Origin of the sequence: Streptomyces sp. NPDC101178 (assembly GCF_044767965.1) — a bacterium.
Taxonomy (GTDB): Bacteria; Actinomycetota; Actinomycetes; order Streptomycetales; family Streptomycetaceae; genus Streptomyces.
In genome coordinates this window covers 776,558-832,173 of record NZ_JBIWOZ010000003.1, presented here as the reverse complement: position 1 = coordinate 832,173, position 55,616 = coordinate 776,558, and the positions used below count along the sequence as shown (strand labels likewise).

54 protein-coding genes and 1 pseudogene (2 of these 55 running past the window's edge) are annotated in these 55,616 nt (G+C 71.8%); 21 read left to right on the top strand and 34 right to left on the bottom strand.

The window, feature by feature from the left end; all coding sequences use genetic code 11:
* Window positions 1-1,170, bottom strand: partial view of an ATP-dependent Clp protease ATP-binding subunit gene (locus ACIRR8_RS12270; protein WP_404062454.1) — the beginning only. 1,359 nt of this gene lie to the left of the window's left edge; the window shows 1,170 of its 2,529 coding nt (coding positions 1-1,170); it begins with the start codon at window positions 1,168-1,170; its stop codon lies beyond the left edge, outside the window.
* Window positions 1,171-1,621: 451 nt separating this feature from the next.
* Here ACIRR8_RS12270 and ACIRR8_RS12265 point away from each other — a divergent pair, with 451 nt between their 5' ends.
* Window positions 1,622-2,245: an SCO3374 family protein gene (locus ACIRR8_RS12265; RefSeq protein WP_404062451.1), complete on the top strand. Its 624-nt coding sequence runs from the start codon at window positions 1,622-1,624 to the stop codon at window positions 2,243-2,245.
* On the opposite strand, the gene ACIRR8_RS12260 is transcribed toward ACIRR8_RS12265, so the two are convergent.
* The 10 genes from ACIRR8_RS12260 to ACIRR8_RS12215 form a co-directional block, all read right to left on the bottom strand.
* Window positions 2,224-2,559, bottom strand: a complete 336-nt coding sequence (locus ACIRR8_RS12260) for an Lsr2 family protein (RefSeq protein ID WP_356754364.1) — start codon at window positions 2,557-2,559, stop codon at window positions 2,224-2,226. The genes ACIRR8_RS12265 and ACIRR8_RS12260 overlap by 22 nt on opposite strands.
* 166 nt (window positions 2,560-2,725) lie before the next feature.
* On the bottom strand, window positions 2,726-3,307 hold the full coding sequence (locus ACIRR8_RS12255) for an amino-acid N-acetyltransferase (protein ID WP_404062447.1): 582 nt from the start codon (window positions 3,305-3,307) through the stop codon (window positions 2,726-2,728).
* A gap of 9 nt (window positions 3,308-3,316) precedes the next feature.
* The gene (locus tag ACIRR8_RS12250) at window positions 3,317-3,787 is read right to left on the bottom strand and encodes a BlaI/MecI/CopY family transcriptional regulator (RefSeq protein ID WP_404062444.1); all 471 of its coding nucleotides are present in this window, start codon (window positions 3,785-3,787) and stop codon (window positions 3,317-3,319) included.
* 111 nt (window positions 3,788-3,898) lie between these two features.
* Window positions 3,899-4,078: a hypothetical protein gene (locus ACIRR8_RS12245; RefSeq protein ID WP_015609335.1), complete on the bottom strand. Its 180-nt coding sequence runs from the start codon at window positions 4,076-4,078 to the stop codon at window positions 3,899-3,901.
* An 84-nt stretch (window positions 4,079-4,162) separates the two neighbouring features.
* A complete protein-coding gene (locus ACIRR8_RS12240; RefSeq protein ID WP_404062606.1) occupies window positions 4,163-4,759 on the bottom strand; it encodes a hypothetical protein in 597 nt (198 codons plus the stop codon).
* Window positions 4,760-4,921: 162 nt separating this feature from the next.
* The gene (locus ACIRR8_RS12235) at window positions 4,922-5,719 is read right to left on the bottom strand and encodes a type III pantothenate kinase (RefSeq protein ID WP_404062441.1); all 798 of its coding nucleotides are present in this window, start codon (window positions 5,717-5,719) and stop codon (window positions 4,922-4,924) included.
* Complete coding sequence (nadC, locus tag ACIRR8_RS12230) at window positions 5,719-6,771, bottom strand: carboxylating nicotinate-nucleotide diphosphorylase (RefSeq protein WP_404062438.1); 1,053 nt, start codon at window positions 6,769-6,771, stop codon at window positions 5,719-5,721. The genes ACIRR8_RS12235 and nadC overlap by 1 nt, the downstream gene beginning before the upstream one ends.
* A gap of 124 nt (window positions 6,772-6,895) precedes the next feature.
* A complete protein-coding gene (locus ACIRR8_RS12225) occupies window positions 6,896-8,590 on the bottom strand; it encodes an L-aspartate oxidase (RefSeq protein ID WP_404062435.1) in 1,695 nt (564 codons plus the stop codon).
* Window positions 8,587-9,636 carry a pantoate--beta-alanine ligase gene (gene panC / locus ACIRR8_RS12220; protein WP_404062433.1) on the bottom strand — a complete coding sequence of 350 codons (1,050 nt, stop codon included), beginning with the start codon at window positions 9,634-9,636 and terminating at the stop codon, window positions 8,587-8,589. Before panC ends, ACIRR8_RS12225 begins: the two co-directional genes overlap by 4 nt.
* Window positions 9,633-10,583: a Rossmann-like and DUF2520 domain-containing protein gene (locus tag ACIRR8_RS12215; RefSeq protein WP_018514330.1), complete on the bottom strand. Its 951-nt coding sequence runs from the start codon at window positions 10,581-10,583 to the stop codon at window positions 9,633-9,635. Before ACIRR8_RS12215 ends, panC begins: the two co-directional genes overlap by 4 nt.
* Before the next feature lie 168 nt (window positions 10,584-10,751).
* On the opposite strand from ACIRR8_RS12215, the gene ACIRR8_RS12210 reads away from it, so the two are divergent.
* Complete coding sequence (locus tag ACIRR8_RS12210) at window positions 10,752-11,969, top strand: threonine aldolase family protein (protein WP_404062430.1); 1,218 nt, start codon at window positions 10,752-10,754, stop codon at window positions 11,967-11,969.
* Window positions 11,970-12,025: 56 nt separating this feature from the next.
* Here ACIRR8_RS12210 and ACIRR8_RS12205 read toward each other — a convergent pair whose 3' ends face one another.
* On the bottom strand, window positions 12,026-12,208 hold the full coding sequence (locus ACIRR8_RS12205) for a hypothetical protein (protein ID WP_404062427.1): 183 nt from the start codon (window positions 12,206-12,208) through the stop codon (window positions 12,026-12,028).
* A gap of 105 nt (window positions 12,209-12,313) precedes the next feature.
* Here ACIRR8_RS12205 and ACIRR8_RS12200 point away from each other — a divergent pair, with 105 nt between their 5' ends.
* A complete protein-coding gene (locus tag ACIRR8_RS12200) occupies window positions 12,314-13,426 on the top strand; it encodes a DUF5937 family protein (protein ID WP_404062604.1) in 1,113 nt (370 codons plus the stop codon).
* A 14-nt stretch (window positions 13,427-13,440) separates the two neighbouring features.
* Here the strand turns inward: ACIRR8_RS12200 and ACIRR8_RS12195 are convergent, their stop codons facing one another.
* Both ACIRR8_RS12195 and ACIRR8_RS12190 read right to left on the bottom strand, forming a co-directional pair.
* Window positions 13,441-14,115, bottom strand: a complete 675-nt coding sequence (locus tag ACIRR8_RS12195) for a response regulator transcription factor (RefSeq protein ID WP_161033006.1) — start codon at window positions 14,113-14,115, stop codon at window positions 13,441-13,443.
* Between the two features lie 38 nt (window positions 14,116-14,153).
* Window positions 14,154-15,356, bottom strand: a complete 1,203-nt coding sequence (locus ACIRR8_RS12190) for a sensor histidine kinase (protein ID WP_404062424.1) — start codon at window positions 15,354-15,356, stop codon at window positions 14,154-14,156.
* A 96-nt stretch (window positions 15,357-15,452) separates the two neighbouring features.
* On the opposite strand from ACIRR8_RS12190, the gene ACIRR8_RS12185 reads away from it, so the two are divergent.
* Both ACIRR8_RS12185 and ACIRR8_RS12180 read left to right on the top strand, forming a co-directional pair.
* On the top strand, window positions 15,453-16,439 hold the full coding sequence (locus tag ACIRR8_RS12185) for an SAM-dependent methyltransferase (protein ID WP_404062422.1): 987 nt from the start codon (window positions 15,453-15,455) through the stop codon (window positions 16,437-16,439).
* Between the two features lie 61 nt (window positions 16,440-16,500).
* A complete protein-coding gene (locus tag ACIRR8_RS12180) occupies window positions 16,501-17,643 on the top strand; it encodes an NADH-quinone oxidoreductase subunit D (RefSeq protein ID WP_404062419.1) in 1,143 nt (380 codons plus the stop codon).
* Window positions 17,644-17,699: 56 nt separating this feature from the next.
* Here the strand turns inward: ACIRR8_RS12180 and ACIRR8_RS12175 are convergent, their stop codons facing one another.
* The 4 genes from ACIRR8_RS12175 to ACIRR8_RS12160 all read right to left on the bottom strand — a co-directional run bounded on the left by ACIRR8_RS12175 (window position 17,700) and on the right by ACIRR8_RS12160 (window position 21,411).
* Entirely contained in the window at window positions 17,700-18,731 is a 1,032-nt protein-coding gene (locus ACIRR8_RS12175; protein ID WP_404062417.1) for a hypothetical protein, read from the bottom strand.
* Window positions 18,732-18,872: 141 nt separating this feature from the next.
* Window positions 18,873-19,844 (bottom strand): ABC transporter substrate-binding protein, encoded by a 972-nt coding sequence (locus ACIRR8_RS12170; protein ID WP_404062414.1) that lies wholly within the window; start codon window positions 19,842-19,844, stop codon window positions 18,873-18,875.
* A gap of 64 nt (window positions 19,845-19,908) precedes the next feature.
* Window positions 19,909-20,583, bottom strand: a complete 675-nt coding sequence (locus ACIRR8_RS12165) for an ABC transporter permease (protein ID WP_404062411.1) — start codon at window positions 20,581-20,583, stop codon at window positions 19,909-19,911.
* A gap of 3 nt (window positions 20,584-20,586) precedes the next feature.
* Window positions 20,587-21,411 carry an ABC transporter permease gene (locus tag ACIRR8_RS12160; protein WP_404062407.1) on the bottom strand — a complete coding sequence of 275 codons (825 nt, stop codon included), beginning with the start codon at window positions 21,409-21,411 and terminating at the stop codon, window positions 20,587-20,589.
* Between the two features lie 139 nt (window positions 21,412-21,550).
* On the opposite strand from ACIRR8_RS12160, the gene ACIRR8_RS12155 reads away from it, so the two are divergent.
* On the top strand, window positions 21,551-22,723 hold the full coding sequence (locus ACIRR8_RS12155; protein ID WP_404062404.1) for an ABC transporter ATP-binding protein: 1,173 nt from the start codon (window positions 21,551-21,553) through the stop codon (window positions 22,721-22,723).
* Between the two features lie 52 nt (window positions 22,724-22,775).
* On the opposite strand, the gene ACIRR8_RS12150 is transcribed toward ACIRR8_RS12155, so the two are convergent.
* The gene (locus tag ACIRR8_RS12150; RefSeq protein WP_404062401.1) at window positions 22,776-23,897 is read right to left on the bottom strand and encodes an alpha/beta hydrolase; all 1,122 of its coding nucleotides are present in this window, start codon (window positions 23,895-23,897) and stop codon (window positions 22,776-22,778) included.
* 185 nt (window positions 23,898-24,082) lie between these two features.
* Here ACIRR8_RS12150 and ACIRR8_RS12145 point away from each other — a divergent pair, with 185 nt between their 5' ends.
* The 6 genes from ACIRR8_RS12145 to ACIRR8_RS12120 all read left to right on the top strand — a co-directional run bounded on the left by ACIRR8_RS12145 (window position 24,083) and on the right by ACIRR8_RS12120 (window position 29,009).
* The gene (locus ACIRR8_RS12145; RefSeq protein ID WP_404062398.1) at window positions 24,083-25,912 is read left to right on the top strand and encodes a phosphatidylglycerol lysyltransferase domain-containing protein; all 1,830 of its coding nucleotides are present in this window, start codon (window positions 24,083-24,085) and stop codon (window positions 25,910-25,912) included.
* 93 nt (window positions 25,913-26,005) lie between these two features.
* Window positions 26,006-26,803 (top strand): dihydropteroate synthase, encoded by a 798-nt coding sequence (gene folP / locus ACIRR8_RS12140; RefSeq protein WP_404062602.1) that lies wholly within the window; start codon window positions 26,006-26,008, stop codon window positions 26,801-26,803.
* Complete coding sequence (locus ACIRR8_RS12135; RefSeq protein WP_404062396.1) at window positions 26,800-27,273, top strand: nuclear transport factor 2 family protein; 474 nt, start codon at window positions 26,800-26,802, stop codon at window positions 27,271-27,273. The genes folP and ACIRR8_RS12135 overlap by 4 nt, the downstream gene beginning before the upstream one ends.
* A 212-nt stretch (window positions 27,274-27,485) precedes the next feature.
* Window positions 27,486-27,845 carry a dihydroneopterin aldolase gene (folB, locus tag ACIRR8_RS12130; RefSeq protein ID WP_404062393.1) on the top strand — a complete coding sequence of 120 codons (360 nt, stop codon included), beginning with the start codon at window positions 27,486-27,488 and terminating at the stop codon, window positions 27,843-27,845.
* Complete coding sequence (gene folK, locus ACIRR8_RS12125; RefSeq protein WP_404062390.1) at window positions 27,842-28,453, top strand: 2-amino-4-hydroxy-6-hydroxymethyldihydropteridine diphosphokinase; 612 nt, start codon at window positions 27,842-27,844, stop codon at window positions 28,451-28,453. Before folB ends, folK begins: the two co-directional genes overlap by 4 nt.
* A 67-nt stretch (window positions 28,454-28,520) precedes the next feature.
* Complete coding sequence (locus tag ACIRR8_RS12120; protein WP_404062387.1) at window positions 28,521-29,009, top strand: DUF3180 domain-containing protein; 489 nt, start codon at window positions 28,521-28,523, stop codon at window positions 29,007-29,009.
* A 429-nt stretch (window positions 29,010-29,438) separates the two neighbouring features.
* On the opposite strand, the gene folE is transcribed toward ACIRR8_RS12120, so the two are convergent.
* From folE to dacB, 6 genes are all read right to left on the bottom strand, one after another.
* The gene (gene folE, locus ACIRR8_RS12115) at window positions 29,439-30,044 is read right to left on the bottom strand and encodes a GTP cyclohydrolase I FolE (protein WP_404062600.1); all 606 of its coding nucleotides are present in this window, start codon (window positions 30,042-30,044) and stop codon (window positions 29,439-29,441) included.
* A gap of 163 nt (window positions 30,045-30,207) precedes the next feature.
* A complete protein-coding gene (ftsH, locus tag ACIRR8_RS12110) occupies window positions 30,208-32,268 on the bottom strand; it encodes an ATP-dependent zinc metalloprotease FtsH (protein ID WP_404062385.1) in 2,061 nt (686 codons plus the stop codon).
* Between the two features lie 186 nt (window positions 32,269-32,454).
* Entirely contained in the window at window positions 32,455-32,994 is a 540-nt protein-coding gene (gene hpt / locus ACIRR8_RS12105; protein ID WP_380952218.1) for a hypoxanthine phosphoribosyltransferase, read from the bottom strand.
* Between the two features lie 98 nt (window positions 32,995-33,092).
* On the bottom strand, window positions 33,093-34,193 hold the full coding sequence (tilS, locus tag ACIRR8_RS12100) for a tRNA lysidine(34) synthetase TilS (RefSeq protein ID WP_404062382.1): 1,101 nt from the start codon (window positions 34,191-34,193) through the stop codon (window positions 33,093-33,095).
* Between the two features lie 187 nt (window positions 34,194-34,380).
* Window positions 34,381-35,517: a zinc-dependent metalloprotease gene (locus ACIRR8_RS12095; protein ID WP_404062380.1), complete on the bottom strand. Its 1,137-nt coding sequence runs from the start codon at window positions 35,515-35,517 to the stop codon at window positions 34,381-34,383.
* Window positions 35,518-35,597: 80 nt separating this feature from the next.
* A complete protein-coding gene (dacB, locus tag ACIRR8_RS12090; protein ID WP_404062377.1) occupies window positions 35,598-37,088 on the bottom strand; it encodes a D-alanyl-D-alanine carboxypeptidase/D-alanyl-D-alanine-endopeptidase in 1,491 nt (496 codons plus the stop codon).
* Window positions 37,089-37,174: 86 nt separating this feature from the next.
* On the opposite strand from dacB, the gene ACIRR8_RS12085 reads away from it, so the two are divergent.
* Complete coding sequence (locus tag ACIRR8_RS12085; RefSeq protein ID WP_018514302.1) at window positions 37,175-37,669, top strand: inorganic diphosphatase; 495 nt, start codon at window positions 37,175-37,177, stop codon at window positions 37,667-37,669.
* 176 nt (window positions 37,670-37,845) lie between these two features.
* On the top strand, window positions 37,846-39,549 hold the full coding sequence (locus tag ACIRR8_RS12080) for a threonine/serine exporter ThrE family protein (protein WP_404062375.1): 1,704 nt from the start codon (window positions 37,846-37,848) through the stop codon (window positions 39,547-39,549).
* A gap of 96 nt (window positions 39,550-39,645) precedes the next feature.
* On the opposite strand, the gene ACIRR8_RS12075 is transcribed toward ACIRR8_RS12080, so the two are convergent.
* A complete protein-coding gene (locus ACIRR8_RS12075) occupies window positions 39,646-40,353 on the bottom strand; it encodes a DedA family protein (protein WP_404062373.1) in 708 nt (235 codons plus the stop codon).
* Between the two features lie 150 nt (window positions 40,354-40,503).
* Here ACIRR8_RS12075 and ACIRR8_RS12070 point away from each other — a divergent pair, with 150 nt between their 5' ends.
* From ACIRR8_RS12070 to ACIRR8_RS12055, 4 genes are all read left to right on the top strand, one after another.
* The gene (locus ACIRR8_RS12070; RefSeq protein ID WP_018514299.1) at window positions 40,504-40,869 is read left to right on the top strand and encodes a YbjQ family protein; all 366 of its coding nucleotides are present in this window, start codon (window positions 40,504-40,506) and stop codon (window positions 40,867-40,869) included.
* A gap of 85 nt (window positions 40,870-40,954) precedes the next feature.
* Window positions 40,955-42,235 carry an ion channel protein gene (locus ACIRR8_RS12065; RefSeq protein WP_404062371.1) on the top strand — a complete coding sequence of 427 codons (1,281 nt, stop codon included), beginning with the start codon at window positions 40,955-40,957 and terminating at the stop codon, window positions 42,233-42,235.
* Between the two features lie 193 nt (window positions 42,236-42,428).
* Window positions 42,429-43,052 carry an NAD(P)H:quinone oxidoreductase gene (gene wrbA / locus ACIRR8_RS12060; RefSeq protein WP_404062368.1) on the top strand — a complete coding sequence of 208 codons (624 nt, stop codon included), beginning with the start codon at window positions 42,429-42,431 and terminating at the stop codon, window positions 43,050-43,052.
* 80 nt (window positions 43,053-43,132) lie between these two features.
* A complete protein-coding gene (locus ACIRR8_RS12055) occupies window positions 43,133-44,560 on the top strand; it encodes a glutamate decarboxylase (RefSeq protein WP_404062365.1) in 1,428 nt (475 codons plus the stop codon).
* Window positions 44,561-44,696: 136 nt separating this feature from the next.
* On the opposite strand, the gene ACIRR8_RS12050 is transcribed toward ACIRR8_RS12055, so the two are convergent.
* The 4 genes and pseudogenes from ACIRR8_RS12050 to ACIRR8_RS12035 all read right to left on the bottom strand — a co-directional run bounded on the left by ACIRR8_RS12050 (window position 44,697) and on the right by ACIRR8_RS12035 (window position 48,618).
* The gene (locus ACIRR8_RS12050) at window positions 44,697-45,530 is read right to left on the bottom strand and encodes an ABC transporter permease (protein WP_404062362.1); all 834 of its coding nucleotides are present in this window, start codon (window positions 45,528-45,530) and stop codon (window positions 44,697-44,699) included.
* Window positions 45,527-46,530: pseudogene (locus ACIRR8_RS12045) on the bottom strand (ATP-binding cassette domain-containing protein). The gene ACIRR8_RS12050 and the pseudogene ACIRR8_RS12045 overlap by 4 nt, the downstream one beginning before the upstream one ends.
* 78 nt (window positions 46,531-46,608) lie before the next feature.
* Window positions 46,609-47,250: a PadR family transcriptional regulator gene (locus ACIRR8_RS12040; RefSeq protein ID WP_404062359.1), complete on the bottom strand. Its 642-nt coding sequence runs from the start codon at window positions 47,248-47,250 to the stop codon at window positions 46,609-46,611.
* Window positions 47,251-47,292: 42 nt separating this feature from the next.
* Complete coding sequence (locus ACIRR8_RS12035) at window positions 47,293-48,618, bottom strand: MFS transporter (protein WP_404062356.1); 1,326 nt, start codon at window positions 48,616-48,618, stop codon at window positions 47,293-47,295.
* Window positions 48,619-48,683: 65 nt separating this feature from the next.
* Between ACIRR8_RS12035 and ACIRR8_RS12030 the strand changes: the two genes are divergently transcribed.
* A complete protein-coding gene (locus ACIRR8_RS12030; RefSeq protein ID WP_404062353.1) occupies window positions 48,684-49,691 on the top strand; it encodes a GlxA family transcriptional regulator in 1,008 nt (335 codons plus the stop codon).
* A 25-nt stretch (window positions 49,692-49,716) separates the two neighbouring features.
* Here the strand turns inward: ACIRR8_RS12030 and ACIRR8_RS12025 are convergent, their stop codons facing one another.
* On the bottom strand, window positions 49,717-51,174 hold the full coding sequence (locus ACIRR8_RS12025) for an aldehyde dehydrogenase family protein (RefSeq protein ID WP_404062350.1): 1,458 nt from the start codon (window positions 51,172-51,174) through the stop codon (window positions 49,717-49,719).
* A gap of 58 nt (window positions 51,175-51,232) precedes the next feature.
* Window positions 51,233-52,096: a helix-turn-helix domain-containing protein gene (locus ACIRR8_RS12020; RefSeq protein ID WP_404062347.1), complete on the bottom strand. Its 864-nt coding sequence runs from the start codon at window positions 52,094-52,096 to the stop codon at window positions 51,233-51,235.
* Between the two features lie 368 nt (window positions 52,097-52,464).
* Between ACIRR8_RS12020 and ACIRR8_RS12015 the strand changes: the two genes are divergently transcribed.
* Window positions 52,465-52,968: an ATP-binding protein gene (locus tag ACIRR8_RS12015; protein WP_404062597.1), complete on the top strand. Its 504-nt coding sequence runs from the start codon at window positions 52,465-52,467 to the stop codon at window positions 52,966-52,968.
* Between the two features lie 81 nt (window positions 52,969-53,049).
* Here the strand turns inward: ACIRR8_RS12015 and ACIRR8_RS12010 are convergent, their stop codons facing one another.
* Window positions 53,050-53,286 carry a DUF397 domain-containing protein gene (locus ACIRR8_RS12010; protein WP_018514287.1) on the bottom strand — a complete coding sequence of 79 codons (237 nt, stop codon included), beginning with the start codon at window positions 53,284-53,286 and terminating at the stop codon, window positions 53,050-53,052.
* Between the two features lie 275 nt (window positions 53,287-53,561).
* Here ACIRR8_RS12010 and ACIRR8_RS12005 point away from each other — a divergent pair, with 275 nt between their 5' ends.
* Window positions 53,562-54,122, top strand: a complete 561-nt coding sequence (locus ACIRR8_RS12005; RefSeq protein ID WP_404062344.1) for a hypothetical protein — start codon at window positions 53,562-53,564, stop codon at window positions 54,120-54,122.
* Between the two features lie 12 nt (window positions 54,123-54,134).
* Here ACIRR8_RS12005 and ACIRR8_RS12000 read toward each other — a convergent pair whose 3' ends face one another.
* On the bottom strand, window positions 54,135-55,616 hold the 3' portion of the coding sequence (locus ACIRR8_RS12000) for an FUSC family protein (protein ID WP_404062342.1). The gene runs 645 nt beyond the window's last position; 1,482 of the gene's 2,127 nt are visible here — the last part of the coding sequence; the start codon falls outside the window, past its right edge; the stop codon is at window positions 54,135-54,137.

The following is a 55,616-nucleotide window of genomic DNA, read 5'->3' as shown; positions in this document are numbered from 1 at the left end:
GCGGTCCGAGATGTACCGGTCGGCCAGGGTCGCGGCCTGGACGAGGGCCTCGTCCGTGATGGAGACCCGGTGGTGGGCCTCGTAACGGTCGCGCAGACCCTTCAGGATCTCGATGGTGTGCGGCAGCGACGGCTCCGCGACCTGGATCGGCTGGAAGCGGCGCTCAAGAGCGGCGTCCTTCTCCAGGTGCTTGCGGTACTCGTCGAGCGTGGTGGCACCGATGGTCTGGAGCTCACCGCGGGCCAGCATCGGCTTCAGGATCGAAGCCGCGTCGATGGCGCCCTCGGCGGCACCCGCTCCGACGAGCGTGTGGAGCTCGTCGATGAACAGGATGATGTCGCCGCGGGTGCGGATCTCCTTGAGGACCTTCTTCAGGCGCTCCTCGAAGTCACCCCGGTACCGCGAACCGGCGACCAGGGCGCCGAGGTCCAGGGTGTAGAGGTGCTTGTCCTTGAGGGTCTCGGGCACCTCGCCCTTGACGATGGCCTGGGCCAGGCCCTCGACGACCGCCGTCTTGCCGACGCCGGGCTCGCCGATGAGGACCGGGTTGTTCTTGGTCCGGCGGGACAGCACCTGCATGACCCGCTCGATCTCCTTCTCGCGCCCGATGACCGGGTCGAGCTTGGATTCACGAGCGGCCTGGGTGAGGTTCCGGCCGAACTGGTCGAGCACCAGGGAGGTGGAGGGCGTGCCCTCCGCGGGGCCGCCGGCGGCCGCCGTCTCCTTGCCGCCCGAGTAGCCCGAAAGCAGCTGGATGACCTGCTGCCGGACCCGGTTCAGGTCGGCGCCCAGCTTCACGAGGACCTGGGCGGCGACGCCCTCGCCCTCGCGGATCAGGCCGAGCAGGATGTGCTCGGTGCCGATGTAGTTGTGGCCCAGCTGAAGGGCCTCGCGGAGCGACAGCTCCAGGACCTTCTTGGCTCGCGGGGTGAAGGGGATGTGGCCGGACGGAGCCTGCTGGCCCTGCCCGATGATCTCCTCCACCTGCTGGCGGACCGCCTCGAGCGAAATCCCGAGGCTCTCCAGGGCCTTAGCGGCGACACCCTCACCCTCATGGATCAGGCCCAGGAGGATGTGCTCGGTGCCGATGTAGTTGTGGTTGAGCATCCGGGCTTCTTCCTGAGCCAGGACGACAACCCGCCGCGCGCGGTCGGTGAACCTCTCGAACATCGTTAATCGCTCCTCAGAGCGGTCGGTCAGTGAGGGGTCGGTCCCCTCCCAGTCCTTCCGCATGCTAGTCCCGCAGGACGGGACAGCTCATTCCAACTGCCGACATCCGTCCGGATCACCCCGCACCGGGCGGGGATTCTTACTGCCGAACAGCTGACAACTGCTCCAACCCGATGGTGCGAGACGATGTTCCCGCAGGCCAGGCAGATACCCCTTTCGCCAGTACGCCGATGGCGAACGTGAGACGCCTCGGCCAGCGTGTCGCCCCTTCCCACTAGGGAAAGTCTTACCCGCAATCACTGACAGTCCATGCGGCGCGCCCCGGTTCCCTCCGCTACGGGCGAACAACCTTGCGCTCCGACACGCTCCTGCGCGCCCCCGGGACCCGGACCCCACGTGATCGTCCGGGAACCCTGCGTAACTTCGCCGTCGGTTCAGCGGTTCATCGGACATGGCCTTCACCGTTCCGCCGCCCCGACCTTCATCCGGCACCGGTCCGGATCCCGTCGGTCCCGGTCCCGTCGGTCCCGGCCCCGTCGCGCTCACCCGGTGGTACGAGGAGGGGCTCGGCTGGGCGACCGAGGGGCACGATCCCGTGCGGCTGGTCACCGGGGTCCGCTTCGACGTGCTGGAGCTTCCCGCCGAGGCCGGTCACGCCCTGCTGCGCCGCCCCGTGCGGACCGGGCCGGTACTGCTGAGCGGCGTACGGATGGGGCTGCTGGTCGCCGCGGGCGGCGCCGACGAGCTGCCGGGGCTGCTCGACTGGCTGGAGTGGGGCCCGATCGCGCCGGATCTGACCGCCGTGGGGGCCGGGGGCCGGGTCACAGCTCCGTCACCCCGGGGTGGTGCGGGCTCGCCGGGGGCCGCCGTGTGGCTGCGGCCCCCCGAGCCGGGGCTTGCGCCCGGGCCGGCGCTGCCCGCTCTCGCGGGCTTCGGGAGCAGCGGTGAGGATGCCCCCGATCTCGTGCGACTGGTGGACGCCGCGGCGACGGAATGCCATCGGGTCCGGTTGTCGCGTGCCCGGGCCGGCCTGCGTAAGGGCAGTCCGGCAGATCAGCCGTTGGCCTTCTCGTAAGCCTCACGGATCTCGGCGGGAACGCGGCCGCGGTCATTCACATTGTGGCCGTTCTCCCGCGCCCACCGGCGGATTTCCGCGGTGTCCTTGTTGCCACCGGCCACGGCACGGCCCTTGCCGCGGCCCGTCGCTCCACGGCCACCGGTGCGGCGACCGCCCTTGGTGTAGGGCTCGAGAAGACCGCGAAGCTTGTCCGCATTGGCCGTGGTGAGGTCGATCTCGTACGTCTTGCCGTCGAGCGCGAACGTCACGGTCTCGTCCGCCTCGACACCGTCGAGGTCATCGACAAGAAGGACCTGAACCTTCTGTGCCACGGGATTTCCTTTCATCGAAAATGGAGTACGCGGAAAGGAAACCGCTTTTCTCGGGAAAACACAAACCCCCGGGAGAGGTTCGGGAGCGCGAGAACACGGGAAACGTACGCGATTCGGACATAGGGATGCCGGGATGATGCCGCGGCTTGAGCGCATCATCCGCGCATCACAGGTGCAGAAGCATCCGGCTGTTGCCCAAGGTGTTCGGCTTCACTCGTTCGAGACCGAGGAACTCGGCGACGCCCTCGTCGTACGAACGCAGCAGCTCACTGTAGACATCCGTGTCGACCGGAGTCTCTCCGATCTCGACGAACCCGTGCTTCGCGAAGAAGTCGACTTCGAAGGTGAGGCAGAAAACCTTGCGGACCCCGAGCCAGCGGGCCGTCTGCAGAAGCTTCTCCAGTACGTGATGCCCCACCCCGGCCCCCTTGATGCGGGGGTCGACGGCGAGTGTCCGGACTTCCGCGAGGTCTTCCCACATGACATGGAGAGCGCCGCAGCCGATGACCCGGGCATCCTCGTCGCGTTCCGCGACCCAGAACTCCTGGATGTCCTCGTAAAGGGTGACGGTCGCTTTGTCGAGCAGGATGCCGCCGGAGACGTAGCCGTCGAGGAGCCCGCGTACGGATGGCACATCACTCGTCCTGGCCCGGCGGACGGTGATGGCGGGTCTATTTACCGACGGGTCGGTATGAAAGTCGGTATCCGGTTCGGTATCCGGTTCGGTTTGCGGCTGCTCTGAGGACATGGGCCGACGCTATCGCCCGCCCTCGGACTCCGTGTCATCGACCGGGTCAGCGCCTTCGGCGTTCGCGGCGGCCGGTTCCGGCGGGTTGTCCCCCGGATTGCCCGCAGGCGTGTCCGCCGCACCGGGGGAAACCATGCGGACCGCGTCCTGAAGTGCTTCGCGCTGCTCCGGCGACATCATGCCGAAGAACGCCACCAGTGCGGCGGCCGGGTTGTCACTCTGCGACCAGGCTTCGTTCATCAGTGCGGCCGAGTAGGCGGCCCTGGTGGACACGGCCGTATATCGATATGCCCGGCCGTCCACTTCCCTGCGGACCCAGCCCTTCTGATGGAGATTGTCCATTACCGTCATCACCGTCGTGTAGGCGATGGACCGTTCCTGCTGGAGGTCCTCGAGGACTTCCCGCACGGTGACCGGACGGTTCCCTTGCCAGACGCGCGTCATCACGGCGTCTTCCAGCTCTCCCAATTGACGGGGCACGGGCTCACTTTAGTGCCACATGTCCCGAATGGCTGGTTATTCACAGAGCCAAAAGAGCGCACGGCTCTCATGAGCCGTGCGCTCCGGGGATGCGAGGAACGGACCGTGCGGTCAGGCATTCTCCGGACGAGCGGTCTGCTTCACGGATTCCGCGCGGGCGATCGCCGCGTCCACGGCGTCATCCTCCTTGGCCTTGTTCGGACCGCCCTGGCTCTTGACGATCGTCACGACCAGGCCGATGAAGAAGATGGCCATCACCACGGGGGGCACGAGCGCGGATACGTAGTCCATGCCGTCCAGAGTAGCGAGCCCGGTACAACGGATTGCGGCGGCCTCCCGGTGGAGGCCGCCGCAATCCGTCGCATGTGAGCCCGGTCAGCCGGCGGCGCGCTCCTCCTCCGCCGGTGGCGGCGACGGGCGGCGGCGCGGGAAGACCTCGGACGGCTTGGGCGCCGGGCGCGACCCCGGAGCCGGCGAGCGGCCGGGGGCGGGGGCGGGGGCGGCCGGGGCCTTCGGGCGGTCCGGCTCCCGGTCGGCGGCCCGGCCGCCGGGCAGCGCGAGCAGCCTGGAGCGCGGGCCGGGGGCCGACGCGGCGGCGGAGCGGCCGGCGAGCCGGGCCCGTACGGAGCGCTCGGCGAGGATCTGACAGCGCTCCAGAAGCGCCGCCGCGAGCGGCTTACCGCGCAGCGCGCGCAGGGCCGCCAGATCGTCCGGGCGGGGGTCGTAACCGGCCGCCAGGGCGTCCTGGAGCAGCTCCAGGTAGCCAATGACGGAGCCGGGGAGGGCGGCGCGGTAGCGGGCGAGGTCGGCGAGGAGGAACGCTCGCAGCCGGCCCGCCTCCCCGACCGCCTCGTCCACGGAGCCCGCGAGCCGCAGGCAGTCCTGGACATCCTCGTCGGACAGGGGCATGGGGTGGAGGGCGATGGCGAGGGCACGTCGGAGCACCCGCAGCTCGTCCGCGCTGAACGCCATGCCGCCTCGTGAACCGTAGGGCGTGGGCATAGCGCGACAATACGTGCTAAATGGACAAAATCCGTTTAACTGGTCGTCGGTGGCGCGGCGTCCGCGAACGGTGCCACGGGCCGTCGCCCACCGCCGTTCCCGCAGGTACGCCGCGCCTGCGCGGCCGGATCCCTACGACCGGGACACGTTCCGCTCGTACACCAGGCGCAGCCCGATCAGCGTGAGCCACGGCTCGTGCTCGTCGATGGCGGAGGACTCGCCCAACACCATCGGAGCAAGGCCGCCGGTCGCGATGACCGTGACGTCGTCCGGGTCGGCGGTCAGCTCCTTCTTCATCCGGGCCACCACCCCGTCGACCTGGCCCGCGAAGCCGTAGACGATGCCGGACTGCATGGCCTCGACGGTGTTCTTGCCGATCACGCTGCGCGGCCGGGCCAGCTCGATCTTGCGGAGCTGGGCGCCCTTGACGCCGAGCGCCTCGACGGAGATCTCGATGCCGGGGGCGATCACCCCGCCCGCGTACTCCCCGCGTGCGGAGACCGCGTCGAAGGTGGTGGCGGTGCCGAAGTCGACGACGATCGCCGGGCCCCCGTACAGCTCGACGGCGGCGACCGCGTTGATGATGCGGTCCGCGCCGACCTCCTTGGGGTTGTCCATCAGGACCGGGACGCCGGTCTTGACGCCGGGCTCGACGAGGACGGCGGGCACGTCGCCGTAGTAGCGGCGGGTGACCTCGCGCAGCTCGTGCAGGACGGACGGGACGGTCGCGCAGATCGCGATGCCCTCGATGCCGTCGCCGAGCTCCATGCCGAGCAGCGGGTGCATGCCCATCAGGCCCTGGAGGAGGACGGCCAGCTCGTCGGCGGTGCGGCGGGCGTCGGTGGAGATCCGCCAGTGCTCGACGATCTCCTCGCCGTCGAAGAGTCCGAGGACCGTGTGCGTGTTGCCGACGTCGATGGTGAGCAGCATCAGGCGTCGGCCCCGTCGGTGAGGGAGGCGTCGCGGAAGTCCAGGCCGATGTCGAGGATCGGCGAGGAGTGGGTGAGCGCGCCGACGGCCAGGTAGTCGACGCCGGCGTCCGCGTAGGCGCGGGCCGAGTCGAGCGTGAGGCGGCCGGAGGACTCCAGGATCGCGCGGCCGGCGACCAGGGCCACCGCCTCGGCGGTCTCCGCCGGGGTGAAGTTGTCCAGCAGGATCAGGTCGGCGCCCGCGTCCAGCACCTCGCGGACCTGCGCCAGCGTGTCGACCTCCACCTCGATGGGCAGGTCGGGGAACTCGGCGCGGACCCGCTTGAACGCCTCCGCCACCCCGCCCGCGGCGATGACGTGGTTGTCCTTGACCAGGGCCGCGTCGGAGAGCGACATCCGGTGGTTGACGCCGCCGCCGCACCGTACGGCGTACTTCTCCAGGGCGCGCAGGCCCGCCGTCGTCTTGCGGGTGTCGCGGACCTGGGCCTTGGAGCCCTCCAGCACGTCCGCCCAGGCACGGGTGGCGGTGGCGATGCCGGAGAGGCGGCAGAGCAGGTTGAGCGCGCTGCGCTCGCCGGTCAGCAGGTCGCGGGTGCGGGTGGTGACGGTGAGCAGCTTCTGGCCGGGGGCGACGCGCTCGCCGTCCTCGACGTGCCGCTCGACCTCGAACTCCTCGGTGCAGACGATCGACAGGACCGCCTCGGCGACCCGCAGCCCGGCCACGACCCCCGCCTCGCGCGCGGTGAAGTCACCGGTGATCACGGCGTCCTCGGGGACGGTCGCCACGGTCGTGACGTCCACCCCGCCGTCCAGGTCCTCCTCGATCGCCACATGGGCGACGTCCTCGACCTGGACGGGGTCGAGACCCGCCTCGGCGAGGAGCAGGGCGAGCGCGGGGTCGAGCCCGCACTCCAGGGCGTCGGGGTCGAAGCCGTCACCGCAGCCGCAGTCGTCGCCACAGCCCCCGGAGGACGCGGCGGGTGCGGGCGCGCCGACCCGGATCAGCGGTACGTCCACCGGTGTGGGGCGCGGATTCTCTTCGGGCGTGGACACGGTTGCGGCTCCTCGGGGGCGTGGCGGGTGGTGCGGTGCTTCTCTGTTCGGGTGCGGCCGCTGTTCGGGGGCGGCCGCTGTCGCTGTGCGGGTGCGGCTCGCGCCGCTGCTCCCAGCAGTCTGGTCAATCCGCCGCGCGTACGGGTGGGAATGCGGCGGTCTCCGTACGGTGGACGACCGGTGTGCGGTCGGCGGCGATCCGGACGACCAAATGGCGGCGCCAGTGCGCGTCGTCGCGGTCGGGCCGGTCCTCGCGCCAGTGGCAGCCGCGGGTCTCCTCGCGCTCCCGGGCGGCGGCGACCAGGACCCGCGAGACCAGCAGCAGGTTGGTGACCTCCCAGCTGTCGACGCCGGGGACCGCGTCCTTGGGGTCGGCGGCGTCCGCGTCGGCGGCGGCGCTGCGGTGCAGGGCGTCCAGCTCCTCGGCGGCGGCGGCCAGGGATCCGGCGGAGCGGAGGACTCCGGCGCCCCGGGTCATGACGCGCTGGATCGCCGTACGGGTCTCGGGGGCGAGCAGCGGGACGGGGGCGTCGCCGCCCTCGCTCGCGGCCTCCGCCGGTTCGGTGCGCGGAGGGCGGGTCTCCGCGATGTCGGCGGCGATGCGCTCGGCGAAGACCAGGCCCTCCAGGAGCGAGTTCGACGCCAGCCGGTTGGCGCCGTGCACTCCGGTGCAGGCGACCTCGCCACAGGCGTACAGGCCGGGGACGGTCGTGCGGCCGCGCAGGTCGGTGCGGATGCCGCCGGAGGCGTAGTGCGCGGCCGGAGCGACCGGGATCGGCTCGGTGACCGGGTCGATGCCGTGGGCGCGGCAGGCGGCCAGGATGGTCGGGAAGCGCTGCTCCCACATCCGTGCGCCGAAGTGCCGGGCGTCCAGATACATGTGCTCGGTGCCGTGCTCGTGCATCTGGCGGGTGATGGCCTTGGCGACGATGTCGCGGGGGGCCAGCTCGGCCAGCTCGTGCTGCCCGAGCATGAAGCGGGTGCCGGTCGCGTCGACGAGGTGGGCACCTTCGCCGCGTACCGCCTCGGAGACCAGCGGCTGCTGGCCCTCGGAGTCGGCGCCGAGGAAGAGGACGGTCGGGTGGAACTGGACGAACTCCAGGTCGGAGACCTCCGCCCCGGCCCGCAGCGCCAGCGCCACGCCGTCGCCGGTGGAGACCGACGGGTTGGTGGTGGCGGAGAAGACCTGGCCCATGCCGCCGGTCGCGAGGACGACCGAAGGGGCCCGGACCGCGCCGACGCCGTCGTGCTGGCCCTCGCCCATGACGTGCAGCGAGACCCCTGCCGTACGGCCTTCGGCGTCGGTGAGCAGGTCCAGGACGAGCGCGTTCTCGATGGTGTGCAGGGCGGCCGAGCGGACCGCCTCGACCAGGGCCCGGGAGATCTCCGCGCCGGTCGCGTCGCCGCCGGCGTGGGCGATGCGGCGGCGGTGGTGGCCGCCTTCACGGGTCAGCGCTATGTCGCCGCTGTCGGTGGTGTCGAACGTGGCGCCGGTGGTGATCAGGCGTCGTACGGCGTCGGGGCCCTCGGTGACCAGGGTCCGCACGGCCTCCTCGTCGCACAGGCCCGCGCCCGCGACCAGGGTGTCGTCCAGGTGCTGTTCGGGGGTGTCGCCCTCGCCGAGCGCGGCGGCGATGCCGCCCTGGGCCCAGCGGGTCGAACCGTCGTCGAGCCGGGCCTTCGTGACGACCACGGTGTCCAGGCCTGCCGCCGCGCAGCGCAGCGCGGTGGTGAGACCGGCGACTCCGGAGCCGACCACCACGACGTCCGCGTCGATGGCCCAGCCGGGGGCGGGGGCGGTCAGCCGTATTCCGGTCACGTCAGGGCTCCGAAGGTGAGGGGGATGTTGTCGATGAGGCGGGTCTCCCCGACCCGGGCGGCGACGGCGAGGACCGCCTCCCCGCTCTCGCGGTCGTCGGGGATCTCGGTGAAGTCCGCCGGGTCGACCAGGGCCAGGTAGTCCAGGACGAGCGGGTGCCGGTCCCGGGCGGCGGCCTCGTCCAGGATCGCGCGCGCGGCGGCCCGGACGGCGGCGGGCGCTCCGTTCGGCCGGGCCAGCGCCACGGCCTGGGCGTCCGCGGCGGCCCGGGCCTCGCCGAGCCGGTTGAGCCCGGCGGCCCGGTCACCGCCGGGTGCGGTGGCCTTGGCGCGCTCGTGCAGGGCCTGCTGGGCGGCGAGTCGGTCCTGCGCCGCGAACAGGGCCCGGGACAGGGCGAGGGCGGTGTGCCGCTCCTGCGGGGACAGGAACCGGTTGCGGCTGGAGAGCGCGAGGCCGTCGAGGTCGCGGACGGTGGGGACGCCGGTGATCCGGACGCCGAAGTTCAGGTCGCGGACCATGCGGGCGATCAGGGCGAGCTGCTGGGCGTCCTTCTGGCCGTAGAACGCCTCGTCGGGGCGGGTGAGGTGGAGGAGCTTGGCGACGACGGTGAGCATGCCGTCGAAGTGACCGGGGCGGGCCGCGCCTTCGAGGCGCTCGCCCATGGGGCCGGCGGTGATCCGGACCTGGGGTTCGCCGCCCGGATAGACCTCGTCCACGCCGGGGGCGAAGACCGCGTCGGCCCCCGCCGCCGCGGCGGTCTCCAGGTCGGCGTCCAGGGTGCGCGGGTAGCGGTCCAGGTCGGCGGCCTCGCCGAACTGGAGCGGGTTCACGAAGACCGTGACCACGACCTGGCCGTCCGGGCCCGCCGCTTCGCGGGCCGCGCGGATCAGGGTGGCGTGGCCGTCGTGCAGCGCCCCCATCGTCATGACGACGGCCCGCTCGGCCCCGGCGGGGCGGGGCAGCGCGTCGAGCTCGGCGGCGGTGCGGAGGAGGGCGGGGGCGGGGGCTGTCGTGCCGGTGTCTTCCGTGCGGCTGCTGGTGGTCATCGGGTCTCCCCCGGTCCGGTGGAGCCCGGGCGGCTTTCCTGGTCGGCCAGGGCGACGAGGAGGTCCTCCGCCAGCTCCGGCTTGAGCAGGCCGTGGGCGAGCGCCCGGTCGGCCGTGGCGCGGGCCATCGCGAGGTAGCCGCCGACCATCTGCGGGGCGTGCGCGCGCAGTTCGCCGACGTGCGCGGCGACCGTGCCCGCGTCGCCCCGGGCCACCGGGCCGGTCAGCGCCGCGTCGCCGGAGCGCAGCGCGTTGTCCAGGGCGGCGCCCAGCAGCGGGCCGAGCATCCGGTCCGGGGCGGTGACCCCGGCCTTGGCCAGCAGCTCCATCGACTCGGCGACCAGGGTGACCAGGTGGTTCGCGCCGAGAGCCAGGGCCGCGTGGTAGAGCGGGCGGGACTCCTCGGCGATCCACTCCGGCTCGCCGCCCATCTCGATGACCAGCGCCTCGGCGGCCAGCCGCAGCTCCTCGGGGGCGGTGACCCCGAACGAGCAGCCCGCGAGCCGCTGGACGTCGACGGAGGAGCCGGTGAACGTCATCGCCGGGTGCAGCGCGAGCGGCAGGGCCCCGGCCCGCAGCGCGGGGTCCAGGACCCGGGCTCCGTACCGCCCGGAGGTGTGGACGAGGAGCTGTCCCGGCCGTACGGCACCGGTCTCGGCGAGGCCCTCGACCAGGCGCGGGAGCGCGTCGTCCGGGACGGTCAGCAGGACCAGCTCGGCGCGGGCGAGGACCTCGGCGGGCGTCACCACGGGGACGTCGGGGAGCAGGGCGGCCGCGCGGCGCCGGGAGGCGTCGGAGACACCGGAGACGGCCACCGGGCGGTGGCCGGCGAGCTGGAGCGCGGCGGCGAGTGCGGGGCCGACGCGGCCCGCTCCCACGACGCCGACGGTGAGGCGGGCGGGGCGGTCCCTCGCGTCGAGGGGTTCCTTCGGAACTGTCGTATTCACGCGGCGATGGCCTTCCGTTCCAGTCCGCGGGGGGTACCGGACGATTTCTCTGCATGCTACGCCAGCGTTTCGGCGATCCCCGCCCGCCGCCCACAGCCTGTGGATAACTCTGCGGAACGGGTGGGAATCGTGCGGCGTGGAGCCGGTCGTCCAGGGGATGATCGTCCCATGACAGCCATGGATGAGCAGGAGCAGCGCCGGCGCCGGCTGGCCGCCTGGCGCGGGTCGCACCGGATGCTGGACCGCCGGTCCACGGACGGAACGGTCGGCGAGGGGCTCGCGGCGCTGATGGCCGGGATCGGGGCCGGTTCAGGCGGCGGGGCCGGTTCGCAGGCCGGTTCCGGAACCGGCGCCCGTCCCCGTCTCGTACACGATCCGGACGATGCGGTGGATGTGTACGGGGGCGGGGTCGTCGCGGAGCTGGAGCGGCGGGTGGCCGGGCTGCTGGGGACGGAGGCGGCGGCGTTCTTCCCGACCGGGACCATGGCCCAGCAGGTGGCACTGCGGTGCTGGGCCGGGCGTACGGGCAACGCCACGGTGGCGCTGCATCCGCTGGCCCACCCGGAGCTGCACGAGGAAGGCGCGCTCGGGGCGGTGAGCGGGCTGCGGACGGTGCACCTGACGGCCGAGCCGCGGATGCCGGGCGCCGAGGAGGTACGGGACCATCCGGAGCCCTTCGGCACGCTGATGCTGGAGCTGCCGTTGCGGGACGCCGGGTTCACGCTGCCCACCTGGGACGAGCTGGAGGCGACCGTGGCAGCGGCCCGGGAGCGGGACGCGGTGGTGCATCTGGACGGGGCGCGGCTCTGGGAGTGCGGGCCGCACTTCGGGCGGGGCCTTAAGGAGATTGCGGCGCTCGCGGACAGCGTGTACGTGTCCTTCTACAAGTCGCTGGACGGGCTGTCGGGGGCGGCGCTGGCGGGTCCTTCGGTGCTGGTGGAGGAGGCGCGGGTGTGGCGTCACCGGTACGGGGGCCAGCTCTTCCAGCAGTATCCGGCGGCGCTCTCCGCGCTGATCGGGCTGGAGAGGGAGCTGCCCCGGCTGCCGTCGTACGTGGCGCACGCGAAGGTGGTGGCCTCGGCGATGGCGGAGGGGTTCGCGGCGGCGGGGCTGCCGTGGTTCCGGGTGCGTCCGGAGCCGCCGCACACGCATCAGTTCCAGGTGTGGCTGCCGTACGGGGCGGAGGTGCTGGACGAGGCGTCGGTGCGGCAGGCGGAGGAGACGGGCGTGACGCTGTTCCGGCGGTGGGGGTCGGGGGCGGCGGGGGCGGCCGGGTTGCCGCCGGGGGTCTCGGTCACCGAGGTGACGGTGTCCGGGGCGGGGCTGGAGTGGTCGGCGGGGGATGTCCGGGACGCGGTCGGGGTGTTCGCGGGGTTGCTGGAGTAGCTCCTGGAGCAGGGCCCTTGTTGAGAGGCCGGCCCCCTGACCTCGGGTTTCCGTCCTCAGACGCCGGGCGGGCTGGAGCGGGGCCCGGCGGGCCGGTTCGGCGTCGGCGGATGCGTCAGCCAGTGGTGGTAGAGGTCGCGCAGGGTCCTGCGGTCGTGGCGGCCCGGCGGGGGCGGTGCCGGCTCGTCCAGGCGGGCCGCGCGGTAGGTGTCGAGCATGTGCTGCTGGATGGCGTCCATGTATCCAGCGTCCGCCTGTCGCCGCAGGGCCGCGCGCTGATTGACGGCGGCCGTCAAATGAGGCGACGGCCCGTCCCCGTACCCCGCACCATGGGACGCGTGAGCGTGCACATAGACATCGCGGGCCTGACCCCCGACCGCATCGATTTCGCGATCTCCCCGCTGGCCGAGCTGGGCGTCGCCCTGCACGCACTCTCCGAGCCGGGCCACCACCCCGGTGTGCACGGCTGGGCCACCGCCACGGCGGCCGGGCTGGAGCCCGATCTCGCGGACCGGCTGATGGAGGCGGAGTTCCTCTGGCGGAACACCTTCTCCGACATCCTCATGCCGTTCGCCGGGATCCGCGGCGGCGACGGGCGGACCGGGGCGACCCTGGCGGAGGACCTGGACATCCTGGACCGGCTGGACGACGAGCGGTTCGTCACGGCGGCCCTGGAGTTCACCTGCAGCAGCCTGTACGGGGCCGGTGCCGCCTCCCCGCTCGCCGATCCGGCGATGCGCGCCCGCGCCCTGGACATGGCGGCGGCCCGGGGCCCGCGCCAGGTGGACTTCACCCGGCGGCTGCTGGCCGACCCCGCTCCCGTACGCCGCTGGCTGAGGCGGCTCTTCGAGGACCTGGACCAGGCGTTCTTCGCGGACACCTGGCGCCGGGTCCAGGTCCAGCTGGTCGCGGACGCCCGGCACAAGTCGGAGCTGCTGCGGCGCAAGGGCCTCGCGGAGGCGGTCGGGGCGGTCTCACCGGCGCTGACCGTGGACGAGGAGGCGGGCAGGATCTCCGTCGACAAACTGGCCGAGGGCCGGACGACCGCCGTCGACCCACAGGTCGGCGCCGGCCTCACCCTGATGCCCAGCACCTTCGGCTGGCCCCATCTGATGGTGCTGCACGCTCCCGGCTGGCGACCGGTGCTCCACTACCCGGTCCGGATGCCCGACCTGCCGACCCCGGCCTCCGTGGAGCTGCTCCAGCGCCGGATGGAGGCGCTGGCCCACCCGATGCGGATGCGCCTGTGCCGCAACCTCGCCCGCTCCCCGTACACCACCGGCGAACTGGCCGAGTCGCACGGCATCACCGCGCCCGAGGTCTCCCGGCATCTGTCGGTGCTCAAGAAGGCGGGCCTGATCACGACGCGGCGCCGCGGACGGTACGTCATGCACCAGCTGGACCTGACGGTCGTCGCCCGCATCGGCAGCGACTTCCTGGAGGGCGTGCTGCGGTAGCCGGAGCCTGCCGCTCAGCCCGCACCGCCGCCCGCGCGCACCAGGCCCGTCTCGTAGGCGAGGACGACGACCTGGACCCGGTCGCGCAGGCTCAGCTTGGTGAGGATGCGGCCGACATGGGTCTTGACCGTGGCCTCGGAGAGGACGAGGCGGGCGGCGATCTCGCCGTTCGAGAGGCCCTGCGCGACCAGGAGCATCACCTCGCGTTCGCGTTCGGTGAGCTTCTCGATGTGCTTGTTCTTCGGCTCCTTCTCGCTGCTCGGCAGCATCGGCGAGAACCGGTCGAGCAGGCGGCGGGTGGTGGACGGGGCCACGACCGCGTCGCCGCTGTGCACCGAGCGGATCGCGGAGAGCAGTTCGGCCGGCGGCACGTCCTTGAGCATGAAGCCGCTCGCGCCCGCCTTCAGCCCGGAGAACGCGTACTCGTCCAGGTCGAACGTCGTCAGGATCAGCACCTTCGGCGGATTCGGCTGCGCACAGATCCGGCGGGTCGCCTCCACCCCGTCCAGGCGCGGCATGCGCACGTCCATCAGGACCACGTCCACCGCCGTGGCGCGCAGGATCTCGATCGCCTCCGCGCCGTCCCCGGCCTCCGCCACCACCTCCATGTCGGGCTGGGCGGCCAGGACCATCCGGAAGCCCGTGCGCAGCAGCACCTGGTCGTCGACGAGCATCACGCGGATGGCCATGGGGGTCTGTCCTGTCCTGTGGGTGGTGGGTCGGAACGTCACTCGGCGGGCTTCAGCGGCAGCAGCGCACTGATCCGGAAGCCGCCTCCGGGCCGCGGCCCCGCGTCCAGCGTGCCGCCGACCATGCCGACCCGCTCCCGCATCCCGATCATCCCGTGCCCGCCGCCGTCCGCGCCGCCGTCCTCGTACAGCTCGTGCGCCGCGCCCCGGCCGTCGTCCTCGACCAGCAGCCCGAGGCCGTCGTCGAAGTAGACCAGCCGGACGCTGGCACCGGCGTCCGGGCCGCCGTGCTTGCGGGTGTTGGTGAGGGCCTCCTGCACGATGCGGTACGCGGTCAGCTCCACGCCGCTCGGCAGCGGCCGCGCGGTGCCCTCCACCTTGAAGTCCACCGCCAGACCGGTCCGCCGCACCTGGTCGACCAGGTCCTCGATCTGCTCCACGTCCGGCTGCGGAACGTACTCCCCGCTCTCCGGCGCGTCACCGGTCCGCAGCACCCCGAGCAGCCGCCGCATCTCCGCCAGCGCCTGCCGGCCGGTGGAGGAGATCGTCTCCAGCGCCTGCCGGGCCTGGTCCGGCGCCGCGTCCATCACGTACGCGGCCCCGTCGGCCTGAACCACCATCACGGACACGTTGTGCGCGACGACATCGTGCAGCTCCCGGGCGATCCGGGCCCGCTCGGCGGCGACCGCGACCTTGGACTGGGCCTCGCGCTCCCGCTCCAGCCGGGCGGCACGCTCCTCCAGCTGGCTGAAGTAGGCCCGCCGGGTCCGCAGCGAGTCGCCCATCACCCAGGCCAGCACGAACGGCACCGTCATGATCACCGTCACGAAGATCTGCTGCGGCCAGGAGCCGCCCGGCTCGGCCTCCCAGCGCACCTGCGAGAGTCCGGCCGCGCTCAGGCTGCAGATCAGGGCCAGCCGGGAGGCCCAGCGCTCCCCGATCGTGGCCACCGTGAAGGTGATCACCAGCATCGCGAAGTTGCCGATGCCCGGCCGGACGTCGCCGACCAGCTGGAGCACGCCGACCGCGATGGCGAGCAGCAGCATCTTCTCGGGCAGCCGCCGGCGCAGCGCCACGACCGTGGAGAGGCCGAGGGCAACCGGAATCGCGAGGATCTCCTCCCGCCCGGCGTCGTACATGCCCGACGCCATCGACATGCCGGAGAGCCCGAGGAGGACGACCGCCCAGAAGACGTCGACGCCCAGCGGGTGTCTGCGGAGAAAATCGTAGAGGCGCTGCACGTAGCCCAGCGTAAGGACAGCGGATAGGTGCCCGGGTCAACCGGAGGATCGATCCAGATCCCGGGACCGTACTCCCCAAGGTGGAGACTGGCCCACATGACGGAGGAGTGGCGCGGGTGGCGGGAGGCGGCCAAGACCGCTCTGTACGGGGACGAGGGCTTCTACCGGAGCCCGGTCCGCAGCCCTCTGGGACCGGCGGGCCACTTCCGTACGTCGGTCCACGCATCGCCCCTGTTCGCGCGGGCGGTGGCCGGGCTGCTGGCCGCGACCGCGAGGGAGCTGTCCACCCGTACGGTCGCGCTGGTCGATGTCGGCGCCGGGCGCGGTGAGCTGCTGACCGGGGTGCTCGCCGCGGTGCCGGAGGGGCTGGAGGTGATCCCGTACGGGGTGGAGGTCGCCGCCCGTCCGCCGGAGCTGGATCCGCGGATCGTCTGGTGCGCCGAGGTGCCGCGGGGCGTGCGCGGGGTGCTCTTCGCCAACGAGTGGCTGGACAACGTGCCGGTGGAGGTGGCGGAGGTGGACGGGGCCGGGGTCGCCCGGTACGTACAGGTGCGGACCTCGGACGGTGCGGAGCGGCCGGGTCCGCCGGTGACGGGTGCGGACGCGGCGTGGCTGGAGCGGTGGTGGCCGCTGTCCGCGCCGGGTGAGCGGGCGGAGATCGGGCGGCCCCGGGACGAGGCGTGGGCGCGGGCGGTCGGTTCGCTGGACGCCGGGCTGGCGGTGGCGGTGGACTACGCGCATGTACGGGGCGGGCGGCCGCCCTTCGGGACGCTGACCGGGTTCCGGGGCGGACGGGAGGTGCGGCCGGTGCCGGACGGGTCGTGCGACCTGACCGCGCATGTGGCGCTGGACGCGTGCGCGGCGGCGGTGCGCCGGGGGACGGCGGAGCTGACGGACCAGCGGGCGGCGCTCGGGCGGCTGGGCGTGTCCGGGGAGCGGCCGCCGCTGAGCCTGGCGGCCTCCGATCCCGCGGCGTACGTACGGGGCCTGTCCTCGGCGGGCGAGGCGGCGGAGCTGACCGCGCGCGGCGGGCTCGGCGACTTCGGGTGGCTGCTGCACCGGGTGGGGCCGGGCCGGGGGTGACCGCCCGCAGGGCCGCGGCGGACAGGGAACAGGCAGGCAACAGGCAGGGAATACTGGTCCCATGACGGAGACGACCATCGGCATCGGCGGCGCGGCGGAGAGCACCGACATGGTGCTGAACATCGGCCCGCAGCACCCCTCCACGCACGGCGTGCTCCGGCTCCGGATCGTCCTGGACGGGGAGCGCGTCCAGCACGCCGAGCCGGTCATCGGCTATATGCACCGGGGCGCGGAGAAGCTCTTCGAGGCGCGCGACTACCGGCAGATCATCATGCTCGCCAACCGCCACGACTGGCTCTCCGCCTTCTCCAACGAACTGGGCGTCGTGATGGCCGTCGAGCGGATGCTCGGCATGGAGGTCCCCGAGCGCGCGGTCTGGACGCGGACGCTCCTCGCCGAGCTGAACCGGGTCCTCAACCACCTGATGTTCCTCGGCTCCTATCCGCTCGAACTCGGCGGCATCACGCCGGTCTTCCACGCCTTCCGCGAGCGCGAGGAGCTCCAGGCGGTGATGGAGGAGGTCTCCGGCGGCCGGATGCACTACATGTTCAACCGGGTCGGCGGGCTCAAGGAGGACGTCCCGGCGGGGTGGCCGGGCCGGGTGCGCGACGCCGTCGCCTCGGTCCGCTCCCGCATGGACATCTACGAGAACCTGGTCCTCGGCAACGAGATCTTCCGGGCGCGTACGCGCGACGTCGGCGTGCTCTCGGCCGGAGCGGTGCACGCGTACGGGGTGTCGGGGCCGATCGCGCGCGCCTCGGGCGTCGACTTCGACCTGCGGCGCGACGAGCCGTACCTCGCGTACGGAGAGCTCCAGGACACCCTGAAGGTGGTCACCCGGACCGAGGGCGACTGCCTGGCCCGCTTCGAGTGCCTGCTGGAGCAGACCCTGAACTCGCTGGACCTGGCGGACGCCTGCCTGGACCGGATGGCGGGTCTGGAGCCCGGGCCGGTCAACCAGCGGCTGCCCAAGGTGCTCAAGGCGCCCGAGGGCCACACGTACGCCTGGACGGAGAACCCGCTCGGCCTCAACGGCTACTACCTGGTCTCCAAGGGGGAGAAGACCCCGTACCGGCTGAAGCTGCGGTCCGCCTCCTTCAACAACATCCAGGCGCTCACCGAACTGCTGCCGGGGACGCTGGTCTCCGACATGGTGGCGATCCTGGGGTCGCTCTTCTTCGTCGTCGGGGACATCGACAAGTAGCGGACCGCTACCGCGGGCTCCTAGGACACCGCGTGGCTCTAAGACACCGCGTGGCCCTAGGAGACCGCGCCGCGCAGTTCCGCCACGTCGATCTGCTCGGTCTCGTCGTGCGCGGTGAGGTCGATGACCTTGCCCACGGCCCGGTTCTGCACCGCTCCCGTGCGGTGGACGGCGAGCGCCTCCTCGCCGACGACGTCCGCGAGGTCCTCGTTCTGCACGGACTCGATCGCGGCGTTGGCCTTCCGGGCGTTCTGGGCGTTCTGGGTGCCGAAGAAGTCGAAGTTGCCCTGCGGGACCAGGTGTCGGCGGGCCGTCGCGTACGGCACGACGGCCGAGGCGGCGGGGACCCTACGCGGTACGTGGACGGGCGCGGCGGAGACCGGGGCCGGCGGGGTGGTCGACGGGCGGCCGTGCTGGTGGTGCTCGCCGGCCCCGGAGACCGCCGCGTCCTTCCCCTGCGGGTCTTCCCCCTCCGCGCTCCGGTCACCGGCGATGGCACGGGCGGTCGCTTCCGCGCGACGCGCTTCCTGGAGTGCGGCGTTACGGGTGAGGTGCAGCAGGGCCTCGTCCGCGCGGCGGTAGGCCTCCGGGGTCGGCGTCGACCGTCCGGCGGGCAGCTCGGCAGGGGAGGAGGCGGCCTCGATGGCGAGCTGCCTGCGGCCCTCCAGCGCACTGGCCCGCTCGGTCTCGGCGTTGGCGTACCGGCGGAGCAGGCCCGCGTGCTCGCCGCGCAGTCCGGCGAGCTCCACGCGCTTGCGGCGGAGCTTGGTCTCCAGACGGGTGCGCAGCTCGCGCGACTCCTCCAGATCCTGCTCCAGCTCGGCTATGCGCTCCTCGGCCCGCCACTCGTCACGGGTACGGGCCCGCTCCAGCTCGGCGACCCGCAGCCCTGCGGCCCGGTCCCAGCTGCGCATCAGATACGCGCCGGTCAGGGCGGCGGCGGCCACGGCGGCCACCAGGCCGCGCAGCGCGAGCGGTTCGGCGAGGAACCAGGCGCCGGTGGCACCGACGACCGACACTCCCGCCACCGCGGAGGGCGGCAGGATTCTGTGAAGGGGTGGCGAATGGCGGTGGCGTCCACGTGGCATGGCCTGAAATTTACCGTGTGTACGCGCTACTTGGGGGGCCGCCCGGCAATCTTTCCCGGCCGGTTACCTGACGGCCCCCCGAAGCCCCCTGGTTCTTGATCGGGAACTCTCCGCGACCGGGGCTCACTTCCTGATCAAGACCTACTTCTTGATCAGGCCCTTCGACTCCAGATACTCCTTCGCCACGTCGGTCGGCTTCGCGCGCTCGGCGTCGACCTTGCGGTTCAGCTCGGCGAGATCTTCCGTGGTGAGGGTGTCGGTGAGCTTTCCGAGCGCGGCGGCGATCTCCGGAGCACCCGCGTCCTTGGCATTGAGCACCGGCAGGACGTTGTCGGCGTTCTGGAGCTTCTTGTCGTCCTCCAGGAACACCAGACCGTCCAGCACCGCGTCCGTGGTGGTCGTCAGGACCAGCTCGACCTTGCCGTCGCGGACGGCCTGCTTGGACTGCGGGGTGCCGACGCCCTTCGGGTCGATACCGGTGACGTCGATGCCGTACGTCTTCTTCAGACCCGGTGCGCAGAAGGGCCGCACCTCGCACTCGTCGCCCGCCGCGATCTTGACCTTGAGCTTCGACTTTCCGAGATCGGAAAGGGTCTTGAGGTTGTTCTTCTCGGCGAATTCCTTGGAGACCGCGAAGGCGTTCTGGTCGACGGCCTTCCCGGCCGGGAGCACCTTGAGGCCCAGCGGTTCCGCGAGCTTCTCCAGTGCGGCGACCGTGGCGGCGGCGTCACCGGAGGCGAGGGGCGCGTTCTGCGCCTTCTCCGCGCCGTTCACCTTGGCGTTGAGGAATTCGGTGATGGTGGCGGCGTATTCGGGTACGACGTCGATCTCGCCCTTCTCCAGCGAGGGCTCGTACAGCTCACGGTTCTTCACCGTGGTGACCGAGGTGCTGTACCCGGCGTCGCCGAGGATCTGCGCGTACAGCTCGGCGAGCACCTTGGACTCGGTGAAGGCGGCCGAGCCGACCACGAGCGAGCCCTTCTTGCCGTCGCCGCCCGAGGAGCCGGAGCCGCCCTTCTCCTGCTCCAGGCTGTCGCCGCCGCAGGCCGCGAGCGACCCGGTCAGCGCCACGATGCCGATGACCGCTCCGGCTATCCGCGAGGTTCTGCTCATGTCTGTTCTCCGTCCGAACTCAAGAAAGGTTGACGTAAAGGGAAGATGAGGGGCCGCCGGTGCCTCACGCGATCCGGCGGCGGCGCAGGGGTGACAGCACCCGGTCCAGCGCCACCAGCACCGCTTCCACCAGCAGGGCCAGCGCGGCGACCAGGATCGCGCCCGCGAAGACCTGCGCGGTGTCGTAGGTGTTGAACCCGGCGGTGATGATCCGGCCGAGGCCGCCGAGGCCGACCATGGCGGCGATCGAGGCGGTGGCCACGACCTGGACGGCGGCGGAGCGCAGCCCGGTCATGATCATCGGGTAGGCGAGCGGCAGCTCGACCCGGACGAAGAGCTGCCCGCCGGACATCCCCATGCCCCGGGCGGCCTCCACCACGGACCGGTCCACCTCCCGCATCCCGACATAGGCGTTGGTCAGCAGCGGCGGCACGGCGAACAGCACCAGCGCGATGATCGTGGGCCAGTAGCCGGAGTTGCGCAGGGGCGTGACCATGAAGAGGGCCAGCACCGCGAAGACCGGGATGGCCCGGCCCACGTTGGAGATGTTGACCGCGAGCGCGCCGCCCCTGCCGATGTGGCCCAGGTAGAGCGCGAGCGGGAGGGCGATGGCGCAGGCCACCGCGAGGGCGACCCCGCTGACGTACAGATGCTCGCCGAGCCGGTGCGCGGCGCCGCCGTCGCCCGACCAGTTGGCCCCGGTGGTGAGCCAGGTCCAGGCTTCGCCGATGACTCCCACGGGTCAGCCCGCCTCCACCTTCGCCGGGGCGGACATGCCCGCCGGACCACCCGAACCGCCAGGAGCACCCGCACTGCTCAAACCACCCGAAACGCGCGGATCGTCCGCACCACGGGAACCGTCCACACCGTCCGTACCCGTACCTGTATCCCCCGTCGCCGCCCGTATACGCGTCCAGGGCGTCAGCAGCCGCTGAACTCCCAGGAGCAGCAGGTCGGCGGTGACGGCGAGCAGCACGCAGAGCACCGAGGCGGCGAGCACCTGCGCCTTGAAGAAGCTCGGCAGCGCGTCCTCGATGAGGTTGCCGAGGCCGCCCTTGCCGACGAGCGAGCCGACCGTGGTCAGCGCGACCGTCGACACGGTGGCTATGCGCAGCCCCGCCATCAGCGCGGGCAGCGCCAGCGGGAGCTCCACCTCCCACAGCAGCCGCCACGGCCCGTATCCCATGCCCCGGGCGGCCTCCTTGGCCTCCTCGGGGACGGCTTCGAGGCCGGCCAGGATGTTCCGTACGAGGATGGTCAGCGAATAGAGCACCAGGCCCGTGACGACGAGCGCGGCCGAGAGCCCGAACAGGGGCAGCAGCAGCGAGAACATCGCCAGCGAGGGCACGGTGTAGAGGATCGTCGTCAGCCCGAGCACCGGTCCGGCGAAGCCGCGGCCCCGGCGGGCGAGCAGCGCCAGCGGAAAGGCGACCGCGAGCCCGATGAGCACCGAGACCACCGTGATCCCGATGTGCTGCACGGTGGCGTCGGTCAACTCCTGGCTGCGAGTACGCAGATACTCGCCGCAGATCCAGTCGTTCGTCGCCAGGCAGTCCGCTCCGGCCATCCGGCCCCACCTCCCGTTTCCGTGTCGCGCCCGTGTCGAACTGATGCCCGGCGAGCCTATCCTCGACCACTGACAATCGCGGAGGCTGTCGCATTCCGGCAACACGCCCTTCACAGAACACCCTCCACAATGGGGAATCATGATCCGTTTCGAGCACGTCACCAAGCGGTACGCGGACGGCACCACCGCCGTCGACGACCTTTCCTTCGAGGTCGCCGAGGGTGAACTGGTCACGCTCGTCGGACCTTCCGGCTGCGGCAAGACGACCACCATGAAGATGGTGAACCGGCTGATCGAACCGACCGAGGGCACGATATTCCTCGACGGGGACGACATATCCGCCATCGACCCCGTCGAACTCCGCCGCCGCATCGGCTATGTGATCCAGCAGGTGGGCCTCTTCCCGCACAAGACGGTGCTGGAGAACACCGCGACCGTCCCCCATCTCCTGGGCTGGAAGCGCGGAAAGGGACGCGAACGCGCCGCCGAACTCCTGGACCTCGTCGGACTCGACCCTTCCGTTTACGGTGACCGCTATCCGGAACAGTTGTCCGGCGGCCAGCGTCAACGCGTCGGAGTCGCCCGCGCGCTGGCCGCCGACCCGCCCGTCCTGCTGATGGACGAGCCTTTCGGAGCGGTCGACCCGGTCGTCCGCGAACGGCTCCAGAACGAATTCCTCAAACTCCAGGCCCAGGTCCGTAAAACCGTGCTGTTCGTCACGCACGACATCGAGGAGGCCGTCCGTCTCGGCGACCGGATCGCGGTGTACGGGAGTGGCCGCATCGAGCAGTTCGACTCCCCCGCCACCGTCCTCGGCGCCCCCGCCACCCCGTACGTGGCCGACTTCGTCGGCGCCGACCGCGGGCTGAAGCGGCTCTCGGTGACCCCCATCGAGGAGAGCGACCTCCACCAGCCGCCCGTCGTCCACCTCGACGACTCGCTGGCAGAGGCCACCGCACGGCTCCGCTCCGAGGGCGCGCGCTGGGCGGTCGTCCTGGACGGCCAGGACAACCTGCACGGCTGGATCCCCGTCGGCAGCGCGTCCGCCCCGGACGCGAAGGGCACCGTCCGCGAGCACGCCCGCCGCATGGAGGCCTGGCTTCCGCTCGGCGCGCCGCTCAAGCAGGCCTTCGCCACCATGCTCCAGCACGACGCCGGCTGGATCGCGGTCATCGACAAGGAGAGCGAGGGCCGCTTCCTCGGCGTACTGACCCCGGCCCGGCTGCACGAGGCGCTGCGCCGCTCGATCGACGCCGACGCGCAAGCCGTACCGCGCGCGGAGGTCGCCGTGGAGACGGTCGCCTCCGCGTAGCCGGGCCGCGGGCCCCGGCGCGCACTGCGGGGCCCGTGGGCGGGCCGGCCCCTCACTGCGCGCTGAGGCGCCCGCTCAGCCACTCCAGCGCCGGCGGGATCTCCCGCCGCCAGGTCGTGAAGTTGTGCCCGCCGCTGTCCAGCACGATCGAGGACACCTGGGCGGGCGCCTTCACCCGGTCGATGAACTCCATCGTGCTCCTCAAGTTGTTCTCGCCCTGCCGTGAGGTCGTCACCAGGAAGGAGCCGCCGGACGGCGGCCGGTTCTTCAGCGTCCACATCAGGTCGGCCCGGTCGCGCAGCTCCTGCTTCCCGTGGAACAGGTCGCCGGTCGTCGGGTCCTCTGCGGCTTTGTAGTACGCGGAGAGCCCGGCGCTCGCCGCGTACCGGTCCGGGTGGTGCAGGCCGATCTTCAACGCGCAGTAGCCGCCGGTCGAGTTGCCGATGATGCCCCAGTTACGGGCGTTCTTCCCGACCCGGTACGACTGTCCGATCGCCTCCGGGAGGTCCTTCGCGAAGAACGTCTCCGTCCGCGGCCCCTCCGGTATGTCCACGCACTCGGTGTCGCGCGGTGGCGCCACCGACGGCCGCAGCATCACCAGGATCATCGGCTGCGCCTTGCCCGCCTTCACGCGCTCGTGCGCCGTCTGCGGATACCGCAGGCCCGTGAGAAGGCCCTCCGCCATCCCCGGATAGCCGGTCAGCACCACCACCGCCGGGAACGTCCGCTTCGCGTACGCGCTCCGGAAGTACTCCGGCGGCAGATAGACGTACGCCGGTGTCTTGAGGCCCGAGAGCCGCCCGGAGACCACCACCTTGTCGATCCGCCCGCCCACCGACGGCGCTCCGCCGCCCGGCACATCCGGGCGCTGCGTACCGATCCGCGTCATGTTGGGGGAGCCGGGACCGCCGTCCGGGTGGTCGCTGACCACGCCCAACTCCTGCTTCTGGCCGAAGAGGTCCGCCCAGGAACCGTAGAAGAGGAACGCGTTGTTCACCGCCAGACCGACCGAGGCGAACAGCGTCAGCTGGGTCGCCAGCAGCAGCCCCACCCGGCCCGTCACGGCGGCGGCGCTCCGCCGGGCCAGCCGTGGCCAGAGCCAGACCGTGGCGGCGAACAGTGCCACCGCGAAGGCCGCCACGACCGCCAGAACTACCTTGCTGGTGAGACCCATGAGTCTGCTTTCTCCGTCTTTCGCTACTTGTCCGCCGCGTTCCCGCCGCGTCTCCGAGGGGAAATTTCCGGAATGTGGATGAACCCTCACCACCCGCGCCCCGTCCTAGAGGGAGCACATCGTCCGGAACGGCCGACCGCCGACGGACCCACGAACCTGCACTCTCATCTGGAGCCACGGAAGCGATGTCTGTCACGGTAGATGGGGATAAATCGGTATCGGTTCCGCAGCGGATGCGGCGGCTGCTGCGCGGCCCGCGCCCCGAAGCCGTACCGGCCGTCGTCGGCACCGCCTGCACCGTCGTCGGCCTGATCGACGTCGTCGCCGGGGTCTTCCCGCGCTTCCGGCACAGCCGGATGCACAGCCTCGCCGAGGTGCTGCCCGGAGCGCTCGGCCCGTTCGCCGCCGCGCTCTCGCTGAGCGCGGGCGTCCTGCTGCTCCTGCTCGCACACGGGCTGAAGCGGCGCAAGCGGCGGGCCTGGCGGGCGGCGGTGGTGCTGCTCCCGGCGGGGGCCGTGGCGCAGTTCGCGTACCGCCACTCGGTCGTCGGCGTGCTGGTCTCGCTGACGCTCTGCGCGCTCCTCCTACGCCACCGGGACCAGTTCCGGGCGCTGCCCGACCCGCGCAGCCGCTGGCGGGCGCTGGCCAACTTCGTCCTGCTCGGGGCCTCTTCGCTGGCGCTCGGCCTGGTCATCGTCTCCGTCCACCCCGGCCGCGTCGTCGGTGCCCCGTCCATCGCGGACCGGCTCCAGCACGTGCTGTACGGCCTGTTCGGCGTGGAGGGGCCGGTCGACTACGCCGGGCGGACCAGCTGGACCGTGGCGTACTCGCTCGGCGCGCTCGGCCTGCTGACCGCCGTCACCACGATCTACCTCGCCTTCCGGCCCGAGCACCCGGCCGCCCGCCTCACCGAGGACGACGAGAGCCGGCTGCGGGCGCTGCTGGCGACGCACGGCGGCCGCGACTCGCTCGGCCACTTCGCGCTCCGCCGCGACAAGGCCGTCGTCTTCTCCCCCAGCGGCAAGGCCGCCGTCTGCTACCGGGTCGTCTCCGGGGTGATGCTGGCCGGCGGCGACCCGATCGGCGATGTGGAGGCCTGGCCGGGCGCCATCGAGCGGTTCATGGACGAGGCGAAGGCGCACTCCTGGACGCCGGCCGTGATGGGGTGCAGCGAGCGCGGCGGCGAGGTCTGGACCCGCGAGACCGGACTCACCGCCCTGGAGCTGGGCGACGAGGCGGTGGTGGACGTCGCGGATTTCTCCCTCGCCGGGCGGGCCATGCGGAACGTACGCCAGATGGTGGGGCGCATCGAACGAGGCGGCTACGAGACCCGGGTCCGGCGAGCACGTGACATCGGCCCCACCGAGCTGGAGCGCATCCGCCGCGCCGCCGCCGACTGGCGCGGCACCGACACCGAGCGCGGCTTCTCCATGGCGCTCGGCCGGATCGGCGACCCCGCCGACGGCGACTGCGTGATCGCCACCGCCCATCTGCCCGGCTCCGGTACGGAGGACTCCCCGCACGGCGACCTGAAGGCCGTCCTCCACTTCGTACCGTGGGGCCGCGACGGGATGTCCCTGGAGCTGATGCGCCGCGACCGCTCGGCCGACCCCGGCATGAACGAGCTGCTGATCGTCGCCTCGCTCCAGGCCGCCGGAAAGCTCGGCGTCAAGCAGGTCTCGCTGAACTTCGCGATGTTCCGCTCGGCGCTGGCCCGTGGCGAGCGGCTCGGCGCCGGACCGGTGCTGCGCGGCTGGCGCGGGCTGCTGATCTTCCTCTCGCGCTGGTTCCAGATCGAGTCGCTGTACAAGTTCAACGCCAAGTTCAAGCCGCGCTGGGAGCCGCGCTTCGTGGTCTTCCGCACCAGCCGCGACCTGCCGCGCATCGGGATCGCGGCGATGCGGGCGGAGGGGTTCGTGAACGTCTCGCTGCCCCGCCCGTTCCGCTCCCGCGACCGACACCCGTGCGGTCACGCGCTGCGCACGGCCCCGGAGCGCGAGGTGAGCGCGGCGTAGCGGACGGCGTGGCGGGCCTAGGCTGGAAGCATGAGTACGTCACGCGTGCGCGGCACGGTCCGAGGACTGCCGGAGTGGGACCGCTGTGCGGTCATGGGGGTCGTCAACGTGACGCCCGACTCCTTCTCCGACGGCGGCCGCTGGTTCGACACCACGGCCGCCGTCAAGCACGGTCTCGACCTGGTGTCCGAAGGCGCCGACCTGGTCGACGTCGGCGGTGAGTCGACCCGGCCGGGTGCCAGCCGGGTGGACGAGTCGGAGGAGCTGCGGCGGGTCGTCCCGGTCGTCAAGGGGCTGGCCTCCGAGGGCGTCACCGTCTCCGTGGACACCATGCGCGCCCGCGTCGCAGAGAAGGCCGTCGCCGCCGGGGCCGTCCTGGTCAACGACGTGAGCGGCGGCCTCGCGGACCCGGACATGATCCCGGCCGTCGCCGCCGCCGAGGTGCCGTTCGTGGTGATGCACTGGCGGGGCTTCAGCGAGTCGATGAACAGCAGGGCGGTGTACGAGGACGTGGTCGCCGAGGTCCTCGGCGAGCTGCGGCAGCGGATGGACGCGGTGATCGCGGGCGGCGTCGCCCCGGAACGCGTGGTGATCGACCCCGGCCTCGGCTTCGCGAAGCTGGCCCCGCACGACCTGGCCCTCGTCGCGCACCTGGACGATCTGCACGCGCTGGGCCGCCCGCTGCTGGTGGCCGCCTCCCGCAAACGCTTCCTCGGCCACGTCCTGGCCGGGCCCGGCGCCACCCTGCCGCCCGCCCGCGAACGCGATGCGGCGACGGCGGCGGTCTCCGCCCTCGCGGCCCGGGCGGGGGCCTGGGCGGTCCGGGTCCACGAGGTCGGCGCCACCGCCGACGCCGTACGGGTCGCCCGCGCCGTCGAGGGAGCCGCGTGAACGAGGACCACGCGTCGGCCGCCGCCGACATCGCGGAGGTCGAGGCCGCCAACACCGCCTTCTACGAGGCGCTGGAGCGCGGCGACCACGAGGCGCTCTCCGACGGGTGGCTGCCGGGCGAGGACCTCACCGTCTCCTGCGTCCACCCGGGGTGGCCGGTGCTCACGGGCCGCGGCGACGTGCTCCGCAGCTACGCGCTGATCATGGCGAACACCGAGTACATCCAGTTCTTCCTCACCGACGTCAACGTGGCGATGACCGGGGACACCGCGCTGGTGACCTGCACCGAGAACATCCTCAGCGGCGGCCCGGCCGAGGAGGGCAGCGACCTGGGGCCGCTGGTGGGCCAGCTGGTCGTCGCCACCAACGTGTTCCGGCGCACGCCCGAGGGGTGGAAGCTCTGGTCCCACCACGGCTCGCCGGTCCTGGCGGAGACCGACGACGAGGACGACGACGAACCGTCGTCCTGACGACGCGCAGCCACCCTCCCGAGTGGGTAAGGGACGGGCAGGGGTTGGAGTCCCCGACCGCGGGTATGGGCGGCTACCAGTCCCGTGAGGCGCTGTCCATGGCCCCCACGGGCGAGCACTGCCGGTGCTCGCAGGTAGATTCGAAAGAAGGCACCTCGCCGCCCGCACGCGGCCGGGTGCCTCTTGGACCAACGACAGCAGGAGTGATTCGCGTGGATCGTGTCGCGCTGCGCGGCCTCAAGGCCCGTGGGCACCACGGCGTCTTCCCCAAGGAACGGGAAGAGGGCCAGACCTTCATCGTCGACCTGGTGCTCGGCCTCGACACCCGCCCCGCGGCAGCCACCGACGACCTGGCCCGCACCGTGCACTACGGCGTGGTGGCCGAAGAGGTCGTCGAAGTGGTGACGGGCGAGCCGGTCGACCTGATCGAGACGCTCGCCGAGCGCATCGCCCAGCAGTGCCTGAAGCACGAAGGTGTCCAGGAGGTCGAGGTCGTGGTGCACAAGCCGGACGCGCCGATCACCGTCCCCTTCGACGACGTGACCATCACCATCACCCGGAGCCGAGCATGACCGCTTTTTCCACCGCGGGGCAGAGCGACCCGACCGTCCAGCCGGTACCCACCGCCGTCGTCAAGCAGGTGGACGCCGCCGACATCACCCTCTCCAACCCCAAGATGGCCGTGATCGCCCTCGGCTCCAACCTGGGCAACCGGCTGGAGACCCTCCAGGGCGCCGTCGACGCGCTGGAGGACACCCCGGGCCTGCGGGTCAAGGCCGTCTCCCCGGTCTACGAGACGGAGCCCTGGGGCGTCGCGGCCGACAGCCAGCCCTCCTACTTCAACGCGGTCATCCTCGTGAAGACGACGCTGCCGCCCGCATCCCTGCTGGAGCGCGGCCAGGCCGTCGAGGAGGCCTTCGACCGGGTCCGCGAGGAGCGGTGGGGCCCGCGCACGATCGACGTCGACATCGTGTCGTACGCCGACGTCCTCTCCGACGACCCGGTGCTCACCCTCCCCCACCCCCGCGCCCACGAGCGGGCCTTCGTCCTCGCCCCCTGGCACGACATGGACCCCGAGGCCCAACTGCCCGGCGCCGGCCCGGTCGCCGAGCTGCTCGCCGGGGTCGGCCGCGAAGGCGTCCTGCCCCGCGCCGACCTGGAACTGCGCCTGCCGGAGTAATCGTTAGGCTCGACGGGCACGAGCTGAAGCAACAGCTGGCAGCAGGCGACGAAGGGCGGCTCACGCGGTGAAGCAACTACGGCTCGGGGTACTGGCGGGCCTCTTCGCCGCCGCCGGCATCCTCTCCTGGGGCGGCGCCCGCCTCTGGGACTCCCTCGGCACCCTCCCGAGCGTCCCGCTGGCCGCCTCGATCGTGCTTGCCGTGATCGCGGTGATCCTCCTGGCCACCGCCCTCTCCATTCGCACCCGCCTCCGCGCCCAGCGGGAGCGGCGCCCCGGTGCCAAGGGCGTCGAACCCCTGATGGCGGCGCGGGCGGTCGTCTTCGGCCAGGCGAGCGCCCTGGTCACCGCCCTGGTCGCCGGGATGTACGGCGGCACGGGCGTCTTCCTGCTCGGCTTCCTCGACGTCCCGCCCCGCCGCGACCAGGCCATCTACGCCGGCGCGGCGGTGGTGGCGGGCATCGGCGTCATCGCGGCCGCCTTCTTCCTGGAGCGCGTCTGCCGCCTCCCCGAGAACGGCGACAACGACGACGGCACGGGGGCGGCGGCCGCCTAGAGCGGCACCGGCCCGTCTCACCCCGCTTCCCGCACCAGGTGGCCGTGGACCAGGAAGGTGGGATACGGCCGGAGCCGGCAGCTGTACAGGGTGCGCGGTCTGCCCGGGGCGACGCCGGGCCGCACGGCCTGGACCGTCACCCAGCCCGGTCGCCTCGGTGAGACTGCGCGCGTACCGACCGGCGACCGCTTCGTCGTTCACGACGAGGGAGACGTAGTTCTTCCCCACCGTGCCGTCCGCACAGGTCGCGCCCACGAAGTAGCCGAACGCGTACCCCATCCGGAACGTGAGCCGTTCGCGGCAGGGCTTGCGGGCGTGGATCCGGGCGACGGCCCTCGGTAACCCGTGGTCCATGCGACGCTCCTCGGCCTGCTCACCACCTCAGGCCGAGGAGCGTATCGGGCACCACCGACAAAGCGGGCTGACAGGCTAGCGGGCCAGAATCAGGCTCATCGCCTCGGCGCGGGTGGAGGCATCGCGCAGCTGTCCCCGTACCGCCGACGTGGTCGTCTTCGCGCCCGGCTTGCGGATGCCGCGCACCGACATGCACATGTGCTCCGCCTCGATCACCACGATCGCTCCGCGCGCCTCCAGGATCCGCATGAGCGAGTCCGCCACCTGCGTGGTCAGGCGCTCCTGCACCTGGGGCCTGCGAGCGAAGACGTCGACCAGGCGGGCCAGCTTCGACAGGCCGGTGATCTTGCCGGAGTCGGCCGGGATGTAGCCGACGTGCGCGACGCCGTGGAAGGGCAGGAGGTGGTGTTCGCAGAGGGACATGATCTCGATGTCCTTCACCAGGACCATTTCGTCGTGTCCGAGGTCGAACGTCGTGGTCAGGACGTCCTCGGGCTCCTGGCGCAGACCCGCCAATATCTCCTTGTACGCCCGCGCCACCCGCCCCGGCGTCTCCCTGAGGCCCTCGCGGTCCGGGTCCTCTCCGACTGCGATGAGCAGTTCGCGTACGGCCGCCTCGGCCCGCTTCTCGTCGAAATCGCCGATCGAACCCTGGCCGTCCAGCGTCACCGGGTCGGTCATCTGTGCCTCGTTCCTCATGGCTGCCCCGTGCGCGGTTCGCACGTGGACATCGCCGGCATACGGAAAAGCCGCGCCCCCACAGGCTAAAACCTGGGGGGCGCGGCTTCCATTCCGGACCTGGTGAGCGCCCCGTGACGGAGGTCTCACCGGATGCGGTGCGGGTCTAGCTCTCGGGACGGTCCTCGGGGATCGCCTCCGGGGAGGGGGCGATGTCCTTGGTGAGGTCCGCCTTCGGGGCGATCTCCGGCGGGGTGGCCGAGCCGTTGGCGGTGGAGGCGCCGTTGGTGAGGGCCAGCTCCTTCGGAGAGAGCACCGGAGGCCGCGTCGACGGGGTGCGCCGGGCGGAGCCGGTCCACGCCGGGCGGGCGGGACGCTTGACGATCGGGGCGAAGATCTCCGCGATCTCGTCCTTGCCGAGCGTCTCCTTCTCCAGGAGTTCGAGCACGAGGGCGTCGAGGATGTCGCGGTTCTCGACGAGAATCTCCCACGCGTCGTTGTGGGCGCTCTCGATGAGCTTCTTGACCTCTTCGTCGACCAGCGCCGCGACCTCTTCCGAGTAGTCGCGCTGGTGGCCCATCTCGCGGCCCAGGAAGGGCTCCGAGTTGTCGCCGCCGAACTTGATCGCGCCGAGCCGCTCCGTCATGCCGTACTGCGTGACCATCGCGCGGGCCGTCGCCGTGGCCTTCTCGATGTCGTTGGCCGCGCCGGTGGTCGGGTCGTGGAAGACCAGCTCCTCGGCCGCGCGCCCGCCCAGCATGTACGCCAGCTGGTCGAGCATCTCGTTGCGCGTCGTGGAGTACTTGTCCTCCTCCGGGAGCACCATCGTGTAACCGAGGGCGCGGCCGCGGGAGAGGATCGTGATCTTGTGGACCGGGTCCGACTGAGGGGAGGCCGCCGCGACCAGGGCGTGTCCGCCCTCGTGGTACGCGGTGATCTTCTTCTCCTTCTCGGACATGATCCGGGTCCGCTTCTGCGGACCCGCCACGACGCGGTCGATGGCCTCGTCGAGACTCTCGTTGTCGATCAGCTTCTTGTCGCTGCGCGCCGTCAGGAGCGCGGCCTCGTTCAGCACGTTCGACAGGTCGGCACCGGTGAAGCCGGGCGTGCGGCGGGCGACGGCGCCGAGGTCGACGTCCTTCGCGACGGGCTTGCCCTTCTGGTGGACCTTGAGGATCTCCAGCCGGCCCAGCATGTCCGGGCGGTCGACCGCGATCTGCCGGTCGAAGCGTCCCGGGCGCAGGAGCGCCGGGTCGAGGATGTCCGGGCGGTTCGTGGCGGCGATCAGGATGACCCCGCCCTTCACGTCGAACCCGTCCATCTCGACGAGCAGCTGGTTGAGCGTCTGCTCACGCTCGTCGTGCCCGCCGCCCATGCCCGCACCGCGGTGCCGGCCGACGGCGTCGATCTCGTCGACGAAGACGATCGCCGGGGCGTTCGCCTTGGCCTGCTCGAAGAGGTCACGGACCCGGGAGGCACCGACACCGACGAACATCTCGACGAAGTCGGAGCCGGAGATCGAGTAGAACGGCACGCCCGCTTCGCCGGCGACGGCGCGTGCGAGCAGCGTCTTGCCCGTACCGGGCGGCCCGTAGAGCAGGACGCCCTTGGGGATCTTGGCGCCGACGGCCTGGAACTTCGCCGGCTCCTGGAGGAACTCCTTGATCTCGTGGAGCTCCTCGACCGCCTCTTCGGACCCCGCCACATCGGCGAAGGTCGTCTTCGGGGTGTCCTTGGTGATCAGCTTGGCCTTGGACTTGCCGAACTGCATGACCTTGGAGCCGCCGCCCTGCATCTGGTTCATCAGAAACAGGAAGACGACGACGATCAGGACGAAGGGCAGCAGCGAGAGGAGGATCGAGACGAACGGGGACTGCTTCGACGGCGAGACGGTGTAACCCTTCTCGATGTCACCCGCCTCGAACTTCTCCTGGAGCGTGTCGGCGAGCTGGACGCCCTGGTTGCCGATGTAGCTCGCCTGGAACTTGGTGCCGGACTCGCCGGCAAGCTTCTGGCCGTCCTTAAGTTCGATCTTGAGAATTTGCTCATCACCGGTGGTCAGCTTGGCCTGCTCCACCTGGTCCTTGCTGATCGCCTGGATCACCTTGGCGGTGTCCACCGTCTTGTAGCCGCCCGACGAGCCGACGACCTGCATCAACACGACCACGGCGAGGACGGCCAGCACGATCCACATGACCGGCCCACGGAAGTATCGCTTCACGTCCATCCATACGGAGCGAAGACGCCCCGTCCCTCCTGCCCGTAGGTAAATGCTGCTGTGTGTGAAAGCTCTGCTGGAAAAGAGTGCTCTTCGGACGGTACCCCAGCGAGGAGGCCCGCGACCGCTGCGTACGGCGGATAAACCCGCTTTCGAAGCTTCAACGGCCCGAAGGCCGCGAGGGTTCCCTGCCGGTCAGCCGCCGTAGACGTGCGGGGCGAGCGTGCCGACGAAGGGGAGGTTGCGGTACTTCTCGGCGTAGTCCAGGCCGTAGCCGACGACGAACTCGTTGGGGATGTCGAAGCCGATCCACTTCACGTCGATCGCGACCTTCGCGGCGTCCGGCTTGCGCAGCAGGGTGCAGACCTCCAGCGAGGCCGGCTCCCGGGAGCCCAGGTTGGACAGCAGCCAGGACAGCGTCAGACCGGAGTCGATGATGTCCTCGACGATCAGGACGTGCTTGCCCTTGATGTCGGTGTCCAGGTCCTTGAGGATCCGTACGACACCGGACGACTGGGTGCCCGCCCCGTACGAGGAGACGGCCATCCAGTCCATCGTGACGGGGGTGGACAGCGCGCGCGCCAGGTCCGCCATCACCATCACCGCGCCCTTGAGGACACCGACGAGGAGCAGGTCCTTGCCCGCGTACTCCGCGTCGATCTTCGCGGCCAGCTCGACGAGCTTCGCGTCGATCTCTTCCTTGGTGAGGAGCACCGACTGGAGGTCGCTGCCCATGTCCTTCTCGTTCACCCGCGTCTCTTTCTCGCCTGCCGGGCCCGGAGGTGTGCCCCGGGCCCGGTCCGGCTGTTCGCCTGCGGCTGGCCGCTCGCGCGTCAGCTCTGCCGAATGACCAGTCTGCCACCCTGCCGTCGGGCCTCGACGCGGCCGGGCAGGTTGATGGCCCCCTGGCCGCGCCAGCCGGTGATCAGGCGGTCGACTTCTTCGAGATGGCGGGCGAAGAGGGAGCCGGCCGGCGCCCCGGCCTCGATGACCGCCCGGCGCAGCACGCGGCGGCGGACGGCGGGCGGCAGGGCGTAGAGCTTGGCGCACTCCAGCCGGCCGGTCTCGTCGCGGACGGCGAGCTCGGCCTCTGCGGCCCAGGTGTCCAGCGCGTCGGCGTCGTCGCGGGAGAGCTGCGCCGTACGGGCGAGGGCTTCGACGACGCCTTTGCCGAGGGCCTTCTCCAGGGCGGGCAGGCCCTCGTGGCGGAGGCGGGAGCGGGTGTAGGCGGGGTCGATGTTGTGCGGGTCGTCCCAGACGGGGATCGACTGGACCAGGCAGGCCTTGCGGGCGGTCTGGCGGTCGAGCTGGAGGAAGGGGCGGCGGTAGCGGCCGGCCGGCCCGGAGGCGGCGGCCATGCCGGAGAGCGAGCGGATGCCGGAGCCGCGGGCGAGGCCGAGGAGGACGGTCTCGGCCTGGTCGTCACGGGTGTGGCCGAGCAGCACGGCGGCGGCGCCGTGGCGTTCGGCGGCGGCGTCCAGCGCGGCGTAGCGGGCGTCGCGGGCAGCGGCTTCGGGGCCGCCCTCGCGTCCGACGTGCACGGCGACGGCCTCGACGGGGTCGAGGTCCATGGCGGCGAGCCGGGTGACGACCTCGGCGGCCCGGAGGCCGGATCCCGGCTGGAGGTTGTGGTCGACGGTGATGCCGCCGGCCCGGACGTCGAGCTTGCGGGCCTCGAAGGCGAGGGCCGAGGCGAGCGCCATGGAGTCGGCGCCGCCGGAGCAGGCGACGAGGACGAGCGGGGCGGCGGGCCGCTCGGCGAGAGCGGGGCTGCTCGCCGTGCCGGCCTCGGCGTAGCGGGAGGCGGGCGCGGTGCGCCGGGCCGCTTCGGCGGGGCGGCCGGAGCCGTCGTGCCGGTGGAATTCGGTGAGGACGTCGTGGAGTACGCGGCGGACCGCCAGGCGTATCGCCGCGACCGCAGGATGGGGACCCATGTCCGGTGCCCTTCGTGAAGGTTCGGGAGGAGCGTCGAGCGCCGGAACGCGTGAGTCCCGTCACTCAGAGTGCGTCGATGGTGACAGAGGCAAGCTGTTCATCGAGCATTGCACGCCTTCCCATGCCCTCATGGTCCCCCGGATGGGTGATTGGAAGGCGGATTCCCGGCGGTGGGCCGGAAAAGGGTCACGATTCGGCCTTGCGGTGCACCCGCGCGACCCACTCGGCGGGTTTGGCGATCTCCGCCTTGGTGGGGAGGGTGTTGGGCGAGGTCCAGACGCGGTTGAAGCCGTCCATGCCGACCTCGTCGACGACCGATCGTACGAACTTCTCGCCGTCCTTGTACTGCCGGAGCTTGGCGTCCAGGCCGAGCAGTTTGCGCAGCGCCTGGTCGAGCCGGCCGGCGCCCTGGGCGCGGCGCTTCTGGAACTTCTCGCGGATCTCGGCGACGGAGCCGACGACCTCGGGGCCGACGCCGTCCATCACGTAGTCCGCGTGGCCTTCGAGGAGCGACATGACGGCGGTGAGGCGGCCGAGGACCTCGCGCTGGGCCGGGGTCTGGACGACGTCGACAAGGCTGCGGCCGCTGTCGTCGCCGCGTTCGCCTTCGGGCCGGCCGGCGCCGGAGAGGGACTGGGCGGCCTCGCGGAGCCGTTCCAGGAAGGTCATCGGGTCGACGTCGGTCTCGTCCAGGAATGACTGGATCTCGCCCTGGAGGTGGTCGCGGAGCCAGGGGACGCCGGTGAACTGGGTGCGGTGGGTCTCCTCGTGGAGCGCGACCCAGAGCCGGAAGTCGTGCGGGTCGACGTCGAGTTCCCGCTCGACGTGGACGATGTTCGGCGCGACGAGGAGCAGCCGTCCGCCGCCGTCGGCGGAGCCGGGCAGCTCGCGGGTGGCGGGGGCGAAGGTCTCGTACTGGCCGAGGATCCGGGAGGCGAGGAACGAGAGCAGCATGCCCAGCTCGACGCCGGTGACCTTGCCGCCGACCGCGCCGAGCACGGCGCCGCCGGGTCCGCCGGAGCGGCGGGCCTCCATCTTGGCGAGCAGCGGGCGGAGCAGTTCGCGGAAGCCGGCGACGTTGGCCTTGATCCAGCCGGCCCGGTCGACGACCAGGACCGGGGTGTCCTCCGGCTCGGTCCCTTCCGGGATCATCCGGGTGAAGCGGCGGACGTGCTCCTCGGAGGCCTTGGCGTGGCGCCGGAGCTCGGCGACGACGGCGCGGGCCTCCTCGCGGCTGATCTCGGGCCCGGGCCGCACCAGTCGTGTCGCGGTCGCGACCGCGAGGTTCCAGTCGACCATCTCTGCACCACCGATGCTCGTCATGCGTCAACCGTACGTGAGCGGCTCGCCCGGTGGTGGGGTCTTGTGCGGCTCTTCGGGTGGGGACTTCGAAGGAGCGGGGCTCAGCCGGCCGGTCCGGTGAGGGCTGCGGCCATGGCGTCGAGGGCTGCTTCGGCGTCGGCGGGTGCGGTGGAGCCGGCGGCGAGGAAGGCGAAGGCGAGCAGCCGGCCCTGAGGGTCGACGACGGTGCCGGAGAGGGCGTTGACGCCGCTGAGGGTGCCGGTCTTGGCGCGGATCAGGCCGGTGGCGGCGGTGGTGTCGGTGCCGTCCCGGTAGCGGGTGCTGAGGGTGCCGGTGAAGCCGGCGACCGGGAGGCCGGTGAGGACGGACCGCAGTCCGGGCCGCTCGGGGTCGGCGGCGCGGGCGAGCAGCGTGGTGAGGAGGGCCGGGGTGACCCGGCCCTCGCGGTCGAGTCCGCTGCCGTCCGCGAGGCGGGCTCCGGCGGTGGGCACCTGGAGCTTCTTGAGCTCGGTGGTGACGGCGCGGCGGGCGCCCGCGAAGTCGGCGCTCTCGCCCTTGGCGATGGCGGTCTGCCGGGCGAGGGCCTCGGCGATGTCGTTGTCGCTGTTGGTCAGGGTGCGCTCGACGAGGGCGGCGAGCGGGGCGGAGTGGTGGGTGGCGACGGTACGGGCCTTGCCGGGCGCGCGGGCCTCGCGGGGTTCGCCGGTGACCTCGGTGCCCGCCTTCTCCAGCTGGGCGGCGAAGGCGCGGGCGGCGTCGCCGGCCGGGTCGTCGCTGCGGGTGGCGGGGCCGCGGTCGGTGTCGTCGAGCCGTCCCTCGTCGACCATCAGGGCGGTGACGGGCGCGAGGTTGGGGTTCTTGCCGATGGGGTGGCGCTCCGGGCCGGTGTAGCGGGAGGTGTCGTACGTGAGCCGTACGCCGGTGGCGTCGGCCTCCGCGACCGCGCGCGCCGCGGAGGCGGCCAGGGACTTCAGGGCGGCCGGGGTCAGGGTGGGGTCGCCGCCGCCGACGAGGGTGAGGGTGCGGGCGTCCTCGGAGAGCCGGACCGTGGTGGCGATGCGGTGGTCGGGGCCGAGGGCGGAGAGCGCGGCGGCGGCGGTGGCGATCTTGACGGTGGAGGCCGGGGTCATCGGGGTGGCCGCGTCCTGCCCGTACAGCTGCTTGCCGGTGGCGGTGTCGACGACGGAGGCGGCGACCTCGGTGCCGAGTTCGGGTGCGCCGATGAGCGGGGCGAGGGCGGTGCGCAGACTCGCCGGGTCCTGCGGGGCGGAACGGGTGACGGTGTCGAGCGCGCCGAGGACGGCGGGGGCGCTGGGGGCCGGTTCGGGGGCGCCGGGGAGCCTGCGGCCGTGATGTACGCCACCTGTGGGGTGCTCGGCGGCTGCGAGCTGCCGCTCGGCCTTACGCTGACCGTTGTCCCAGGGACCGGCGGCGAGGACGGCGCCGGTGGCCACGACCAGGCCGAGCACGGCGGAGCCTGCGACGACCAGCCAGGTGTCGGACCCGTTGCGCTTGCTCTCGCTCTTCAGGTTCCTGATCCGGCCCCACGGGTCCGACGGGCGGTTCGACGGTTCTTCCACCGGCTCGGCCACCGTTGACCAGCCCCTTTCGCGAGCACTCTTCTGCGTGGGGGACACTTAATCACCCGTCGTATGTGTTGATCATGGAGGAGCCACCCGTGGAGTTCGACGTCACCATCGAGATCCCGAAGGGTTCGCGGAACAAGTACGAGGTGGACCACGAGACCGGTCGGATCCGCCTGGACCGTCGACTCTTCACCTCGACCAGCTACCCGGCCGACTACGGCTTCGTCGAGAACACCCTCGGCGAGGACGGCGACCCGCTGGACGCGCTGGTCATCCTGGACGAGCCGACCTTCCCCGGCTGCCTCATCAAGTGCCGCGCCATCGGCATGTTCCGGATGACGGACGAGGCCGGCGGCGACGACAAGCTGCTGTGTGTCCCGGCGTCGGACCCGCGGGTGGAGCACCTGCGCGACATCCACCACGTGTCGGAGTTCGACCGCCTGGAGATCCAGCACTTCTTCGAGGTCTACAAGGACCTGGAGCCGGGCAAGTCCGTCGAGGGCGCCGACTGGGTCGGCCGTACCGAGGCGGAGGCCGAGATCGAGGCCTCGTACAAGCGTCTTGAGGCGCAGGGCGGCAAGCACTGACGTCCCTCTTCCGGTTCCGCTTGTGAGCCGGACGGCCGTACGGGAACGGGCGGCACACCTTCACGGGTGTGCCGCCCGTTCCGCTGTGCGCACCGTCTCGTCATGCGGCGGTCATGCCGGTGGCCATACTGGGCACACGTGCGCCCGGAAGATCAGCCGAGGAGGAGCGAGGTCGAGTGGTGGCGGAATCGGGCGGTCCGGAGGACCAGAAGCCCCAGTCCGACGAGGCACGGAGCGCTTTCGCCCCGCCTGCCGGGACGATGCAGCCGGTGTCGCCGCCCGAGGACGACCATCCGACGTCGGAGTTCGCGATCCCGACCGGGGTTCACCCAGAGGCGAGCGGAGCCGGTGGTTCCGGTGGCGGCTTCACCGGCGGCCCGAACTCGGACACACTGAGTTCCGCTTTCACCCCGCCGAGCTCCTACAACGCCCAGCAGGCGCCGCCCGCGTTCACCCCGGCGCAGGGCATTCCGATGGTCAAGCTGACCAAGGAGGCGCCCTGGCAGGACCGGATGCGCACGATGCTCCGGATGCCGGTGACCGAGCGCCCGGCCCCGGAGTCCGTCCAGCGCACCGACGACGACACCGGTCCCGCCGTACCGCGCGTGCTCGACCTGACGCTCCGTATCGGCGAGCTGCTGCTGGCGGGCGGCGAGGGCGCCGAGGACGTCGAGGCGGCGATGTTCGCGGTGACCCGGTCGTACGGGCTCGACCGCAGCGAGCCGACCGTGACCTTCACGCTGCTGTCCATCTCGCACCAGCCCTCGCTGGTCGACGACCCGGTGACGGCGAGCCGTACCGTACGCCGCCGGGGCACCGACTACACCCGGCTGGCGGCCGTCTTCCGGCTGGTCGACGACATCACCAGCGAGGACGCCGAGGTCTCGCTGGAGGAGGCCTACCGGCGGCTCGCGGAGATCCGGCGCAACCGGCACCCGTACCCAGGATGGGTCCTGACGGCGGCCGCCGGGCTGCTCGCCGGTTCGGCCTCCGTGCTGGTCGGCGGTGGTGTGCTGGTCTTCATCGTGGCGGCGGCGGGCGCGATGCTCGGCGACCGGCTGGCGTGGCTCTGCGCCGGGCGCGGGCTGCCGGAGTTCTACCAGTTCACGGTGGCCGCGATGCCGCCGGCCGCGATGGGGGTGGCGCTGACGCTGACCCATTCGACGGACATCCGCCCGTCCGCGGTGATCACCGGTGGACTCTTCGCGCTGCTGCCGGGACGGGCGCTGGTGGCGGGGGTGCAGGACGGTCTGACCGGCTACTACATCACCGCCTCCGCCCGCCTCCTGGAGGTCATGTACTTCTTCATCGGGATCGTCGCGGGCGTGCTGATCGTGCTGTACCTGGGGCTGCAGCTGGGGGCGCAGCTCAATCCGGAGGCCCGGTTCTCGCCGTACGACGAGCCGGCGGTGCAGATCCTGGCGTCGATGGCGCTGAGCCTGGCCTTCGCGGTGCTGCTCCAGCAGGAGCGCCACACCGTGCTGGCGGTCACCCTCAACGGCGGTGTGGCCTGGATCATCTTCGGCGCGATGGCCCGGACCGGACACATCTCGCCGGTCGCGGCGACGGCGGTGGCGGCCGGTCTGGTGGGCCTGTTCGGCCAGCTGTTCTCGCGCTACCGGTTCACCTCCTCGCTGCCGTACATCACGGCGGCGATCGGTCCGCTGCTGCCCGGTTCCGCGACGTACTTCGGTCTGCTGGGCGTGGCGCAGAACGAGCTGGACGCCGGGCTCGCCTCGCTGTCCACGGCCGTCGCGACGGCGCTGGCCATCGCGATCGGGGTGAACCTGGGGAGCGAGGTCTCGCGGCTGTTCATGGGGGCGCCGGGCGCGGTCGGCGGGGCGAGCCGCCGGGCGGCGAAGCGGACCAGGGGGTTCTAGTCCGGCGTACGAGAGAGCCGCCCCTCCCCGCAGGTTCGGGGAGGGGCGGCTCTCGTACGCGTACGTACGGGAAGGAGGCGGCCGTACGGGAAGGGGTCAGCGCTTGGCGTGGCGGCCGCGGCCGGTGGCCGGGGGGGCCGGCGGGCCGTCGGGGGTGCCGAGCGCCTCGGCGGCGGCCGCCTTCTTGCTCTGGCTGCGGGCGCGCAGGACCTCGACCACGATCGGCAGCACGGAGAGCAGCACGATCAGGATGAGGATCTTCTCGATGTGCTCGTGCACGAAGTCGATCTTGCCGAGCATCGCGCCGAGCACCGTGACGCCCACGCCCCACAGGAGTGCGCCGACGACGTTGTAGATGACGAACAGGCGGTAGTTCATCCGGCTGACGCCCGCGATGATCGGCGTGAACGTCCGCACGATCGGCACGAACCGTGCCAGGACCAGCGACTTCGGTCCGTGCTTCTCGAAGAATACGTGGGCCTTCTCGACGTTCTCCTGCTTGAAGAGGCGGGAGTCCGGGCGCTTGAAGAGGGCCGGGCCGACCTTGCGGCCGAAGAGATAGCCGACCTGGTCGCCGAGGATCGCGGCGACGGCGATCAGCGTGCAGACGAGCCAGAGCGGGTACTTCAGCTGTCCTGTGGTCACCAGCAGCCCCGTGGTGAACAGCAGGGAGTCGCCGGGCAGGAAGAAGCCGATCAGGAGTCCGGACTCGGCGAAGACGATGAGAAGAAGGCCGGGGAGGCCGAACGTATTGAGCAGATAGTCCGGGTCCAGCCAGCTCGGGCCGAGCGCAAGCGTATTCAAGGGTCCGGGCTCCAGGATGTGTGCGATGGCGGCTCTGTAGGCCGCCCCAAGCTATCAACGCCCGGTGAACGCCCTTGGTTCCAGTGGCGGACAGCGGGAATGCGCATCCTACGGAGCAGGGTGAGGCTGACCACAGGAGGTGCCACAAACATGGGCATTGAGGATTTCGGCGGCGGCCAGACGGCCCAGGCGGACGTGCTGGTCGTCACCACCAATGACGTGCCGGGCTACCAGGTGACGCAGGTCATCGGTGAGGTCTTCGGCCTGACCGTGCGGTCGCGCCACCTCGGCAGCCAGATCGGCGCCGGGCTGAAGTCGATGATCGGCGGCGAGCTGAAGGGGCTGACCAAGACCCTGGTCGAGACCCGTAACCAGGCGATGGAACGGCTGGTGGAGCAGGCGCGGGCGCGCGGCGCCAACGCGGTCCTGATGATGCGGTTCGACGTGTCGGAGGCGGCGGACGTGGGGACGGAGGTCTGCGCGTACGGGACGGCGGCGGTGATCAGCAAGGTGTGACCCCCGGGGGCGGAGCGGTGAGGCGCGGTTTCTCTGGAGCCCGAATTGGGGCGGTTTAGCCGTTTCGTCGCCCTAGGGTGAGCCGGTGGCTCCCGAATCCCCCGCACTTCCCCACCCCCCGGCCGCTCCCGCCCGCCGGCTCCTGCCGCTCGTCGCGCCCGCGATCGTCGTCGGCATCGCCTGCGCGCTGATCCTGCTCGGTGTCAGTCTCCTGGCGGAACAGCTCCAGGACGTGCTCTGGGAGACCCTGCCCGACACGCTCGGCGTGGGGAGGTTCTCCTCGCTCTGGATGATCGTCATGCTCACCGCGACCGGGCTCGCGGTGGGCCTGGTCCTGCGGGCCGCACCCGGGCACGGCGGGCCCGATCCGGCCACCACCGGGCTGGTGGACGAGCCGATGCGGCCGGGCGTCGTCCCGGGGCTCCTCCTGGTGACCGTCCTCGCGCTGGCGGGCGGGGTGAGCCTCGGGCCGGAGAACCCGATCACCGCCGCCAACATCGCGCTCGCCTACTGGCTCGGCCGCCGCGCCGCGCCGGGCGCACCCGCCGAGCTCTGGGTGGTGCTCGCGGCGGCCGGGACGATCGGCGCCCTCTTCGGCACGCCGATCGCCGCCGCGCTGATCCTCTCCGAGACGCTGGCCTCGCAGCCGGGCCCCGGCGCGTTCTGGGACCGGCTCTTCGCGCCGCTGGCCGCCGGTACCGCCGGCGCGCTGACCATGTCGCTGATCGCGGAGCCCAGCTTCGACCTCTCGCTGCCCGCCTACTCCGGACCGCACTGGGGCGACCTGCTCGCCGCTCTCCTGATCGCCTCGGCCGGGGCGCTGCTGGGTCTGCTGGCGGTGTACGCGTTCCCGGTGGCGCACCGGGTCTTCCACGCGCTGCGGCAGCCGGTGCTCACGCTGACCGCCGGCGGGCTGGTGCTGGGGCTGCTCGGGGCGCTGGGCGGCCATCTGACGCTCTTCAAGGGGCTGGAGGAGGTGAAGGAGATCACCGGTGACCCGGACGGGTGGTCGGCCGGGGAGTTCGCGGTGATGGCGGTGGTGAAGGCGGCGGCCCTGGTGGTGGCGGCGACCTGCGGCTTCCGGGGCGGGCGGATCTTCCCGGCGGTCTTCGTGGGCGTGGCGCTCGGGCTCTGCGCACATGCGCTGGTCGACGCCGTGCCACCGGCGCTCGCGGTCTCCTGCGCGGTCCTGGGCGTGCTGCTCGCCGTCTCCCGGCAGGGGTGGCTGAGCCTGTTCACGGCGGCGGTGCTGGCCGGCGACGCGTCCGTACTGCCGATGCTCTGCGCCGCCACCCTGCCCGCCTGGCTGCTGGTGACCGGGCGGCCCCAGATGCTGCTGGACGCGGAGGGCAAGGCGCTGCGGTGAGGCGAGGGCCGTAGGCGTACGGGGCGGGAGCCTCCGGCGTACGGGGCCGAGGGCCGAAGGCGTACGAGGCCGAGGGCCGTAGCCGTACGGGGTCGGGGCGTCCGGCGCGCCGGGTGCGGTGGATATCCGTATCGTCGCTTTCGTACCACTAAGCACCGTTCAGCCCTGCTGCTGTCCCGACGGAGGTCCCCGCATGTCCACGCCCGTCAACGTCGCCGTCATCTACTACTCGTCCACCGGCACCATCACCACCATCGCCCGGGCCATCGCCGAGGACGCCGAGCGGGCCGGGGCGCAGGTGCGGCTGCGGCGGGCGGCCGAGCTCGCTCCGCAGACGGCGATCGACTCCAACCCGGCGTGGGCCGCCAACATCGCGGCGACGGCCGACATCCCCGAGGTCTCGCCGGACGACATGGTCTGGGCGGACGCGGTGATCTTCGGTTCGCCGACCCGGTACGGGAACGTCACCGCGCAGCTCAAGCAGTTCATCGACACGCTCGGCGGGCTCTGGCAGTCCGGGCAGCTGGCCGACAAGGTCTACAGCGGCTTCACCGCCAGCGCCACCGCCCACGGCGGCCAGGAGTCCACGCTGCTCGCGCTCTACAACACGATCCACCACTTCGGCGGCATCCTCGTCGCCCCCGGGTACACCGACCCGTCGAAGTTCGCCGACGGCAACCCGTACGGCACCTCGCACGTGTCCGGGCAGGGCGACCTCCCGGTCGGTGAGGTGACGCTGACCGCCGCCCGGGTGCAGGCCGAGCGGGTCGTGAAGTTCACCCGGGCGCTGAAGGCCGGACTGGCCGCCGAGGGCTGAGAGACCCGAGAGCCGAGAGCCCCCAGAGCCCCCAGAGCCGACAGCCCGAGAAGCCGAGAGCTGAGGAAGAGGACTCCCCCATGCCGCTCCACCGAGGCGCCCACCCGCAGCAGGACGAACCCTCCGAGGAGCAGCGCAGGCTCGCCCTCAACCCCTTCTACGGCGAGGCCGATCCGACGGCGGCGATGAACACCGCGCCGCCCCGGCACCGGCTCCCGGACGGGCCGCTGCCGCCGATGACGGCGTACCGGCTGGTCCATGACGAGCTGATGCTCGACGGCAACTCCCGGCTCAACCTGGCCACCTTCGTCACCACCTGGATGGAGCCGCAGGCCGGGGTGCTGATGGGTGAGTGCCGGGACAAGAACATGATCGACAAGGACGAGTACCCGCGCACCGCCGAGCTGGAGCGGCGCTGTGTGGCGATGCTCGCCGACCTGTGGAACGCGCCCGATCCGGCGACCGCCGTGGGGTGTTCGACCACCGGGTCGAGCGAGGCGTGCATGCTGGCCGGGCTCGCCCTCAAGCGCCGCTGGATGAAGCGGAACGCGGACCGGTATCCCTCGGCCGCCCGGCCCAATCTGGTGATGGGCGTCAACGTGCAGGTCTGCTGGGAGAAGTTCTGCAACTTCTGGGAGGTGGAGGCCCGGCAGGTCCCGATGGACGGCGAGCGCTTCCACCTCGACCCGCAGGCCGCCGCCGAGCTGTGCGACGAGAACACGATCGGCGTCGTCGGGATCCTGGGCTCCACCTTCGACGGTTCCTACGAGCCCGTCGCGGACCTGTGCGCGGCCCTGGACGCCCTCCAGGAGCGCACCGGCCTCGACATCCCGGTCCATGTCGACGGCGCGTCCGGCGCGATGGTGGCGCCCTTCCTCGACCCGGAGCTGGTGTGGGACTTCCGGCTGCCGAGGGTGTCGTCGATCAACACCTCGGGCCACAAGTACGGGCTGGTCTACCCGGGCGTCGGCTGGGCGCTGTGGCGTACGGCGGACGAGCTGCCGGAGGAGCTGGTGTTCCGGGTCAACTACCTGGGCGGCGACATGCCGACGTTCGCGCTGAACTTCTCGCGGCCGGGCGCGCAGGTGGTGGCGCAGTACTACACGTTCCTGCGCCTGGGCCACGACGGCTACCGCGCGGTCCAGCAGGCCTCCCGGGACGTGGCGTGCGGGCTGGCCCGGGCGGTGGAGGAGCTGGGCGACTTCCGACTCCTCACCCGGGGCGACGAGTTGCCGGTCTTCGCCTTCACGACGACCGCGGACGTCCACGCGTACGACGTGTTCGACGTCTCCCGCCGGCTGCGGGAGCGCGGCTGGCTGGTCCCGGCCTACACCTTCCCGGCCAACCGGCAGGACCTGTCGGTGCTGCGGGTGGTGTGCCGCAACGGCTTCTCCTCCGACCTGGCCGCGCTGCTGGTCGAGGACCTGAAGCTGCTGCTCCCCGAACTGCGGTCGCAGAAGCACCCGTCGAGCCACGACCGGAAGGCCGCCACGGCCTTCCACCACTGAGAGGATTTCAGGAGTCGCCGCGGGGCGGGTCCCGGACGACCCTGCGGTCACGGGGGCCGTGGAGCAGGCCGGGGGTCTCCAGCAGAGGCGGCACGGGCCGTCGCCCCGGCGGGTGGTCCGCCGCCACCGCCCGCCGCTACCTGCTGAGCCGTGCGAACTTGCCCACCGCCAGCGGGAAGAACACCGCGATGATCGCCACCGGCCAGAGGAACGCGAGGAGTTGGGCGTGCTCCGCGGCCCAGGAGCCGGTCGCGCCGCCCGGGTTGCCGAACAACTCCCGTACGGCGGTGGCGGTCGCGGACATCGGGTTCCACTCGACCACCGTGCCCAGCCAGCCCGGCATCGACGCCGGTGCGGCGAAGACGTTGGAGAGGAAGCCGACCGGCCAGACCAGGATCTGGACCGCCTGCACCAGCTCGGGCCGGCCCGCCACCATGGCCAGGTGGATGCCGACCCAGAGCATCGCGAACCGGAGGAGGAGCAGCAGCCCCACCGCGCCGAGGGCGGCCGTCGCCCCGTCGTGCCAGCGCCAGCCGACCGCGTAGCCGACCCCGCCCATCACCGCGAGAGCCGCCGTCGACTGGAGCATGTCCGCGGCGCTGCGGCCGACCAGGACCGCGCCCGGGACCATCGGCAGCGAGCGGAACCGGTCGATGACGCCCTTGTCCAGGTCCTGGGTCACCGCGAGCATCGTGCTCTCCAGGCCGAAGGCCATGGTCAGCGCGAGCATCCCGGGGACCAGGAACTCGGTGGGATCGCCCGCCACGCCCCGGCCGCCGCCGACCAGGTACGTGAACATCAGGAGCAGCATCACCGGGAAGGCCAGGCCCACGACCACCGCGACGGGCTGCCGGGCCCAGTGGGCGAGTTCGCGGCGGGTCATGGTCCAGCAGTCGGCCAGGGCCCAGGTGAGCCGGCCGCCTCCTCCAGGTGCCGTGGTCAGGTCGTCGACCGCTGTCGTCGCGCTCATGCCGCCGCCTCCGTCGTCTCGCGTACCGCCTGGTCGCCGGCGGGCTCTCCGGCCCCGGCGGGCCGCTCTCCGGCTCCCGGTCCTCCCGTCAGCGACAGGAACACCTCATCCAGCGTCGGGCGGCGCACCGCGATGTCCTCCGCCTCGATGCCCGCCTCCTGAAGCGCCCGGACCGCTCCGGTCAGGGCGCCATCCGGTCCGGGGCCGGGGCGCTGATCAGGCGGCGGTCCGGGTCGAGCGCCGGCGCCTCTGCGCCCAGCAGCGCGGCCGCCTCCGCCAGCCGGGCCGCGTCGCGCAGGACGATGTCGATGCGGTCGCCGCCGACGAGCGCCTTGAGCTGGTCGGCGGTGCCTTCGGCGGCGGCCCTGCCCCCGTCGATCAGCGAGATCCGGTCGGCCAGCTGATCCGCCTCCTCCAGATACTGCGTGGTCAGCAGGACGGTGGTGCCGCCGCCGACCAGCGACCGTACGGCGGCCCAGACCTCGGCCCGGCCGCGCGGGTCCAGGCCGGTGGTGGGCTCGTCCAGGAAGAGGACCGCCGGTTCGGTGATCAGCGAGGCGGCCAGGTCGAGCCGTCTGCGCATCCCGCCGCTGTACTGCCTGACCGCCTTACGTCCGGTGTCCGCGAGCCCGAACCGCTCCAGGAGCTCGTCCGCCCGGCTGCCCGCCCGGCGTGCGCCCAGGTGGTACAGCCGCCCGAACATCTCCAGGTTCTGCCGGCCGCCGAGCTGCTCGTCCACCGCCGCGTGCTGGCCGAGCAGGCCGATCCTCCGCCGCACGTCGGACGCCCGTTCGCGGACGTCGAGCCCGGCCACGGTGACCCGGCCCGCGTCGGGGCGCAGCAGCGTCGACATGATCCGTACGGCGGTGGTCTTGCCCGCCCCGTTGGGGCCGAGCACCGCGTGGACGGTGCCGGCTCCGACCGCGAGGTCCAGCCCGTCGAGGGCACGCTTCTCGCCGTACCTCTTGTGCACGCCGTCCAGGACGATCGCTTCGGTCACGTTCCCCGCCATCCTTCTGTAGTCAAACTTGACTAGAAGCTCGAAGGTAAACCCAGTTCTGCCATTCGTCAAACTTGATTAGTCGTTGTCCCCGGGGTCCGGGACGCCCGTCGCGTACGGGTTCTCCTCACCCTCCGCCAGCACCCCGACGAACGGCTCGCCCTCACCGTGGAAGGTGTACGCGCCGCCCTCGATCCGCTCGATCAGGCCGCGGGTCCACTCCGCGCCCGCGTCGGCCGAGTGCACCCACAGGTTCATGATCTCGCCGATGTGGCCGAGGGATTCCGGGCCCGCCTCAGGCGTGTAGTACTCGGTGACCGAGGCCCGCCACTCCGCCATGCCCTCCACCCGCTCCTTGAGCAGCGCGACCGCCTCCTCGCGGGGCAGGTCCACGATGAACCCGATCGCCGCCGAGAGGACGTCGAGATCCTGGTCGTAGGAGCGGATGGCGTCGCGCAGCAGGGTGCGGTACTCCGCGAGCCCCTCCTCCGTGACCTCGTACTCGGTACGCGGCGGGCCGCCGGCCGTGGACGGGGCCGTCTCGTGCGCGAGGAGCAGTCCCTGCTTCGCCATCTGCTTCAGCGCGTGGTAGATCGACCCGGGCTTGGCGTTGGACCACTCGTGCGCGCCCCAGTACTCCAGGTCGTTGCGGACCTGGTAGCCGTGCGCGCGGCCGTGCATGCGCACCGCGCCGAGGACCAGCAGCCGGATTGCGGACATGGCACCCATCCATCCCGTCCCGGGGCTCGGATCCCGGGCTTCCTATTCAACTTTGACTAGGGTAGCCCGTACGGTCGTGGCCAGCAGCGCCGCGACCAGGCATCCGGCACCGAGCGCGGCCCACACCACGTCGTACGCACCGAACACGTCCCGTGCCGTCGCGCCGAGGAAGGCCGAGGCACCCGCGCCCAGTTGGTGGGCGGCGTTGGTCCAGCCGAAGACGATGGGGCCGTCGGCCCCGTACGCGCGGCGGCAGAGTTCGATCACCGGCGGCACGGTCGCCACGTCGACCAGGCCGTAGACGAACACGAAGAGGAGCATCGGGGCCGTCACCGCCGAGGAGAACAGCGCGGGCAGAGCGAGCAGGGCCAGCGCCCGGACCGCGAAGCAGACGGCCAGCAGGCGGCGCGGGTCGAAGCGGTCGGTCAGCCAGCCGGAGAGGAGCGCGCCGAGAGCGGAGAAGACCCCGATCAGCGCGAGCAGCGAGGCCGCCGCCGTCGGCCTCATGCCGTGATCGTGTGCGGCAGGGGCCCAGTTGGACCACATGATGCCGTTGGTGGAGGCGCCGCAGAGGACGAACATCCCGGCCAGCAACCAGAACGGGCGGGTGCGCAGAGCGCCGGAGAGTACCTTCAGCGTACGGGTCGCGGCCCCGGGGGAAGGGGGCGGCGCGGGCACGAACTCCGTTGCTCCGTAAGGCTTTACGCCGATATCGGCCGGGTGGTCGCGGAGCGCCAGGAACACCAGGGCGGCGACGGCGAGCGCCACGAGCGCCAGGGTCACCACCGGTGGCCGCCAGCCGTGCCGCTCCACGGCCCCGGCGAGCAGCGGCAGGAAGAGCAACTGGCCCAGGTGGCTGGAGGAACTGAGCGCGCCCGCGACCAGGCCGCGGCGCCGGTCGAACCAGCGGGCGGTGACACCGGCCGCGAACGTCATGGTGAGGCAGCCACTGCCGAGGCCGGTCAACACACCCCAGTACGCGACCAGTTGCCACGGCTCGGTCATGAAGCCGGTGAGTACGGCGCCCGCCGCGACGAGCAGCAGCGCCCCGCCGGCCACCCGGCGCGCGCCCACCCGGTCCATCAGGGCCGCCGCGAAGGGCGCGGTGAGGCCGAACAGGACCATGTTGACGGAGGCGGCGAGCGCGACCTGGCCCCGCTCCCAGGCGAACTCCTCGTGCAGCGGCGCCACCAGGAGTCCGGGCACGGTGGTGAACGCCCCTGCGGTGACGACGGCCGCGCCCGCGACGGTGGCGATCAGCCAGGCGCGGTGGAGGCGGCGGGCCGGCGCGGTGGTCCGGTCCGGGGTCTGTTCCGCGCTCCGGTCCGGGGTCTGTTCCGTGGTCTCTTCGGGCGTTGACGGGGCCATGGGACCAGCCTGGCGACCGGCGGCCCGCCGCTGCGAGTGTCCAGATGGACCAGGTGCGCAAGAATATGGCCATGCCCACGGTCTTCACCCATCCCGGGCGGCACCGCGTCGCCGTCCTCGCCCGTGCCGTCCTGCTCCCCATCGAGCTCGGCATCGTCCACCAGCTCTTCGGCCAGGCCGGAGCGGGCGGCTCGGTGGACGGGGAGCCGCTGTACGAGGTCGTCACCTGCTCGCTCCGGCCGGGTGACGTGCGTACGGACGGCGACTTCACGGTGGCGGTCCGGCACGGGCCGGAGGCGCTGGCCGAGGCCGACACGGTGATCGTCCTGTCGTCGTACGAGGACTACGCGCAGGACACTCCGACGCTCGCGGCCCCGCTCGCCGAGGCCTTCGCCCGGATCCGGCCCGGCACCCGGGTGGCCTCGATCTGCACCGGCGCCTTCGTGCTGGCATCCGCCGGACTGCTCGACGGCCGCACCGCGACCACGCACTGGCGGTACACGGAGCTCTTCGGCCGGCTGTTCCCCCGGGTCCGACTCGATCCCGACGTGCTCTACACGGACGGCGGCGATGTCCTGACCTCGGCCGGATGCGCCTCCGGCATCGACCTGTGCCTGCACATGATCCGGCGCGACCACGGGACGGCCGTCGCGGGCGACGTGGCCCGGCGGACCGTCGTACCGCCTCACCGCGAGGGCGGGCAGGTGCAGTACATCCGGCGGCCCGTGCCGCCACCGGCCTCGTCCGGCACCGCAGCCGCCCGCGCGTGGGCCCTGCGGCGGCTCCAGGACCCCATCACACTGGGGCAGTTGGCGGCCCGCGAGGTCATGAGCGTACGGAACTTCAACCGGCGCTTCCGTGAGGAGGTCGGCACCACTCCGATGACCTGGCTCAACCAGCAACGCGTCGAACTGGCGCGGGAGTTGCTGGAGGAGTCCGATCTGGCCGTCGAGCAGGTGGCCGAGCGGACCGGGCTCGGGTCGGCGGCCAACCTGCGACGGCACTTCCAGGAGGCGCTGGGCGTCTCGCCGAGCGCCTACCGTACGACGTTCCGCGGGCCGCCGGCCCGGTGAGGCGGCGGCTCGCCGTCGGAGCGGGTCAGAACGGGAAGACCGAGCGGCCGTGCTGGATCGACAGCCACTTCAGCGTCGTGAACGCCTCTACGACCGCCTCGCCGTTCAGCCGCCCCACGCCGGACGTCTTCTCGCCGCCGAACGCCACCAGCGGGTCGTCCTGGACGGTGGAGTCGTTGACGTGGAACATCCCGCTCACGATCCGCTGCGCGAACCGCACACCGCGCTCCGCGTCGCCCGTGTGCACGGCGCCGCTCAGTCCGTAGGGGCTGTCGTTGACGATCGCCACGGCCTCGTCCTCGCCGTCGAACGTCATCAGCAGGGCCACCGGGCCGAGGATCTCCTGCGCCGGCAGCGGCGAGTCCTCCGGGAGGTCCGTCAGGACGGTCGGCTCCACGACGTTGCCGCGGGTCCGGCCCCGTACGAGCGCCGTCGCGCCGTCCGCGACCGCGCGGTCGACCAGGGCGGTCAGCGCGTCGGCCTGGAGCGCGTTGACGACCGGGCCGATCCGGGTCTCCGGGTCACGCGGGTCGCCGGACTTCAGCGCGGCCACGGCGGCGGTGAAGCGCTCGGTGAACTCGGCGGCCACCGAGCGGTCCACCAGGATGCGGTTGGCCGCCATGCTGACCTGGCCCTGGTAGAGGAAGCGGCTGAAGACCGCCGCCCGGACCGCGTAGTCGATGTCGGCGTCCTCCAGCACCACCAGGGCGCTGTTGCCGCTGAGTTCGAGGATGGTCCGCTTGAAGGAACCGGCCGCCGTCGCGGCTATGTGGCGGCCGACCCGGTCGGAGCCGCTGAACGAGATCACCCTCGGCACCGGATGCTCGATGAACGCGTCGCCGATCTCGGCACTGTCCGTGACCACGACGTTGAGCAGCCCGGCCGGCAGTCCGGCGTCCTCGAATATCTTGGCGATCAGTCCGCCGCCGACGACGGGCGCGCTCTGGTGCGGCTTCACGACGACCGCGTTGCCGAGCCCGAGCGCGGGCGCGACCGACTTCATGCCCACCAGGAAAGGGAAGTTGAAGGCGCTGATCACACCGACGACACCGACGGGAAGCCGGTAGAGGCGGTTCTCCCGGCCGTCGGAGACTGCGGGCAGCAGTCGGCCGGTGGGCCGCAGCGACTGCCGGATCGCCTCGCGCAGGACCTCGCTCGCGCCGCGCACCTCGTACTCCGCGCGCAGCCGGGTTCCGCCCAGCTCGTCGATGATCGCCTCGACGATCTGCTCGGTGCGCTCGCCGGTGATGCGCAGGGCCCGTTCCAGGACGGCCCGCCGCTCGTACGGATTGGTGGCGGCCCACTCCTGCTGCGCGCGCTCGGCCGCCCGGTAGGCCTGGTCGACCTCCACCGCGGTCGCCACGGTGACGGAGGCGAGTTTCTCGCCGTTGTAGGGATTGAAATCGATGATGTCCCATGAGCCGCTGCCCGTGCGCCACTCGCCATCGATGTACTGGTGGGCCAGTTCATGGAAGAAGGACATGCAATCCCTTACTGCAGGCGTCTCCACACTCCTGATGTGGCGTCATCGTAACGACTAATCAAGCCAGTTGGAGGAGTCCGCGCAGGAGATCCCGGCTCTCCTCAGGACTGGGACTGTCCTTGCGCAGGCACCCCATGGCCTTTTCGTACTGCGCGACTTCCTCTGGCTTGTCCAGATAGAGCGCACTTGTCAGCTGCTCCAAATAGACAATGTCCGACAGATCGGATTCCGGGAATCGCAGCATGGTGAACGAACCGCTCTCGCCCGCATGCCCTCCGTAACTGAAGGGCATGACCTGGAGCGTGATGTTCGGCTGCTCCGACATGTCGATCAGGTGTCGCAATTGGGCGCGCATCACGTCGCGTTCGCCGTACGGGCGGCGGAGCGCGGCCTCGTCCAGCACGGCGTGGAAGGCCGGGGCCCGCTCGGAGACGAGAACCTTCTGGCGCTCCAGACGCAGCGCCACCCGGCGCTCGATGTCGGCGGCCGAGGCGCCGCGCATACCGCGCGCGACCACGGCGTGGGCGTAGGCCTCGGTCTGCAACAGGCCGTGCACGAACTGGACTTCATAGATACGGATGACCGAGGCCGCTCCCTCCAGACCCACATAGGTCTGGAACCAGCCGGGCAGCGCATTGCCGTAACTGTGCCACCAGCCCGCCACATTGGCCTCGCGCGCCAGGCCGAGGAGCGCGTCGCGCTCCGCGGCGTCCGCGACACCGTAGAGCGTGAGCAGATCCTCGACGTCCCTGGCCTTGAAGCTCACCCGTCCCAACTCCATGCGGCTGATCTTCGATTCGGAGGCCCGGATGGAGTAGCCGGCCGCCTCACGGGTGATGCCGCGCGATTCCCGCAGCCTTCTGAGCTGAGAGCCCAGCAGGATGCGCCGCACCACCGATCCACTCGACTCGCCTGCCGACACTGGTGTGACCCTCCCATCGCCTACCGGGCACTCGGGGCGCCCCCAGAAACCCCTCGACCCCGAAGCCAAGGATTCTGCCACCAAAACGCTTCAGCCCGTACTCATTCGATTACGGAAATGAGAAGACGTCCGGAAAGCTCCGAAACTGCCCGACGGAAGAAATGCGCCGGAATCACCACGGTACCGGGCAGGTCCGGCGCGTGCACGTGCATCTGCCCTTGCATCTGCTGTGCGCATTGGGAAGCATGACCCCTGCGCACCTGCGTGCTCGTGTTGTGCCGCTGTACCCCCCGCAGTACCGCTGACAGGCAGTGCCGCTACAGCCGCGAATCCCGGGAGTGCCTCGTATGGGGACGAATGGATCGACGATGCTCGAGCCGTTACGGCAGGGGCTTCCCCCGACCGACCCCTCAGGGGTCGCCGGCTCGGCCTCCTGCGCTCTGCCCGCCCGTTACGAAGCGGTCGGTGGAGCACGGCAGTTCACCAGGTCCACCCTGGAGCGGTGGGAGCTGAGCGAGCGTTTCGACGATGTCGCCCTGGTGGTGTCCGAGCTCGTCACCAACGCTCTGCGCCACGCGCTGCCGAGCGATCCGCCCCGCGAGTTCCCGGACCCGCCGGTGCGGCTGCATCTGATGCGCTGGAGCTCACGGCTGGTCTGCGCGGTGCGCGATCCCAGCCGGGAGAGCCCGGTGGCGGGCGAGGCGGCGGACTCCGCCGAGTCGGGCCGGGGTCTGTTCCTGGTGGAGTGCGTCAGCGACAGCTGGGGCTGGCACCCGTCGCCGGCGCCGGTGAGCGAGTTTCCGTCAACACCCTTGTACGGCAAGGTGGTCTGGGCGCTGTTCCGGCTCTCGGACCGCGCGAAGAGCGAATAGATCCAGACAGCGTCATCCAGGGCCGCCCGGCCGCCGGTCTCCTCCTCCGGCCGCCAGGTGGCCTTCGGTCACCCGATGGCCTCAGATCGCCAGGTGGTCGAACTCGCCGTCCTTGACGCCGAGCAGCAGCGCCTCGATCTCGGCCGGCGTATAGACGAGCGCCGGCCCGTCCGGGTGGCGCGAGTTCCGCATCGCCACATCGCCTCCGGGCAGTTTCGCGAACTCCACGCACGATCCCTGGGAGTTGCTGTGTCTGCTCTTCTGCCAGACGACTCCGCGAAGCTCTGTGGCCGCCATGCCGTTGTACACGTGGTGCACAGGACGCTCCCCGAGTTGCAAAGTGCAAGTGTCAACTAGATCGGATCATAGCTCTGTTCATATGCCGATGCATGAGCAGATGCACGTGCACACGGGGTGTTGCTTTGATTACAGGCTTTCCTGACTGAAGACGACCTCGGAGGAGATCCTCAAGCAGACCCCGGAGGAGAGACGAACGGCACGCCTATTTGGCTCCCGCTTAACGGAGTTGGCCGGAAGAAGCTTGGTAACGTGGCGCGGTCTTTCGACCGGAATACAGCAAGGGGGAACTCCACGTGACCAGGTTCGTACGCACCGGAGGTGTCGTGGTCGCCGCTCTGGCCGCCGCGCTGGCGCTGACCGCGTGCGGCAGTGACGACGACGCGGGCAAGGGCTCCGGCCCCGACGCCGGGTCGAGCGCGACGCCCGGCGACGGCCAGGGTCCGGACGGTGCCGGTACGGACGCCGCCGCGCTGGAGGGCACCTGGGTGGGGCTGACCGACGGCAGACACGTCACCGTCTCCATCACCGCCGGCAAGGTCGCCCTCGTCGCCGACCAGGCCGTCTGCCAGGGCGATGTGAAGGACATGGGCGAGGTGATGCTCGCGCTGAAGTGCACCGGCGGAGCGAACGACCGCACCATGGGCGCGATCGAGTCCAACGACGGCAAGAAGCTGGTCCTCTCCTGGGACGGCGGGGTCAAGGACACCCTGAAGAAGGCCGCCTCGGGCACGCTGCCGACGGACCTTCCGACGGACGTGCCGACCGAACTGCCGTCGGACCTGCCGACCTCTCTGCCCTCGGACCTGCCGACGGAGCTGTCTTCGGGTCTGCCGTCGCTGCCGTCGGCCTCCTGAGGCCCGGACCACTCATCTCTCCGCGAGGGTGCTGCTCACCCGGGTCGAGCCACCGCGCTCGTCCAGGGCCCGGGTGAACTCCTCCAGCGCCTCCAGGAGCAGCGCCGCACCCCGGCGCACCACCGGGTCGCCGACCGGGGCCGTCCCGTCCTCCGTCGGCGTCGGCACGTCCCAGTGGGCCACCGCGTCCACCACCGGCTGCCAGTCCGGCAGCCGCCGCTCCCGTACCGCCTTCGCGCCCTTCTCCGTGGCCCGGCGCAGCGCCTCCGCGAGCTGGGCGGCGCCGGGCACCGGGTCGGCGGAGCGGGCCGGGAGGTGGGCCTCCAGCACCATCGCGGACCGGCCGAGCTGGGCCAGTGCGTGCTGGGCATCGGTGGCGGCGGCCCGCGAGATGCCCCGGTGGCGTACGGGTTCGTGCTGGGCGGTCGCCAGCGCCTCCTGCCACGCGACCCTGGCCTCGCGGGTCGCGATCAGGGCGTCCCGTACCTCCTCCAGGTCGCGGTGGGCCGGATCCGCGTACCGGTCGACCACCGTCGCCGCGTACCGCCCGTCCGCCACCAGCCACTCCGCCAGCCGGTTGCGCAGCCGCGGCGTCTCCCAGGCCGGGTAGAGGGCGTAGGCGACCATCGCGAGGAGCCCGCCGACCAGCGTGAGCACGATGCGCTCGGTGACGGTCTGGGACCAGTCGTCGCCGGCCATGCCGAGCAGGAAGACCACGTAGGCGGAGACGCAGACCTGGCTGACCGCGTACCCGGTCCGCATCAGCAGGTACATCAGCCCGGCGCAGACCACCGCCAGGAGCGCGGAGAGCCTGGCGTCGGGGCTCGCGGTCTGCACGATGGCGGTGGCGAGCCCGACGCCGACCAGGGTGCCGCCGAAGCGGGCCACGGAGCGGCCGTACGTCTGCGAGAACTCCGGGCGCATCACCATGACGGCGGTCATCGGCGCCCAGTAGCCGTGGCCGAGCGGCAGGGCGGCGCCCACGAAGTAGCCCGCCACGGCGACCACGGCGACCCGGATCGCGTGGCGCAGGATCGGGGAGCCCGGGTGCAGCTCCCGGCGCATCGCCTTCAGGACGACCGGGATCAGCCGCAGCAGGGTGGGGCGGTGGCGGGTGTCCGGGGCGAGGTGTTCGGGGACGCCGCTGTCGGTGCCGGTGCCCTCCGCGATCTCCAGGACATCGTCCAGCAGGGCGGCGAGGCGGTCGGCGGCGCGGAGGGCGGGGCCGACGAGGATCACGTCGTTGTCGGGGGTCTTGAGGACGCCCAGGTCGGTGGCGGAGAGGTGGACCGGTTCGCCGTACCGGACGGCCCGCGCGGCGGCGTCGAGCACGGACCCGGCCGCGCCGAGCAGCTCGTTCACCCAGGCCCGCTCCAGGCCGTCGGCCGGTACGCCCATCGCCGGATCGGCCAGCGAGGCGAGGACCGGGCGCAGCCGCTCGGCGATGCCCCGGGCGCCGTGGAGCTCGGCGGGGCGGCGGCGGGCCTCGCGAGG

Bases quoted from the DNA above. Each gene is read 5' to 3' on its own strand.
- folP (WP_404062602.1), top strand. From the start codon at position 26,006: ATGGGGGTCGTCAACGTGACGCCCGACTCCTTCTCCGACGGCGGCCGC.
- folK (WP_404062390.1), top strand. From the start codon at position 27,842: ATGACCGCTTTTTCCACCGCGGGGCAGAGCGACCCGACCGTCCAGCCG.
- ACIRR8_RS12195 (WP_161033006.1), bottom strand. From the start codon at position 14,115: ATGGCCATCCGCGTGATGCTCGTCGACGACCAGGTGCTGCTGCGCACG.
- ACIRR8_RS12035 (WP_404062356.1), bottom strand. From the start codon at position 48,618: ATGGCCCCGTCAACGCCCGAAGAGACCACGGAACAGACCCCGGACCGG.
- ACIRR8_RS12180 (WP_404062419.1), top strand. From the start codon at position 16,501: ATGACGGAGACGACCATCGGCATCGGCGGCGCGGCGGAGAGCACCGAC.
- hpt (WP_380952218.1), bottom strand. From the start codon at position 32,994: ATGGGCAGCGACCTCCAGTCGGTGCTCCTCACCAAGGAAGAGATCGAC.
- panC (WP_404062433.1), bottom strand. From the start codon at position 9,636: ATGACCACCAGCAGCCGCACGGAAGACACCGGCACGACAGCCCCCGCC.
- ACIRR8_RS12255 (WP_404062447.1), bottom strand. From the start codon at position 3,307: ATGTCCTCAGAGCAGCCGCAAACCGAACCGGATACCGAACCGGATACC.
- ACIRR8_RS12185 (WP_404062422.1), top strand. From the start codon at position 15,453: ATGACGGAGGAGTGGCGCGGGTGGCGGGAGGCGGCCAAGACCGCTCTG.
- ACIRR8_RS12055 (WP_404062365.1), top strand. From the start codon at position 43,133: ATGCCGCTCCACCGAGGCGCCCACCCGCAGCAGGACGAACCCTCCGAG.
- ACIRR8_RS12050 (WP_404062362.1), bottom strand. From the start codon at position 45,530: ATGAGCGCGACGACAGCGGTCGACGACCTGACCACGGCACCTGGAGGA.
- ACIRR8_RS12160 (WP_404062407.1), bottom strand. From the start codon at position 21,411: ATGGCCGGAGCGGACTGCCTGGCGACGAACGACTGGATCTGCGGCGAG.
- wrbA (WP_404062368.1), top strand. From the start codon at position 42,429: ATGTCCACGCCCGTCAACGTCGCCGTCATCTACTACTCGTCCACCGGC.
- ACIRR8_RS12150 (WP_404062401.1), bottom strand. From the start codon at position 23,897: ATGGGTCTCACCAGCAAGGTAGTTCTGGCGGTCGTGGCGGCCTTCGCG.
- ftsH (WP_404062385.1), bottom strand. From the start codon at position 32,268: ATGGACGTGAAGCGATACTTCCGTGGGCCGGTCATGTGGATCGTGCTG.
- tilS (WP_404062382.1), bottom strand. From the start codon at position 34,193: ATGGGTCCCCATCCTGCGGTCGCGGCGATACGCCTGGCGGTCCGCCGC.
- ACIRR8_RS12235 (WP_404062441.1), bottom strand. From the start codon at position 5,719: ATGCTGCTCACCATCGACGTCGGCAACACGCACACGGTCCTCGGACTC.
- ACIRR8_RS12240 (WP_404062606.1), bottom strand. From the start codon at position 4,759: ATGGCGTTCAGCGCGGACGAGCTGCGGGTGCTCCGACGTGCCCTCGCC.
- ACIRR8_RS12095 (WP_404062380.1), bottom strand. From the start codon at position 35,517: ATGACGAGCATCGGTGGTGCAGAGATGGTCGACTGGAACCTCGCGGTC.
- ACIRR8_RS12070 (WP_018514299.1), top strand. From the start codon at position 40,504: ATGGGCATTGAGGATTTCGGCGGCGGCCAGACGGCCCAGGCGGACGTG.
- ACIRR8_RS12210 (WP_404062430.1), top strand. From the start codon at position 10,752: ATGACAGCCATGGATGAGCAGGAGCAGCGCCGGCGCCGGCTGGCCGCC.
- ACIRR8_RS12030 (WP_404062353.1), top strand. From the start codon at position 48,684: ATGGCCATGCCCACGGTCTTCACCCATCCCGGGCGGCACCGCGTCGCC.
- ACIRR8_RS12040 (WP_404062359.1), bottom strand. From the start codon at position 47,250: ATGTCCGCAATCCGGCTGCTGGTCCTCGGCGCGGTGCGCATGCACGGC.
- folE (WP_404062600.1), bottom strand. From the start codon at position 30,044: ATGACCGACCCGGTGACGCTGGACGGCCAGGGTTCGATCGGCGATTTC.
- ACIRR8_RS12245 (WP_015609335.1), bottom strand. From the start codon at position 4,078: ATGGACTACGTATCCGCGCTCGTGCCCCCCGTGGTGATGGCCATCTTC.
- ACIRR8_RS12170 (WP_404062414.1), bottom strand. From the start codon at position 19,844: ATGAGCAGAACCTCGCGGATAGCCGGAGCGGTCATCGGCATCGTGGCG.
- ACIRR8_RS12265 (WP_404062451.1), top strand. From the start codon at position 1,622: ATGGCCTTCACCGTTCCGCCGCCCCGACCTTCATCCGGCACCGGTCCG.
- ACIRR8_RS12205 (WP_404062427.1), bottom strand. From the start codon at position 12,208: ATGGACGCCATCCAGCAGCACATGCTCGACACCTACCGCGCGGCCCGC.
- ACIRR8_RS12145 (WP_404062398.1), top strand. From the start codon at position 24,083: ATGTCTGTCACGGTAGATGGGGATAAATCGGTATCGGTTCCGCAGCGG.
- ACIRR8_RS12025 (WP_404062350.1), bottom strand. From the start codon at position 51,174: ATGTCCTTCTTCCATGAACTGGCCCACCAGTACATCGATGGCGAGTGG.
- ACIRR8_RS12175 (WP_404062417.1), bottom strand. From the start codon at position 18,731: ATGCCACGTGGACGCCACCGCCATTCGCCACCCCTTCACAGAATCCTG.
- ACIRR8_RS12015 (WP_404062597.1), top strand. From the start codon at position 52,465: ATGCTCGAGCCGTTACGGCAGGGGCTTCCCCCGACCGACCCCTCAGGG.
- ACIRR8_RS12155 (WP_404062404.1), top strand. From the start codon at position 21,551: ATGATCCGTTTCGAGCACGTCACCAAGCGGTACGCGGACGGCACCACC.